Raw genomic sequence first — 56,007 nt, 5'->3', positions numbered from 1 at the left:
GCCATGCTGGCAGGCCTGGCGTGGTGGGGCCTGCTGGTGGTGGTGTTACCCACCATTGCCGTACTGACCCGCCACGACGACAAAGCGTTCGATGTGCTGTGGCTGGAGCTTAAAACCCGCACACGCAACCGCAACAAGGCGTTCTGGAACGGGTCGAGCTACGCCCCGAGTGCTTACCCGCCGCAACGCCCCTGGCTGCAACGCCGCACCGGAGACCACGACCAATGACTTGCGCACCCGCTTTGGGGCCGGAACGGCTTGCTGCCCGTTACCTGCCCTATTCCCATCACGTCACCCATCAGATCATTGCCTGCGACAACCTGGAATACCTGGCCGTCATCCGTGTGGCCGGGCGCTCGCCCGATGCCCACAGCGCGCAGGAGCGCCACGAATGGATCGAAGCCCTGCACAACGTGCTGCGTGGCTTGCCGCTGGGCACGGTAGGGCTTTATTCACACATCGTCCGGCGCCGCGTCACCGAATACCCGCAAAGCCGCTTCGCGCAGCCCTTTGCCGCTCAGTTCGACCACGCCTACCGGGCCACCTTCGATGCCAACGGGCTGATGGTGAACGATTTGTACCTGAGCGTGCTGGTACACCCGGTGGCCGACCCTGTCATGGGCACCTTTGCCAGCCTGGAGAAGGCGGACGCCAGCCGGTTTGCCCAATGGCAGGCCGAATCGATTGACCGTTTGCAGAACCTGCTGCGGGCCATGACCGCCGCCCTGAGCCGTTACGACCCCACGGTGCTGGGCATCGTGGACCGCAACGGCTACGCCTTCAGCGAAACCGCCGAGTTTCTGGGCCTGCTGTGCAACGGCAGCCATCACCCGGTACCGATTACCCGTGACCGCCTGGGTACCAGCCTGAGCATGGCCCGCCCGGTGTTCTCACGCTACGGCGAGCTGGGCGAACTGCGCAGTGTCACCGGTTCACGCCTGTTCGGCATGATCGAGCTGCGCGACTACCCGGAACAAACACGGCCCGGCCATCTGGACGTACTGCTGGACCAGCCCTGCGAGTTCGTGCTGACCCAATCCTGGGGCAGCTTCACCGGTGCCGCTGCCAAGGGGCTGGTGCGCAAGCATCGCAAGCTGCTCGCCGACTCCAACGACGCAGCCCACAGTCAGCTGGCGCAACTGGATGAAGGCATGGACGACCTGACCTCGGGGCGCCTGGGGCTGGGTGATCACCATGCCACCTTGCTGTTGTTCGGCCATGACGCGAATTCGGTGCGCCAGAGCATGGCCAACACCATCAGTGCGCTGGCTGAAGTGGCCCTGGTGGCCAAACCACTGGAACGCGCCCTGGAGGCCGGATTCTGGGCGCAATTGCCCGGAAACTGGGCCTGGCGCCCGCGCCCGGTGCCCATCACCTCGTACAACCTGCTGTGCCTGTCCAGCCTGCATAACCAGATGACAGGCAAGCCGGCGGGCAACCCCTGGGGGCCGGCGGTGACCATGCTCAAGACCCGCACCGGAAGCCCGTTTTTCTTCAATTTTCACGCCTCGACCGACGATGTGGATGAACTGGGCAAGCGCCGGCCAGGCAACACCATGCTTATTGGCATGACCGGCACCGGCAAGACCGTGCTGCAGGGCATGTTGCTGACCCAGGCCCAGAAATTCAATGCCACCTGCGTGGTGTGGGACAAAGACCAAGGTATGCAGGTGCTGGTCATGGCGCTGGGCGGTCGCTACTTCAAGCTGCGTCTGGGCGAGCCCACCGGCTGGAATCCGTTCCAGATGCCACCTACCAAAGGCAACGTCGCCTTCATGCGACGCCTGGTGGTGTATCTGGCCGAGCGTCGCGGCGATCCGCTGAGCACCGCTCAGCACGTTGAAATCACCCGGGCAATCGAGCAGATGACCACCGGCATTGATCTGCACAGTCGCAGCCTCTCGATGCTGACCACCCTGCTACCCAACCCCTACACCGCCGGCAACATCGGCAGTGTGCATGCGCGCCTTCTGCCCTGGTGCCAGGGCGGGGAATACGGCTGGGTGTTCGACAACCCGCGCGATGCACTGACCCTGGAGACAGACGCGATTGATGCCGCCATTCTGGGCTTTGACCTGACCGAACTGCTGGACGATGGCGATGTGCGCGGGGCAGCCACCCTGTATCTGCGTCACCGTATCAACGCCCTGCACGACGGGCGGCGCATCATCAATCTGTTCGATGAGTGCCAGCACCCGCTGAAAGATGCCCATTTTCAGGAGGACATGCAGGATGCAAGCCGCACCATTCGCAAGAAGAACGGCGTTTTGGCCTTTGCCACCCAGGAGCCGGGCGCGATTCTGGGCAACCCGGTGGGGCCCTCATTGATCCAGCAGGCCGCCACCCTGATTTTTCTGCCCAACCCGCAAGCCAAAGCCCGCGACTACATCGAAGGCTTTGGTCTGACCCCTGCCGAATTCGAGCTGATCCGCCAACTGGGCGAAGCCAGCCGCCAGTTCGTCATCAAGCAAGGCGGCAACGTCACCGTCGCGTCACTGGACCTGTCGGGCTGCGAAGACGAGTTGCTAGTGTTCTCGGGCAGCCCCGACATGGCCGAGGCCGCCGAGCATGCCGTTGCCCAGGCAGGCGCGAACCCCGCCGACTGGCTGCCGGTGTACCTGAACACCGTCAAACAGAGCCGCCAGGCTATCAACGCTTTCTGAAGGAGCCGTCATGGACGCCAAAGCCATCGCCCGCCATTGGGCCACCCGGGAAAAACACCTCGAAGAGGACTCCCGCCGCTACCTGATTTCCATCTACAGCGAAGAGCGCACGGCCCGGGATGACCTGGCCGGTGACATCGGCCACACCCGGATCGAGGTTGACCGCGAAACGGTCGATGCCGACACGCTGCAACGCTATGGACGGGACTACGGCATCAGCCAGGCCTCAAGCAGCCATCTGAGCCACGGGCAGAACCCGCTCTGGTTTTACTCGGTAACGCCACGGGAAGACCGCGCCTACTTCGAGCAGGGCATTGAAACCTACTACAGCCTGCACCTGCATGCTGTGGATGAGCGCACGCCCCAGATGCAGGACTACCAGGAACTTGCCAGGCTGATCGATGTGCGGATCGAACCGGCGCCAGCGCTCTCGCGCATTGATCTGGGCATTGCAGAACATGACCACGAATTCTGAACCGAAGCGAGACCTGCCCACCATGCACACACGTGTCCTGATTTCATTTTTCGCGGCAAGTGCTGCCCTCTTGCTGGCCGGTTGCGAACAAGCCACCCAAGCACCGCAGGTAACCGGCTACTGGCTGCAGCAAACTGACAAGCGCCCCATGTCACTGCACATCAAACCAGATGGCGAGCACTACATCGTGAACGTCGGGCGTATGAATTTCGGCAGCTACGACGTTACCGCCCAGCCGGCGGCGCTCAAGGCGGACAACACCTTGACGATCAACCAGCGCAAGCAACTGCGCCTTGACCCGGCCAGCGACACCCTGAGCGATGTCGATCACCCGTCCATCCGTTTTTCCCGCATCACCCAGGCGCACTACGAGCAAGCCACCCAGGTGCCCCCACGCCGCTAATCCCCGAACCGTCTCGCAACGGTCACTGGCCGGTATTCACAAGGTATGGCCGCTGTATCCGTTGCGTATCCCTGACATCCCGCCGGAGTATTCATCATGTCTCACCCCCGTCTTCTTGCGATCAGCCTTGCGCTGGCCGTACACGTTCCCCTGCCTGCCCATGCCCTGGGCGGCATTCCCACGCTGGACATCAACTCGGTCGAACAGCTGAACCAGTTGATCGAACAGGTGGAAACCGCCAAAAGCCAGCTGGATCAGGCCAAGGCCCAGCTGGCGGCGCTTACCCAATCCTCCGGGTTCGGCTATGTGCTGGCCAACCCCGACGTCAAAGACCAGCTACGCGGCGCCCTGCCCGCCCAGGCACAGGCGCTGCTCGACCGGCTGGGCAACCCGGACAGTGCACTGTCCGGTGCCGTCAACGACGTGGTGAACCAGGTGAAAGCCCCGGTCAATTTCACGCAGGACAGGGAATCCCTGGCCGAGCGCAAGCTGAACATCGAGGCAACCGCCAAGGCGATGGCCCAGCGGGCCTACGACGCCATGACAAAGCGCCTGGAAGTCATCGACGGACTGCAGGCGAAGATCAACGAAACCACCAATCCCAAGGAAATTGCGGAACTTCAGGCACGCATTGCCATTGAACAGGCGAACATCCAGACCGACCAGACCCGCATTCAGCTGGCCCAGCAACAGCTGCAGGCCGAACGCGCACTGCTCGATGCCCGGGCCGAACGGGTGTACGGCGGCTGGTTCGGCGCCCGGCAGAACCCGTAGGGGCACCGCGATGCCAGCCGGATTTGCGAGCACCCAGGTCGCCGCGCCCCAAGACCCTGAAAGCATTGCCCAATGGATCACCGCACAAACCGAAGCCGTTCTGCAATCGGCTGTGGCCCAACCCATTGCCGAGCTGACCAGCGCCCTGATGCCGGTGATCACCCTGGGGCTGACCCTGCAATTCATGGCCTACGCCTTTGCCATCATGCACGGCCAGGGCAACATGACCGTCACCGAGTTCTTCAAGAAGGCAGTGGGCGTGGCAATCATCGCCATGATCGCCACAGCGGGCGGGCTGTACCAGACGGAAATTGCCCAGACCATGCTGGGCCTGCCCGATGCCCTGACCTCGGTGGTGATCGGCGATACCACCGTTGCAGCCCAGGTCGACAAACTGCAGCAGGAAACCTCGGTGGCCACACAGAACATGGGCAACGCGGGCGACTCGGGCTGGTTCGATTTTGTGCCCGACGCCCGCCAGATCATCATCACCCTGCTCACCTTCGCGGTCACCGTCAGCTCGGCGCTGGTGGGCGGCATCATTGCCGTCATCACCATCGTCGTGAAGGTGGGCATGGCATTGATCGTGGCTTCAGGCCCCGTATTCATTGCCTTTCTGCTGTTTGAGCCTACCCGCAAAATGTTTGACAGCTGGGTGGCGCAGGCCCTGAACTTTGTCTTTCTGGCCCTGCTGGCAGGCCTGATCTTCGCCGTACTGCTGCAACTGAACCTGCAGTTCGTGCGCGCCATGGCCCAGTGGCTCGATGGCGGCGACGTGAACCTCATGGCCCTGTTTGCCGGGCAACTGCTGGTCGCCATTGCCAGCATCGTCATCATGACCATGCTGCCTGGCATGGCGGCTGGGCTGTCATCTGGCTTTGGTGCCCAGTTCGGTATCGGTGCGGCCAGTCGCGGCGCCTACACCGCCTTGCGCCTGCGCAGCCTGATCAAGCCCCGTCTGCCGGGCCCAGGCCCCAAGCCTCCCGGCACCCCGTAAACAGCCGCTATCCCATCTTCCTGTTACCCCGCATCCGGACGCACCCGCCCGGACGCAAAGGACATCTTGACCCATGAAACCCTTGATTGCCGCCCTGACGGCGGGCTGGCTGCTGGCCGGCTGCGCCTTTCACGCGCCGCAGGCCCCGCTGCCTCCCGACACACCCCGCGTTCCGGTGAACGCCACACCGCCACTGACGCAAGGACGCTGAGCCATGAGCACACACCCTCTTCGATCCGACGAACTGGCCGCCCACCTGGAACGCTCACGCGGCCTGGAGCGCGATTATCTGGGCGAGCTGGTTCGCAGCCGCCACCGGGCCTGGCGCTGCGCCACCGTCGCCGCCCTGCTGGCCCTGGCCGGTGTGGGCGCGGTCGCCGGGCTCACACCCCTGAAATCACCGCCTGAAATGTATGTGGTGCGGGTGGACAACGCCACCGGCGCCATTGACCATGTAAGCCGCCTGGGCGAGCCGCTGCAAGACTACGGCAGCCGCATCGCCAAATATTTCCTGAACAGCTACGTGCTGAACTGCGAAGGCTACAGCTGGCAGACCATCCAGGAACAGTTTGACACCTGCGCCCTGCTGAGCAGCCCGGCCATCCAGAACCAGTACGGCAAGCGTTTTGACGGGCCCAACGCCCCGACGGCCAGGCTGACAGACCTGGCCACCATCGATGTGCAGGTGCATTCGATCACGCTAGGGGCCAACGCGGCGGCCACGGTGCGCTTTACCACCACGGAAAAAGACGTGAGCACCGGCCAGATGCGCCAGCAACGCCATCTGATCGCCTCCATTGCCTACGAATACATCAACGTGCCGCTGACTGAAGCCGTTGCCCGGCGCAATCCGCTGGGTTTTCAGGTGGTGCGCTACGACCTGGCCAGCGACCTGTCGCGCTGAAAGGAAACCCCTCATGACTTTACTGAATGACCTGACAAGCCGCCAGCCCGCCGCACGCTGGTTTGTCTTGCCCGTGCTGCTTGCCGGTGCCTTGCTCGGGGCTCCCGCCCTGGCACTCGACATCCCCAAAGCCTCGCGCGCCGATCACCGCGTGCGATACGCCGCCTACAACCCGGCCGATGTCATCCAGCTCGATGCCGTGATCGGCGTAGCCACCCACATCGTGCTGGAAGAAGGCGAGACCTACAGCTACCACGTCTTTGGCGACAGCGCGGCCTATGCCTTCACCCACAAGGACAACCACCTGTTTTTCAAACCCATTGCCGAGCAGGCCAACACCAACCTGATCGTGGTAACCAGCCGGCGAAGCTACGCGTTCCGGTTGACCTATTCGGACACGCCCGATGCACGCGCCTTGTACAAGCTGGTGATCCGCTACCCGGACAGCGCAGCGAAACGGGCGCAAACCGCCCGCGAGCAAACCGCCATACGCACCGCCTTCGCGCAGGCAGGTGCACCCGTGAACTGGCAGGGCTACACCCAGTCGGGCGACCTGACACTGGCTCCGGTGCATGCCTGGGATGACGGGCGTCAGACCTGGCTGCAGTTTGCCCGGCAGGCCGACATCCCCGCCGTGTACCGCGTCACCCCCGAAGGCCAGGAAGTGATGACCAACTACCACATGGCCGATGAGCGCACGATGGTGCTGCACCGAACCGCCGCGCGCTGGCATGTGCGCCTGGGTAACCAGGTTCTGGCGATACACAACGAGGCGTATGGAAAAACCGAGGCCCCGGCCCATACCGGCACGGTCTCGCCTGACGTGACGCGGGTGGTCAACGGCGCCGAACCCCAACGCCTGCCACCAGCCACCCCACCCAAGGAAGCCCGATGACTACAGATACTCACCCATCTGACGAGGAACGTACGGCAAAGGCGACACCCCCCGCCCAGGCGATGGAGCTGGAGCGCGGCCCGGCCGACTTCGGCGATACCCGTAAAAGCGCCCCGCGCGGGGCGCGCGCCTTTCTGTGGCTCACCGCCCTGATCGCCACGGCGATCACGCTAGGATTCATCTTTCACCGGTATGCACCCGGTGATGAGGCGGTGGCGGCCTCGGACCTGAACACCACGACAAGCGGCATCACGAACCGACTGGAAGCGCCCCAGCTTCGCCGGCCACCCCCGGCGCGCGAGGCGGCGGCATCGCCCGCGCCAGCCCCTGCACCGCTACCGATCATCGTTCAGGCCACTCATGTAACCGCCCCAGGCGCCGACCCCGTGACCGAACGGCGCCTGGCCAGCCCCTTGCAGGCTGATGGCGCAGGACAAACCGCTGCCGGTTCAGGGGCAAGAACACAAACGGTTGCCACGCCCATGCAGGACGCCGGCCCGCTGGCCGACAAGCTGCGCCCGCTGGAACTTGCGCCGTCCGTGGCCGGCCAGCTTGGCGAGCGCAATTTCCTGATCACCCAGGGCACCATGATCGACTGCACCTTGCAAACCCGCCTGGTCAGCACCCAGCCCGGGCTGCTGACCTGCCTGGCCACCCACGATGTGATGAGTGCCAACGGCAAGGTCAAGCTGATCGACCGGGGCACGAAGTTCACCGGCTACCAGTCGGGCGGCATAGTCCAAGGCCAGGCGCGGGCCTTCATTACCTGGAACCGCCTGGAAACACCGACCGGGGTGATTCTGAATCTGGCCTCGCCCGGCACAGGCCCCCTGGGCGAGGCCGGGATCGATGGCGACGTGGACAACCACTTCTGGGACAGGTTCGGAAACGCCATCCTGCTCAGCCTGATCGGCGACCTGGGCAACTGGGCGTCGAACCAGGGCCAGCGCGGCGAGAACAACGTGCGCTTTGACACGACGATGGACGGTGGACAGGAAGTCATCACCGCCATTCTGGAGCGTTCACTGGACATTCCTCCCACCCTTTACAAAAACCAGGGCGAACGCATCGGCATCATGGTCGCCCGTGATCTGGATTTCAGCCAAGTCTATGACCTCAAACCCACACACCTCGTCCACTCCCTTCGATAGATCACTGGCCGTGCGCACCTTTCTTTGCCCGCTGCAGCCCTATCTGGATGATCCGGCCATCACCGAACTGGCCATTGTGCGCCCGCACAGCCTGTTTGCTCGCACCGCCGGGCACTGGGTGCCCCACACCTGCACCGCACTCACCCCGGCCACACTAGCTGCCCTGATTAATGCGCTGATCGTTTTCAACGGCCTGGGAACGGCGCCGATTGTGTCGGCCATTCTGCCCGATGGCCAACGCTGCCAGATCGTGCAACCACCGGCCTGCCTGGATGGCAGCGTGGCCATCAACATCCGCAAGCATGCCGTAGCAGCCCTGAGCCTGGAAGAACTGCACGCCCAGGGCGCGCTGGCCGAAGTAACCTTGTCGGAAAACGACTATGACGCCAACGGGCTGTCTCACGAGGATGCCTTCTTGCTGAAACTGAAACAGAGTGGTGATATCACCGGCTTCCTGCATGAGGCGGTACAACGCCGGCGCAACATCGTCGTGGCCGGCGCCACGGGTTCAGGAAAAACCACCTTCGCCCGCTCTCTGATTGCCCGCGTCCCCAGCGACGAACGGCTGATCACCATTGAGGACGTACACGAACTGGCGCTGCCCGATCACGCCAACCGCGTGCATCTGATGTACGGCTCGGGCAGTGGCCGCGTCAGTGCCACCGATTGCATCGGGGCCTGCATGCGCTTGTCCCCTGACCGCATCTTTCTGACCGAGCTGCGCGGGCCCGAAACCTGGGATTACCTGGCGGCACTGAACACCGGGCACCCCGGGTCGGTAACCACCACACACGCCAACAGCGCCGCCGATGCGTTCGACAGGCTGGCCGTGCTGATCAAGCAATCACCGTCCGGCGGCCGCCTGGATCTGGCCACGATCCAGCATTTTCTGGCCCATACCGTGGATGCCGTGGTGTTTCTTGAGCATTTCAGGCTCAAACAGCTGTGGTTCGTGCCTCGAAGGCGCGCGGCCATGGCGGCGTAAAGCCACCTGACACACGCCCGCGCCACCCTTCACCCCACACAGCAGCAGGCGTGCCAGAGCGGCGGTAAGACCGGCGGGCGCGCCTGCGCGCTGCGTTCATGCCCACGCCCATGATGACACCACACCGCACACCCAACCCGAAAACCACACCACGCCCGACCAACCTGCAGCGCCTGAACCAGGTAATGGAGCGACTGACCCTCAAAGCCGCCCTGGCCCCGGAACCCTCTGCAGCCGCCGCGTCATCAGGCGCGGCACTGGTGCTGCCCGGCCTGACCGAGGCAGTGCGGGCGATTCCGAACTACATCGCCCGATCGGGCCTGTTTGCTCCGGTACGCCGGGGCTGGCGCGCCTACCACGATGACGCCACCTTTCTGACGGGCAAGAACATTCTTCTGAAGGGCACCGGCAAGCAACTGACCGAAGACCATGCCGATATCTGGATGCACGCGATGTTCCTGCAAACCACCGTGCAAACCGGGCAGGCCCCGCGCATCAACCGCGCCGACTTTCTGCGCGCGTTGGGCCGCCCCACCGGGGGCAGCGCCTACGACTGGCTGCACACAGGCATGCACGATCTGGCGCAGTTCTGCCTGCGCATCGAGGCCAAACGCCCGGACGGCTCCATCAAGTACAGCTGCGGCCACCACCCAGCCACACGGGTGTTGCCCATGATTGGCGGCTTTGACTACGAAAACGGCGAGTACCAGCTGTTCATCGACCCGCGCTGGTCACAGATATTTGCCAACCGCGAATACACCCTGGTGGACTGGGAAAAGCGCCTGCAAATGCGCCATGAGCTGTCCAAAAGCCTGCAGCGGCTCATCGGCACATCGTCGGACCAGGAACAGCGCTACAGCCTGCAGATTCTCAAGGAACGGGCGGTCTACGCCGGGCCCATGCACAAGTTTCGCGCCGTGCTGGAGCGCTCGCTGTTGGAACTGGAAGCACTGAACATCATCGCCAGCCCGCGCATCGATGTGGCCAGCCGGGGCAATGAGCAGGCCGTCTGGAACCGTGTTGAGAAGTAGCGAAATCTCGTCATAAGAAGCCGTTTCCGGGTTTCTGAAATGCGCCGTTTCGTCGTCGCAAGAAGCCATTTTCGTCGTCATAACAAACCGTTTTCCGGGCGTTCCAGGCCTGTGGATAACTGCCGTTTCGCGTCGTCATAACAAGCCGCGCCCTTCGTCAGAAGAAGCCGTGAAATCGTCATAACAAGCCTTCAGATCGTCAGAACAAGCCGTGACGACTTTTGAAACCCGCATGGTTAAAGGCTTTCCAGCGACTTCCTCTACCTCTACCTTTATTTCTACCTTCTTTCTACCAGCACGGCCTGTGAACAACTGGTTTCACAGCGTGTGCTTTTCACCCTGCCTTTTCAGGATGCCGCCCATGACCCCCAGCTTTTACGCGTCGCAAATCCGCACCCGCCTGAACGCCACCGACCCGCGCGCCAGCACCGCTGCCAGACTGCGTGCCCTGATGCCCTACATCGAAACGCGACTGGCCGAAGGCGTGCCGCACAGCGCCATCGTGGAAGACCTGCACGAAGCCGGCTTTCCCGTACCCATGAAAACCTTTCGCACTGCCCTGTACCGCTACCGCAAGCACTGCCGGCTGGCAGCCAAAGGGCCGACGGCGCTGGCCCTGCACGGAGAGCCGTCATGAACGATGAACCCTACGTTGAGGAACTGCGCCTGCTGCTGGCCCAGGGCGAACCCTTCGCGCCCAAAGCCGCCCGGCTACGCCCGCTGCTGCCACGCATCGTCCAACGTCTGGCCGCCGGTGCCCCGCGAAAGGTGATCGTCGAGCAGCTGAACCGCGCGGGCCTGGACATCAGCCTGCACGATCTGGCCAAGCAGCTGTACCAGCACCGCAAAGCCCGGCGGGCCGGCGAAGTGAACACGGTGCAACCATCACCGCCCGGCCCGCCACCGGCAGCGCCAGACGCCGCTGTGCGGGGCCAGCCGAACCGCATCGAGAACCCGGCAGACCTTCGCAAGATTCGCAGCATGGAAGTCGACCTGGATGCACTGCGCCGCGAAGGCGAAGCCATGCGACGCCAGGCCCGGCACGCCAAGGCAGGAACCGATCCCACCCAATCCCCCGCATTTCCCAACCGCTCAAACCCCCAGGAGTAAACCCCATGAAAGTTGCCGTTCTGAACTACAGCGGATCCGTAGGCAAGACCATTGTTGCCTCGCACCTGCTGGCCCCGCGCATGAACCACGCGCCCATCTTTGCCGTGGAAACCACCAACGAAACCGCCGCAGACCTTGGGCTGGATATCGACCAGTTGCGCGGAGAGCAGTTTGGCAAGCTGTTTCGCGACCTGCTGCGCCTGCACGATGCCATCGTCGATGTGGGCGCCAGCAACATCGAGGATTTTCTGTCGGCCATGACGCGTTACGAAGGCGCCTACGAGGAGATCGACTTTTTCGTGCTACCCGTGATCGGCACGGGCAAGGCGCAACGCGAAACCATCAAGACCATCACTGCCCTGGTGAATCTGGGCGTGGCGCCCGAACGCATCCGGGTGCTGTTCAACCGCGTGCAAAGCGACGTGGAAGAAGAGTTCTTGCCCGTGCTGACCTATGCCAGCAAGACGGGCGATTTCGTGGCCAATGCCCAGGCGCTGGTCTACGAGAACGAGGTGTTTGAACTGCTGGCCGACGCGCGCACCAGCATCGCCGACGTGCTGGCTGACCAGACCGACTACCGCAGCCTGCTGCGCCAGGCTGATCACGCCGACACGGCCCGCATCACCCACCTTACCAACCGGCACGCCCTGCGCGCCCTGGCAAAGCCGGTGGACAGGCAACTGAACATCGCCTTTGCCGCCCTGTTCGAGGAGTAAACCCATGAGTCAGGAACGCCATCCCAACCGCAGCAAGCTGGATTTTCTGTACCACGAGGTGCTGGGCGAGGTGGCCGACCTGACCCAGCGCATCGAAGGCGTGAATGCCCGTCAGGCAGACACCGTGGGCGATCTCGTCAAGCTCGCAGCCCGTCTGGAAGCGGTATCGCAATCCCTCACGAATTTGCCCACGGAGCTGGGTCTGCAGGCTCAGCAAAGCCTGCAGGCGGGCAGCCAGCGATTGCAGGACGAGCTGCAGCACCGCCTGCACCAGACCCTGGCCCCCACGCACACGCGGCTGCAATCACTGGCGCATGACAGTGCCCAGTACGCCCGCATCGCCCACCAGTCGGCGCGACGTATCGCGCTTGCAGCAATCGTCGCGGGCGGCGCTGCCGGCGCCCTGGGCGGGCTGCTGGCCGGCATGGCACTGGCCCGCTATCTGGGTTGAATTGGATGGGTTGAATTGGCAGAACTGAACTCCCCCGGCCAATCACCGCTGAGCTTCGTCAAAGGAAACCGTTTCATGTCTCCCATCACCCGGCGCCGCATCGCGGCGCTTCTGTTGCTGGCCGGCCCTTGCGGCCTGTGGGCACTGGCTGCCAGCTGGCTTTACCCGTTGAGCCCGACCGTCTGGAACTGGCCTCTCGTGTGGCAATTGATACTGGCCACGCCCGTGAATCCATGGCTGTACGGTGCCCTGGCACTGGGCCTCGCGCTGGCGCTGGCCGGCATTATGTTCCTGGGCCGAGCCACCCGCACTGACGGCTTTGAAGGCGATGGCTACAAGCGCTTTATTCGCGGCACGCAGTCCGTCACCGCGCCGCGCCTGATGCGCCTGTGCCGGGAAGCGGGCACCGCGCAGGTGGATGTGGCCGGCATCCCCATGCCCACCAAACTGGAAAACCTGCACCTGATGATTGGCGGGGCCACCGGATCGGGCAAGTCGGTGCTGCTGCGCGGTCTGGCCGCCTCTGTGTGCCAGCGGGGCGACCGCATGATCGTCATCGACCCGAACGGCGACCTGATGAGCAAGTTTTGGAAGGACGGCGACGTGATCCTGAACCCCTACGACATCCGCAGCGAAGGCTGGAGTTTCTTCAACGAAATCCGGGCTGACTATGACTGGAAGCGGCTTGCTCATTCCATGGTGCCCATGAGCCAGGACAAGAACGCCGAGGAGTGGAACGACTTCGGGCGCCTGCTGCTGCGCGAAACGGCCCGCAAGCTGTACCAGACCGACCCTGTACGTGCCAACGTCATGGACCTGTTTCGCCTGTGCACCATTGAAGACCCCGGTGAGCTGAAGAAATTTCTGGAGGGCACGCTGGCCGAATCACTCTTTGTGGGCTCCAGCGAGGCCAGCAAAGCCTTGTCGTCGGCCCGCTTCGTGCTCTCGAACAAACTGTCGGAACACACCAGCATGAAACCCGGAAGGTTTTCGATACGCGACTGGCTGGATGACCCGGCAGGCGGCAATCTGTACATCAACTGGCGCGAAGACATGGCCAGCGCCATGAAGCCGCTGGTCTCGGCCTGGGCCGACGTGTTCATTACCTCGATTCTGTCGATGCCCGAAGACCGGGCCCGGCGCTGGTGGCTGTTTATCGACGAGCTGGCCAGCCTGGAAGCCCTGCCCTCGCTGGAAGCCGGCCTGACCAAAGGCCGCAAGAACGGGCTGCGCATTGTGGCCGGCCTGCAAAGCACCTCGCAGCTGGACTACATCTACGGGCGCACCATGGCCCAGACGCTGCGCGCCTCGTTTCGCAACCTGGTGGTGCTGGGCGGCTCACGCACCGACCCGCAAACCGCCGAGGACATGAGCAAAAGCCTGGGCGAGCACGAAGTGATTCGCCCGGATTACAGCGTGTCCCGATCCGTTGACTCTCGCAACACGTCAGACCGCCTGGTGCGCAGCACCGAACGCGTGGTCACCCCGTCGGAAATCCAGTCTTTCCCTGAACTGACAGGGTATGTCGCCTTCGCCGGCAATCACCCCGTTGCCAAGGTGGCCATGCAGTTCACGCGTTTTGCACAGCGCACCGATCCGTTCCAGGAATCGGCCCAGCTGCAGCGCATCCATCCGCCAGCGTTGTCATCAACACCAACCGGCTTATCCACAAAAACCGTGGATAACTGTGTGTGAAACCTGCCTATAACCGGGTTTTCCCCTAGAGCGCAAGATTCACTGGTCAGTACATGACCGCCATGTGTCATGTCTTTTTCTCATGTCATCCCCTTGCGAGCTTTGCGCATGATTACCTACAGCATTCTTTACCGGGCCGAAGCCGACCGGGCTACCCACTACTACGGCGAACAAGCCGATGATTACTACAGCCGCGATGCCGGTGCCACCGCCTGGCATGGCGAGGGCGCGCGTCGCCTGGGCGTGAGCGGGCCTGTGGACGTGAAGCAGTTTCACGCCATGCTGCGCGGGGAATTCGGTGAAGGCGTACGCGCCGGTCGTTCCATCCGCAAGGACAGCCGCGCCCGTGCCGGCATCGACCTGACCTTCAGTGCCCCCAAAAGCCTGACCCTGCAAGCGCTGGTGGGCACCGATGCACGGCTGGTGCAGGCCCACGATGCGGCGGTTGCCCACACCCTGAACTACATCGAAAGCCACCTGACGCAGGCCCGCCAGAAAGACCACGGCAAAACCCGGGTGGAACAGACCGACAACCTGATTGTGGCCACCTTCCGCCATGAAACCGCCCGCCCTACCCCGAATGCCCCGCCCGACCCAAACCTGCACACCCATGCAGTGATCATGAACGCCACCCAGCGCAAAGACGGCAACTGGGTGGCCTTGTCGAACGAACAGATCATAAAACTGCGCAAGCTGCAGGATGCCGTGTACATGGCCGAACTGGACAAGCGCGTGCGCGAACTGGGCTATGGCGTGCGGTATGAAAAGAACCATATCGAGCTGGCCCACATCAGTCGCGAACAAATCGACGTGTTCAGCAAACGCAGCGCCCAGGTGGAATCGGCCCTGGCCCAGCGCGGCAAAGAGCGCGAATCGGCCAGCCATGCACAGCGGCAGATGCTGACGCTCGCCACCCGCCTGAAGAAAACGGCCGAGCTGAGCCGCAACGAGCTGTTCCAGCACTGGGTGACCCAGGCACGCGAAGCCGGCATGACGTTCAGCGTTGTTCCAGAGAACGGTGCAGCGGCATCGACCGCCACGGCCGATTCAAAACGCGAACCGGCAGACTTTGTGGCCAATGCGGCGCTGGGCTGGGCCATCAAACACCTGTCCGAACGCGAAAGCCTGATGCCGGAATCTGACCTTCTGGCCATGGCCGTCCGCCATGCCGGCGGGCGCATCAGCCCGCTGGATGTGAAGAAAGCCGTGCAACGCCGGTTGGACGGGGGCTCACTGCTAAGCAATGCCCCGCACTACCGGCCCGCGCAAGACAGGCAGGACACTGCCCGCACCCGCGAAGGCTGGGCCACGCTGCTGGTGGCCGAACATGGGCGCACCTATGGCGATGCCCTTGACACCATAGACAACGCCATACGTGAAGGCCGATTGGTGTTTGATGAGCCCACCTATGCCACCCGTGTAGCCCTGGGGGCAGAACAACGCATTGTGCAGGCAGAACGGCAAGGCCGTGGTGCCGTGCAACCCGTCATGTCCCCTGCAATTCTGCAAGATGCCCTAAAAGACAAGGGCTTGACCGCCGGCCAACGCGAAGCCGTAGAGCTGATTCTGAATCACCCCAACCAGATCACCGGCATACAAGGCATGGCCGGCACGGGCAAATCATATGCCCTGCAGACGGCCAAGGAACTGCTGCAGCGCCAGGGGTTAAGCATGGTGGCGCTGGCCCCTTATGGCAACCAAGTGAACAATCTTCGCGAAGATGGCATTGCCGCCCAAACCGTGTCGGCCTTCCTGAACGCCCGCAACAAACGCCGGGCCAGACACGACATGGGCCCGAAAACCGTGGTGGTGATTGACGAAGCCGGGGTAATTCCTGTGCGCCAGATGGACAAACTGCTGGCCCAGGTGCAAGCCACCGGCGCCAAGATCGTGACGCTGGGCGACACCGCGCAAACCAAAGCCGTGGAAGCCGGCCGCGCCTTTGCCCTGCTACAGGAACAAGGCATGAAAACCGTGGTGATGAGCGACATCCAACGCCAGCAAAGCGACCGGCTGCGCCAGGCCGTGACGCTGGCGGCCACCGGCCGGGCAAGTGAATCGCTGAAACTGCTTGATGACGTGGTGTGCATTCCGGATGCCATCACCACCGATGAGCATGGCGGTAAAACCCGTGACGGAAAGGATCGATATAACGCGATTGCTCAGGAATACACCGCCCTAAGTGCGTTTGAGCAGGGTAAAACCCTGATCGTGACCGGCACCAATGCGTCACGCCAGGCCATCAACGAGCGCGTGCATGAACTGCTGGGCTTGAAAGGCCAGGGCAAGATGTTCACCCTGCTGACCCGCCACGACACCACCCGCGCAGAGCGGCGCTGCGCGAAGTATTACACCCAGGGCGACATCATCCAGCCCGAACGCGACTACCGCTGCGGCCTGCGGCGCGGGCAGCTGTATCGGGTGACGCGCTGCGATGAGCATGCTGACCGAATCAGCGTGGTGCCTTACGGCAAACCTGGATCGGAAGCCCTTGAGGTCAACCTTAGAAGCCTGTCGAAACTCTCGGTGTACCGCGAACACCGGTCCGAACTTTCACCCGGCGACTGGGTACGCATCACGCGCAACAACGCCGAGCTGGATCTGGTGAACGGACAAAGGCTACAGGTGGTGCACGTGTCAGACACGCATGTGACCGTTCAGGCAGCAAACCGCCGGATTGAACTGCCTGCCAGTCAACCGCTGCACCTGGATCACGCCTACGCCACCACCGCCCACAGCGCCCAGGGACTGACCTGTGACCGCGTGCTGTACAACGCGGAAAGCCATAGCAGAACAATGGCCCAGGATACCTACTACGTGAGCATTTCGCGGGAGAGGCACAGTGTGAAGGTGTTCACAAATGATGAGGCGAAGTTGCCGGAGGCAGTGGCAACGGCAAGGAGGAAGGGTCTGGCTATTGATCTGGCCGTGCGGGATGGAGTAAAAGGGGGAAACATTGATTCATTTTTTGATGCGATTTTATAGGGAATCCAATGCTCCTCAGAGCGTGACTGCCAAATGATTGGTTTGACAGGTTTCGGCCAGTTGCGGACGGTCAAGCATCTTCCCGGTAGCGGACGTTCAATAGTGTCTCTGACCTGCTTCGCTCCCTCTATGAAGGGAGGTCGCTGGCCCATCCGCGCACTCACAGCCTGCCAGTAGGCGCAAATTGGCAGCGCTCCGTCCGGCAGCGCACAGACTGCGGCCGTACGTCCGCGTAGGTTCGCTTCAGCAGTTTCGATTCGAAAGTTCAATGTGATTGCTGCGGGCGGTCGTCGCAGTTGCGCGGAGGCGATGATGTACAATCACGGGATCGGCAGATAGGTTCTTCGAAGCTGCAAGAGTTAAAACATTCACACATGAAAGATTGAAATGGATACACGATTATTTGCTTTCGTCGGCGCAGACATTGGCCCTTGGCGGATTGTCAGGGCCGAAACGAGAGTTGGCGAGCCCCTGCCTGAAGCCAAAAGGCTCAACGTCGTATCCGCTTCAGAGTTGCAGTCTGAAACCAATGCACCCTGGATACTTCGTGGAATAACCAGCAATGAACGATATGTCATGCGCGCAGAGAAGAATGAAATTGTAGCGAAGCAGCAAGGTCTGGCGCGCCCAGAAGCAACGTGCGGTGCGCTAATACCGATCCGGAAGAACGCAGCTTGGTGGGAGCTCACGCAAGACGAACGCCGGAGCGTTTTCGAACAGTCGAAGCACGTCCAAATCGGGCTTCAGTATTTGCCTGCAGTAGCGCGCAAGCTCCACCACTGCCGCGACCTCTCAGAGAATGAACCGTTCGATTTTCTGAATTGGTTCGAATACGCGCCAATTCATGAGGTTGAGTTCAACAGGCTGCTTTCCGAACTGCGTGCGTCAGAGGAATGGAAATACGTCGACCGAGAAGTCGATATTCGTCTTACGCAAGCACAGGTCTAACCCGCCGATGAACACGGACCCCCAACAGCGGCGCGTTGCGCCGCCGTTTCGGGCCGGTTATCGGCAACGTAGAACTCTCGGATACAGTTGTTCTGTAATAACTTCTCAAGCCAAATTGATTTTTGGAGTGGATATGGAAATGGAATCAAGAATATTTTCGGTAACAGAATATATTCGTCCGTCTGACGGCGAACCAATTCGTTCAGTGGTTCTGGAAACCAAGGACTCAGCAGTTGTTGTTTGGCATGCCCATCCTGGGCAAGAAATAACCGCTCATGTTCACCCGGACGGCCAAGATACTTGGACGGTTATCTCTGGAGAGGCTGAGTATTACCAAGGAGGCGGCAAAGTCGCTCATCTAAAGGCTGGAGATATTGCCATAGCAAAACCTGGCCAAGTGCATGGCGCTCTAAATACTAGTCCAGTGCCGTTTGTATTTGTCTCAGTGGTTGCATCTGGCAACGCGGGTTTTGCGTTGGCTGAAAAATAGTCTTTCTCAAATGTGTGCCCCAGAGAGTTCTAACCCATCCATCAACACGGACGCTGCGCGATGAAGCCGCGCCGCGCCGGCTAACTCCACGTTGAGCGTCAGCTTTCCATATGTCTGGGGGTCTGCAACGGGTCGATAGCTGCCATCAGAGCGAACGGCTGTTTTCGACCCATAGCAGTCATTAGCTAGTGATAGAGGGCAAAGTTTTATGCTTTATCCTTTCTTTACTGGGCGGCGGATCAACACAACAACCAGCGTCACGACCGTCAGCGGTACGACGAAGCTGAGCATGACGCCCGAGAATGCTGGCAGCGCATCGTGCTGCTGCGCGGCCATGATCAAGTAAGCCACGTATGCGACGTAGTAGCCCAGAAAGACCCCGCCTTCCCAGCGAGCGATCTCGCGACCAGTCATGAACACGGGGAGGCAGGCAAACGACACTGCCACCATGACCCAGATGTCAAAGGCCAGCAGCGATGGAGCCATGTCCAACCCCAGGTCACCCGACACTAGGCCCGAGACACCCAGGCAGCCCAGAATGTTGAAGGTATTGCTTCCCACCACATTGCCCACTGCGATGTCCCGTTCGCCCTTGATGACTGCGGCGATGCTGGTGGCAACCTCGGGCATGCTGGTACCAGCGGCAACGATGGTCAGCCCAATGATCAGGTCGCTCACACCCATGGCCTTGGCGAAACTCACCGATGCTTGCACTAGGTACTCGGAGCCGAACACTAACGCAGCTAGGCCAGCGGCAATCAGCAGCAACTGAACCGGCAACCGATCGTCCCAGGCGCCGGGGGCAGAGGGTTTGATCTCACCCGCGTATTCGTCCTTGGCGAGCTGGGTTTCGCGCCGTGACTGCACGATCAGGAACACTGTGTAAGACACCAGCAGCACGAAGAGAAAACCGCCATCGAAAAAAGAAAGTTGACCGTCCAACCCCAAGGCGAGCAAGAGAAAACATGCACCGATCATGATCGGTACCTCCTGGCGTATCAGCTGAATGTTGACCACCAGCGGTGCAATCAACGCGCTGATGCCAAGGATGAACAGAACGTTGAATATGTTGCTGCCCACCACGTTGCCAATGGCAATGTCGGTTTTCCCATCGAGCACGGCCCCCACGCTGACTGCAACCTCGGGTGCGCTTGTGCCGAGCGCAACGATCGTCAGTCCCACGACCAGCGGACTGATGCCAAACGACAGGGCCAGCTTGGAAGAGCCTCGCACCAACAAGCTGGCACCCATGACCAGCAAGAAAAGCCCGCCGAGAAATAGAAGGATGTTCATGACTGAGAACTGTAGCTAAGAATCAAGTGGCACAGCTTACCAGACGCGTACCTTTATCGAGCCTCCATGCATGCCATAGCTCGCCATAAGTCCTCCTTATCGAGCGTCGGCTTCTGGCCGTTTTCAGGCAGTCAGCCATGCTCTCTCGAAAGAGATTCCACCTCAAACATGGCGCCAGAGGCACCTACGTCCTCAACCCCTATCCACTCGCTCATCGGATAATCCCCAAGGAGTGCAACGAAAGTCTCAAACTGTCTCAATCGGGTATCAAGCGGGTACTTATGCCGTATCGCACTCAACTCCCGCCCAATCATGCAGCCCAACTAGGCCACTTCACGAAAACTGGAAGCCACAACTGGCCTACATAGTTTGCTATAAAAATCAATAAAATAAACAATAACTCAGCTCTGTTGCGGCCACAAATACTTTCGCTGGCAAGCCGCCGATGTCCAACACATGCCTGCATCCCTCCCACCCAACCAGGGTGCGTCATGTGTGACGCCTTTAAGGGATGAAACACGCTTCACGTTTCAGCACTTCAAGGCGTCTGCAGGCACGTCAGTGACTGCAAGGTCTATACCTTGGGGCCCGGAAACGCCGGGGAACACTCACCGTCACCATCATTCCAAAAAAGGGAACGCATCCCCTCCCCCGCATCACTCAGGCATTCAACTGACGCATACCACTACCAGCAGCCGAAGCGCACGATTCAGCTTGTTGTATGAAAAAAGGCTGCGCTGGCGCCCAGCCAGTGCAGCCTTTTTTCCGCCTCCCGCTGTTACTGCAGCACACTACCGCCGGCGTTTACCGCGTCACGCGTCGTTGGGAACTCCAGTAAACGGCAAAGTATGCCCAGCTCTTTGGCCGTCATGGCCGGCAGCCGGTACGAAGTACCCAGAAAATGAGACCGCCAAACTGCCTGTGCCAGGCTATCCAGATCATGCGTCATGATGTCGCGTTCCTATGAATGATTTCGATGATCCGGCGCTCGGCTTTCGCGGGCCTGCCGGATCGGGGTATCTAATTTCAGTCTTCGCCGGGAAGAGAAATCGTGATGACTGGCTCCCCGATATCACCGGGGCCAATTTGCATGACCAGCGTAGTTCGGCGCGGTTTCACGCCCTTGCCAGTGACTGGCACGCGGTACACGTCGAACACCGTGCGCGACATGCCTTCACTGCGGCGTGCGGCCAACATGGCCATGTACACCACATCCCACAGCCTGCCCTCCTCATCCTGCAATATCGCCTTGCGGTCGGCAGTGGCTTGTGACCACTCCACGCAATCGGCCCATGCGGTTCTGGTCATGGCGACCGGAGCCCTGAACCCTGCTTCGACGGCTGCCTCGCTGATATCGACAAGCATCCCGTCGGCCATCGCCTGTCCCCGCGTGTAGCAGTGAACCAGGTGATCTTCAATGGCGAAAAAATCCATTGCAAACTCCCTTATTAGTTTTGTTGCGAGTGATTCTTACTCCGGAGTTACTAGTTTTGACACACCGCAACATAAAAGTTCCGAACAGTTTTTCTTTTCATAACGCGGGCCGGTGATAAACCGGCCCGCTTAGATCAAATCAGCCCCATAGACGCCATCGACGACGTGCCTTTACCGGTCACAATGATGTGATCCAGCAAGCGAAGATCAATTAGCGCCAGTGCCTTTCTCAGGTGCGTCGTCAAGGTGATGTCGGCCTGGCTTGGGGTCGGCGATCCGCTCGGGTGGTTATGGGCCATAATCACTGCCGAAGCATTCAAACGAAGCCCCGTCTTCACGACCTCACGCGGGTAAACCGATGCCTGGCTGATGGTGCCCTGCGATATTTCCATGTAGCGAATCAGTCTGAACTGGTGGTCCAGATACGCTACGGCGGCGCATTCGTGGCCCAGGCCGGCCAGCTTCGCCTTGAAAAACGCCTCAACAACCGGGGGCTGGTTCAGTGCCTGCTCTTTGCTGATCAGGCTGTCTGCCGCCTGACGTGCTGCGGCCAGAATCTGGTCGTCACGTGCGGGCTGGTAGCGACCACGCGGGCTTTTCACATACAGCGGCAGGCTGTCGTTCATGTTGTCCAGGGCAAGCGCAAGCGATTGGTACTCTTTCATGGTGTATTCCCTCCAGGCTGGAATCGGTTCAGGGTGTCAAGGCTGTTCACTGCTGACCGGGGCTGAAGATTCCGAGCCTGTTGTAGGGTTTGCGGTTGTCGCAGTACTACGCTGGGCCCGGTTTGCCGCCGTTGCTGTGAGTTCGTCGCCTTGCCGTGCTGAACTGCCGTACGGGCTCGATGAACAGGACCGTGGAATAAATGGAGAGGACCCGCCACGCGGGGAGCGGGCCGTTTATGCCGCGAAAGCCAGGGCAGCGGGAATGGACTGCAGTACAGTCGGCGGTTTGGGCGGCGTACTCAGGGCAACGCACACCAGGCCCACCAGCACCTGACTGCGACCACCGGCCGCGCGGCGAGCGCCAATATCGCCCGTGGGGCGATCTGACTTTGTTTTTTCTGGGGGAGTGTGTGGTGGCTATGTTCCAGCCAACGGTGCAAGAATCAAACGGCTCTGGCACATTGTTCAAGCCCTGCGCAACACACAGTAGACGGCATCCACGTGCTGTTTCCTACCGCCCGCGACCGTGTTGAGAACAGGGGGCAAGGACTAAGATTGCGCGCCGACAACTAGCTGGTTAAACCTTTTGGCTTTTCCGAAATGCAGGTATGTATTCGCACCCCTTCGGAAACTGATGCACACAGTGCGTAACATGGGCCACATGCTCGACGTTCCCGATGTCCGATTAGGATACGTATACTTCAAGAATTTACCCTCTCACTGAGTCAGAGTGTTCGTCAGGCGAGCGTGGGTTGCGGCAGCCCCAATCGGCCAAACACTTCCAATGAGCGGTCTTGCAATACATTGCACTCAGGGTATTGTTCAAGTTGGCGATCCAAAGCCTCGTCGCGGGCATGCAATGATTCGGTCACCGGACCATGAAGGTAGTACGCGACCAACCCAGCGACCCAGCGGTGCCAGAAAGCCCAAGCCCCCTCGGCTCGACTGCCCCGCAGATCGAACTGCCATCCATCAAAGAGCGTCACTGTCTCTGATGCACTTAACCAGTAATCGCCCACGACCCACTGGTTGACACTAAAACAATGTGAGGCCGCACCAGTGGCATCTAACTCAAATGCCACCAGATGAGTAATGGTGCCATCTAGCCCGGCGGCCTCGATCTCGGGCGTGCGCCACCGCTTAAACAGATGCAGGTGGGTGGTAACGCCCAGGCCTTCGCTGCCGTGCCGGTGCAGGAAATACTGTGCCCCGGTAAGTGGATCCTGGCAATCATTGTCCGGGTAGTGCAACGTTTCGTCTATCGGTGGCTCCGATCCGCACAGATGGTCTACCAAGCTAAGCCCGCCTGCACGTCGCTCACGCTCAAGCCCAACGAACGCGTTTGCCAGCGAACGTGCAGTTACCTTCGGTCCGAAACGCGCAGCCGTGACTTTACTTCTTCGCAAACCTGGCCTGCTCTGATAAAACGTAAGCAGACAAGTTCTGCAGGTCGGCCGAGTCCCAGGCCAACGGCTTGGTGGCCATCGGGCCTGCCATGCAAACCTGAACCGCCTCATCAGCAAATATCTCACCCACACCGTAATTCATCGAAGCCATCTGCATCAAATGAGGAAACGGCTTGGCAAACCCCGGGGTAAAGCCAGCGCCATCAGTGTGACAAGTCGCACATGACAAACCGTTCGACGAGAGCCTAGTACTTCTAAACAGGGTTTCACCGGCAGCAACCTGCGCAGCATTGGACGCACTGTAGTTGGGCTTGTACCCGGCTGGACGCTGTATCAGGCTTGCGTCAGCCTTGACACCGCACTTGGCGCCACATTTCGCCGCACACTTGGCACCACATTTCGCCGCACACTTCGCACCGCACTTTGCGGAACACTTGGCTCCACATTTCGTTGCGCTCGCAGCACATCGGCCTTGGCATCGCGAGGCGCACTTGGAACCACACTGGGCCAAGGCGGGTGACATTGAGATAGCCGAGGTCAACGCGAGTGCGGATAATTTGGCAAGGTTTTTCATAGGGTCTCCTTTGGCGATTGGGGTATTTCTGGTGATACACCCTTTAATTCGGTCGCGACGGGCGTTGGGTTACACCTGCCACGCATTATTTTTGCGGCCATCAAAAATGAGGCTCGATGCCCGAATGCTGCTACGCTAACCCAAGCACTATACTGGCCAGAGCAGATCACATGAATTTGTCTGGGCCAGACCCTCTAAGCATGAAAACAGAGCAATAAACGCGCCGGTTCCGTTATCAATGACCACCCTCGACACCTTGCTTGACCACTTCTCCATGAGCGCGGGGGTTTTCTATGCCGGAAACATCTGCGGCCGCCACGATTTCCAACGCGACACCACCAGCGCCCACCTGCACGTCATTCGCAGCGGTACTGTCAAGCTGATCGCCCCCGGGGCTGACGTCGTGACCATCACGGAACCCACCCTCGTACTGCTGCCACGCCCGGACAACCACCAACTGATCGTTGAGAACCCCGACGGAGCTGACGTCATCTGCGGCACCGTCCATTTCAACGCCGGCATGAAAAACTCCATCAGTGAATCCCTGCCGGATGTTCTGATGGTGGGGCTGGCTGACATCCAGGGGATGTCAGCCATTCTGGACGCCATGCTGGCAGAAGCCCGAGGTGAGCGCCCTGGGCGCCAGGCGCTGCTGAACCGGTCGTGCGAGCTGGTCATCATTCACCTGCTGCGTCACTGCATAGAACAGCAACTGGCCGAGCGCGGTGCGCTGGCCGGCCTGGCCGACAAGCGCATAGCACGCGCACTGACGGCAATTCATGAGCAACCGGCAAAGCCATGGACGCTTGAAGACATGGCGAACACTGCAGGCATGTCGCGGGCCCGGTTTGCCCTGCGGTTTCGCCAGATTACGGGAATGACGGCAGGCGACTACCTGACAAACTGGCGCATGATGCTGGCCCAGAAGCTGCTGAAAGCCGGCGAGCCCCTGGACAAAGTGGCCAATGCAGCTGGCTACGCAAACACCAGCTCATTTGCCAGGGTGTTTTCCAGAAGCATCGGCGAATCACCGGCACGATGGCTGAGAGCCAACCGGGTTGCGCCACTGACGCATGAACACGGCAATTCGCGATGATCGGCAAGAAACTCAAGACGAACAGACAACAAAGGAAGATAAACAATACCTATGATATCCACTCCGATCCATCAGGAGAACATCATGGGCAATCGTTACCTTTCCGAGCTGACTCCGGTCAGTCATGATACCGCCGAAGCGGGCCAGCGCGACATTCTGGAGTCGGTCCAGAAACAAATGGGGTTCATCCCGAACATGTACGCCAACATGGTCAACGTTCCGGGCGTACTGGATACCTATCTGCATGGCTACAACCTGTTTCGCAAGCAATCAGGTTTCAGCCCTGTCGAACAAGAAGTGGTTTTCCTGGCGATCAGTCAGGTCAACGGCTGCCAGTACTGCACCGCCGCCCACAGCATGATTGCCGACAAGGTGTCCGGCGTTCCCGCCAACGTGCTGGAGGCCATTCGCTCGGGCTCCACGATTCCCGACGAACGGTTGGCAGCCCTGTTTGCGTTGACGCAGTCGCTGGTTCGAAACCTCGGCAAACCCGAAGCCGAAAAGGTCGCAGCCTTCATCCAGGCAGGCTTCACTGAACAGCATGTACTGAACATCATTCTCGCCATATCGGTCAAGGTGCTCAGCAACTACACTAACCTTGCTTTTGGCACTGAACTGGACGAACGATTCAGCGCCTACCGGATTTAAACGGCGCCCACAACGGCGACACCAGATCCGTGACTTAGTCGCCGAGACAGTGCGCCAAGCTTACTCATGACAAGGAGATGACCATGGCACTACGCGCTGCCTCGTTCATTATGGCGTGTTGCTTCGCCTCGGCAGCCGCAGCCTCAGAAGGACTGATAGCAGTCGAGAGTCCGTACAACGTCAGCGAAACAATTGACCGCTTAGAAGAGGCGGTCAAGTCTCGGGGTATCAATGTCTTCTTGCGGCTTGATCATGCACAGAGCGCGAAAAGCGTTGGCAAGCATTTGCGACCAACCGAACTTATCGTGTTCGGAAATCCAAAAGCAGGCACTCCACTGATGGAATGTGCGCAAACGGCGGGTATCGACCTGCCGCTCAAGGCCTTGGCGTGGCAAGACGCGGCGGGTAAATACTGGCTCGGGTATAACGACCCCAGGCAGATCGCATCGCGCCATGCAGGGGACAAGTGCGGTCCGATTGCGGACAACATTGCGAAGGTGCTTGGAAGCCTGGCGCAGGAGACCGTTCAGAAATGATCACCCGCAAGGAAACACAATGGCATTACGTGGACTGATACTTGATGCCTACGGAACACTGTTTGATATTCACTCCATCGCCCGGCTGGCTGAACAGCTGTTCCCGGAATCGGGCACACAGATATCGATGTTATGGCGCCAGAAACAGATCGAGTATTCACAGCTGATTTCCTTATCGGATCCCTCGCCGGGCGGCAGCCGCCATTACCGTTCGTTTCGGGAACTGACCGAGGCGTCTCTGCGATACAGTCTGCAACGCCTGAACCTGCACTTTACCGATGGCCAGGTACAAACGCTGATGGGCGGTTACGATCAGCTGGACGCGTACCCGGAATGCATGGGTGCGCTTGAACACATCAAATCGCTGGGATTGCCCACCGCCATTTTGTCCAATGGCTCGCCCGACATGCTCAAAGCGGCCGTGACCAGTTCAGGGCTGGCCCCGTTGCTGGATCATGTGATATCGGTTGATCAGGTGCAACAGTTCAAGACCCACCCGGCCTGCTACGACATGGGGCCTGCCACCTTGCAACTCAAGCCTCAGGAAATTCTGTTTGTATCGTCAAACGCCTGGGATATTCTTGGGGCCACCTGGTACGGCTTCACTACGTGCTGGGTCAATCGGCAAGGAGTGCCGTTCGAAACCATAGGCCGGCAACCCCATCATACGTGTACCACTCTGTCGGCATTGGCCGAGATCCTTCATTTGAACGCCTGAAAAACTACCCTTCAACGCACAAAAACGGGGCTAAATCTATGCTGGCAATTATCGGTGGTACCGGCCTGTACACACTACCCGAGCTGACACTGGAAGAAAGCACTCACGTAACGACGCCGTTTGGCGAACCCTCGGGAGCCGTGCAACGCGGCCAGGTACATGGCAAGCAGATTCTGTTCCTGGCGCGCCACGGCAGCGGGCACAAGCTGCTGCCGCACGAAGTGAACTACCGCGCCAATATCTTTGCCCTGAAACAAGCCGGCGCCACCCAGGTATTGGGCTTTTCAGCGGTCGGCAGCCTGAAATTTGACTATGCACCAGGCGACCTGGTCATGCCTGAACAATATTTCGACTGGACGCGCGGCAAACGCGAACACACGTTCTTTGGTGGCGGCGTAGCCACCCATGTATCCACCGCTACGCCAGTCAGTCGTGCGCTGGTTGACGGCTTTGTGCAGGCCGCCGCCGCCTCAGGCATCGCAGTGCACCGCGGAGCGACCTATGGCTGCGTGGAAGGACCGCGTCTGGGTACGCGCGCGGAAAGCACCTTCCTGCAACAGGCCGGATGCGATCTGGTCGGTATGACCAATATTCCCGAGGTTTTCCTTGCACGTGAAGCGCAACTGGCATACGCCACCGTGGGGCTAGTAACCGATTACGATTGCTGGCTGGACGACCCGGCACAGCACGTTAGCGCCACAGGAATTTTTGAGCTTTACGGAAAGACGATGGAAAAAGCCATGCGCGCACTCGACACGTTCCTGAAGCAACCGCCACCCGAGCCCGAGCCCGCCATACGCGAAGCCCTGAAAACGGCCATGCTAACACCCGACAACGCCCTGACAGTGGAACAGCGCTCGTGGGTCAATGTGTTGAAACGTTGATTGCTCAGAGCGGCGCTACCAGCGAAGCAAGCGGGGTCCCAAAGCCCCACCCAGCAACGTCGACAACCCTATTCCCAAGGTGTACCAAACCGCAACAAAGGTCGTTGACACCTCTGGGCAAGCCAGCGAATAGGCAAGCGCGCCACTGGCCCCTGCCGCCAAGCCCGCCGCGAAACCTGCGAAACGCAAGTGCGTTGGCGCCAACCCCTTGAACGCCCAGAACATGGCAATCATCGACGGTAACGAGAAAGCCAGCACCATCCAGGGGCACGCCAGCCATGTTTGCCCGAACAGAGCGAAGGCACGCTGTTCAGAGGGAGTGAGCATTAAGCTGACACCTCCCGCCATCAACATGACACACACAACCACCCATGGCAAATAGCCCCAGACCCCCTGGCGCACTCCCGGGCGAGCCAATCGACCCGCCAAGACCAGTGCTAACACCAGCAAGCCTGACCCATAAGCAAGCTTTATCCACGGCCCGGGTGTGAAAAGCGCCGACGCAGGCAATAGACCCATCATGAAAACAACCAGTGAAACGCTCATGAACAAGCCCAACGTCGCTGCCATACCCATGCGCCGAACTACCAGCTGCCTGGGTGCTGGACCTGCCGATTGGGCTAGCAGTGATATCAAAGTGTCGGTTCTCATTTCCTATACCTCACTATTTGCATCATTTTCTTCAAACCACGGTGCACCTGCACTTTGACCGCCGACTCGCTGGCGCCCAACGTTTGCGCCGCCTCAAGCACCGACAAACCCTGTAGTTTGGTCAACTCAATTGCTCGTCGCTGGGCCTCGGGCAAGGCGTTCAATAGCTGCTCCAGATCACGCTTGGCGGTGGCATCCGGGTCTTCGCTCACTAATGCGCTGTCCAGGGCTCTCTCGTCGAAAACATCGTGCAACGCCCCTGTTCGTCCATGTTTGCGCCAGTAATCGACAAGCTTGTAGCGAGCAATGGCAAAGCACCAGGCTGACACAGGCATAGATGGATCGTAGGTCCCGCGCTGCACATGCAGCGCAAGTAACACTTCCTGAACAATGTCCTCGACATCGTTCTGGGCCCCGGGCAAACGACGGCGCAGATGCGCCCGCAGACGAGCAGCCATCATCCCGAGCGCCTGCCCATAGGCAACCTCGTCCCCCGCCTGCGCCTGCAGCCAGAGCGGTTTCAACGCGGCCTCAAATGTTTCGATGCTATTCGAACTCATCGCGTAAACACTAATTCGTCATTTCGGGCTGAAAGGTTACACCAAAAGCGGGGCCTCTCATCTGACACAAATTCACAATCCCGGCCACACAAACATTTTTATGGCTGTCTGTAACCGTTTGCCGACAACAAACGAACTTGTGGGTAGCAGAAGCAAGGCCATTTAACTCGACCAACAAAATCAAGAACTGGTGAGCACATGAAACTCCTATCTCGAATGATGAAAAGCCTGGAGCGTCGAGTCGATCAAGCTGCCCCCCTGCACAAGTCATTGCTGCACAGCCTTTTGGTTATGGCGTGGACCGTTGAGGCCCGAGACCCCTATACGGGCGGCCATCTTTGGCGCGTTTCACGCTATGCCCGATTGCTTGCGGAACAATCTGGCCTCTCGGAAGAAGACACCGCCCGTATCGCCATCGGGGGCTTTCTTCATGATCTTGGGAAAATCGCGATACCGGACCACATTCTGAACAAAAAAGACCGATTGACCCAAGAGGAATACGATACGATCAAAACCCATCCTGAAATTGGGTGGCGTGTGATCTCTGGCCATCCACTGGCCGCTTTGGCCGAAGCCGGCATTCTGTACCACCACGAGAGACCTGATGGAACCGGCTACCCCAGGGGATTGCGATCAGCGGCAATTCCAGAGGACGCCAGAATTATTGGAATATGTGATGCTTTTGACGCCATGACCAGCACGCGCCCCTACCGCAAAGGAATGTCGAAAGAAGACGCTTTGTCAGCTATTGAGCAAAACCAGGGAAAACAATTCGACCACGCGCTCAGCAATCATTTCCTGGCTGTCGCAGACACAGGAAAGCTGGACCACATCATCGGCCACAGTGACGAGGGTATTCCACTAAGAAATTGCGTCGTTTGCGGACCAACACTGGTTTTTAAGCGCCACCAGCAAGCAAACGACTACGTTTATTGTCGCAGCTGCGCGGCAGAATACAGAACCGAAGCCTGTAATGGCGATCTTGTTGCGACCCCGACGGGCAAACGTGGTCAACCTTGGCAACTTCAGCCAGAACTCGACACAACAACTATTGACGCACTTATTCAGCAATCACTCCCCGCGTTGTCTGAATTGTCCATCGCGCGGTAATGGCGCAAAAAAAAGTGTAGTTGATGTAACTTTCGCTAGTTACGTAACGAATTTATCAGTAGTTTGGCCATCGGAGAACACTCATGCGCAAGCTACGAGTAAGCAACACGATTAACAATGGCATGCCACACCGGGCGAAAGCAACACGGTATTTATCCTGCATTTTTTTAATTATTTCCGTCACTCCAGGATTGAGTCAGGGAGTCACCGAAGAAAACTTGTCGGCGACGGAAGCAAACACCAAAAAACTTCAGCTGTCGAATGGATTAGACGAATGGGATCATGTTCAACTGAATAAAAACGTTGCTGCGAACCAGTTTGAAGCCACCCTTTGGGATGGACAACAAGCGATAAAAGTCCAATCCCGCGCCAGCATGTCACTACTGGCCCGCCCTATTAAGGTTGACCTTTCAGAAACACCGCTGCTGTGCTGGCGCTGGCGCATCGACGCGCCACTGAAAGCCGCCGACATGACCACCAAAGCCGGCGACGACTATGCGGCGCGGCTTTACGTCAGCCTGGCCCTGCCGGAGGCCGAGAAAGGCTTTCTGCTGAATGCCCAGTTAGCCATGGCACGTGCCATCTGGGGCCCGCAGGTACCCGACGCTGCCATCAACTACGTGTGGGATAACCGACAACCCGTGGGCACCGAACGCCCCAACGCGTACACCGACCGCACCACCATGGTGGTGCTGCAAAGTGGCCCGACGCGTGCCGGCGGGTGGGTGAATGAGTCGCGTCACCTGCCCAAGGACATGGCACGGCTGTATTCAGCCAACGCCACCCCGGTGCAGATTGCCCTGGCCGCTGACACCGACAATACCGGCGAAGCGGCAACCGCCGGTTTTACAGACATTCATTTTGCACCTGAATCCACCGGATGCACTTTCCCGGCAAGCCAGAACCCGTAGGCTATCGGACAAGAACCCGCTGGCCGAGCCGCCGGCACCCGCAACACCCAGAACCTTCTACCGGAATCTTTTCATGCGACCCACTTTGCCTTTGCTGCTGAATACCGACTTCCCGGCCATCAAACGCCATACCCTGGAAACCCTGCAGGTGAACCTGGGCTACAAATGCAACCAGACCTGTCTGCATTGTCATGTGAACGCCGGCCCGAACCGCACCGAGATGATGTCACCGGACATGGTGGACGTAGTGCTGCAGGTGTTGCAGGCGCAAGGCATTCAAACGCTTGACCTGACCGGCGGTGCGCCCGAACTGAACCCTGATTTCCGCCGCCTGGCGGCTTCGGCACGCGCCCTGGGGGTACGGGTGATCGACCGCTGCAACCTGACAATTCTTTCCGAGCCCGGCCAGGAAGACCTGGCGCAATTTCTGGCCGAAAATGGCATCGAGGTGACGGCTTCGCTGCCCTGTTATTCGCCGGCAAATGTCGACCGCCAGCGTGGCGACGACGTGTTCGAGCGCAGCATTGCCGGCCTGAAACAGCTGAACGCATTGGGCTATGGTCACGATGGTTCGGGCCTGGTGCTGAACCTGGTGTACAACCCGCAAGGGCCATCTCTGCCCCCGCCCCAGGAAGCCCTGCAGGCCGACTACAAGCGCGAGCTCATGCAACACTTCGGCATCCGCTTCAACCAGCTGTTTGCGCTCACCAACATGCCGGTGCAACGCTTTGGCAGCACGCTCGTCAGCAAAGGCACCTTTGCCACCTACATGGCCTTGCTGAAGCAATCGTACCGTCCCGAGAACCTCGAAACCGTCATGTGCCGCAACACCGTCAGCGTCGACTGGCAGGGCGACCTGTACGACTGCGACTTCAACCAGATGCTGGGCCTTCGGCTGAACCTGAACGAGGACCGCCCGGCTCACCTGAAAGACCTGCTGGATGCGTCGCTGACCGGCCTGCCGATTCGCATTGCCGACCATTGCTACGGCTGCACGGCCGGACAAGGCAGCAGCTGTGGCGGGGCACTGGTTTAATCAATAACCGTACCTTCATTGCGACGCGATCATCTTGCAAACCTGTTGGAATCGAACAATGAATACACTTCACCGTCTACTTTCTCCGCTTGCTGCCCTTTTGCTGTTAGCCGCAGGCCTGAACAGTGTCTTCGCGGCAGAGCCCGCACTCAAATTCGGGGTAGGCCTGTTTCAGCCAGACCGTGACAAGAACGACGCCACCTACCACCCCCTGGCCGACTACCTTGCTGCGCGACTGGATCGCCCGGTTCAATTGCGCACTGTCGACAGCTGGGAGGGTCTTGCGAAATCGCTGGCCAACGGCGAAACCGACATGGCCTTGATGGGGCCGTGGGGTTATGTCCTGGCCAATCATGAAGCCGGCGCCCAGGCCATCTCGACCATACTCTACGACGGCAAGCCGGAATATTTCGCCATTACCGTCACACACCCTGATTCCGGTATCAACAGCCTGGCTGACCTGAAGGGAAAAACGTTTGCCTTTGGCGACAAGGGTTCGACGTCCGGTTACCTGATTCCCTTGCATCACATGATGATGCAAGGCATCACACCCGAGAACTACTTCGGGCGGGTGATCCATACCTCGCATCAAGCCATTGAAACCCAGGTTACACAACGACAACTCGATGCCGGCGCCGACTACAACCGCAACCGGAATGCCATGATCGAGCAAGGGTTGATCAAGGCCGAAGACTCGAAAATCATCTGGACCTCTGCCCCTCTGCCGAACGATGCATTTGCCGTCAGCACCGCACTCGCCAATGATGAATCGCTGGTCCACGCACTACAGGCGGCGCTGAATGATGTCGGCGAGGCGCTGAAAAGCAACCCCAAACTACTTCCGCCGCACTACACCGGGTTTGTCCGCCGCGACAACAGCTTCTACAAGCCCATCCGCGATGCCGGCCTGGCCACCGGAAAGCTGCAGGCGAAGTAAATGAGCCTCCAGGCCCAATCGCGGGGCTTTATCCCTTACTTGAGCGGCCGGCTTGGATTCCTCGGGCTCGGCCTGGCCTATGTGTTGCTGGTTACAGTATGCATTGCCACGTTGGCGCACGAAAATGAACTGTCGCTGGGACGCAACCCGGTTGCCAACCTGCTCAAGACGGCAGGCGAATTCGCCCACCCCAGTTTTCTGGATGTCTGGTTCGGCAATACGCACCTGGAATACAAAAGCGACGATGGCACCGTGCTTCGCGTCGAGAACCGCCAGGAAGTCGAACTGGACTATCTTGCCGGGCTCGGGCGCGCCACCTGGACCACGATTCGCATTGCCACGCTGGGTTCGCTGCTCGGTGCCTTGCTAGCCCTTCCACTGGCCGTGCTGACCGCACGCAACCTGGCGGCACCCCGGTTGTTTGCCTGGGTGTCAAAAGGCATTCTCGACGTCGCCCGGTCAATCCACACACTCGTTTTCGGGTTGGTGCTCGTCGGCATTGTCGGGCTGGGCCCAACCGCCGGCATCCTGGCCATCGGCCTGCACTCCATGGGAACCTACGGCAAGCTTTTTGCCGAAGCCATCGAAGCGCTCGACATGGCCGCCATCGACGCTGTCCGCAGTGTGGGCGCAACGCCCGACCAGGTTTTCTTCAACGCCGTTTGGCCGGCGGTGCTGCCGCAATTTGTCTCCAGTCACCTTTACGTCTGGGAGTTCAACATTCGCGACTCGACCATTCTGGGACTGATTGGCGCCGGCGGACTCGGCTTGCTGATTACAGAGGCCACTGCACTGTTCCAGTGGGGACGACTCGCAACCGTCCTGATCGTCATCGTACTGATGGTTTCAGCCTTTGATGCCGTCAGCCGCCGCATACGGAAGGCCTTGTCATGACTACCCGTACGGTGTCCTTTCGCCAGGTGCAGTGCATTGCCAACGGTCGCGTACTGCTGGAAATAGGCTCACTCGACATACAGCAAGGCGAACGTGTCGCTCTCGTAGGCCATAACGGCGCCGGAAAATCGACGCTGCTGCGACTGCTCACCGGCTTCGTGCCAGCGGTAAGCGGCACAGTTGACGTACTTGGCCGAAACCTTGCAGGCAAATCATCGAACAATGAACTGCTTGCCTTGCGCCGCGAGGTTGGACATATTCATCAAGGCCTGCACCTGGTGGATCGGCTGAGCGCACTCGAGAATGCCTTGATTGGCAGCCTCGGCCGCGTCAACGGATGGCGTAGCTGGGTACGATGGTTTCCAGCTGCTGAAATCGCCCGTGCCGAAGCCGCACTACAGGCTGTCGGCCTGCCGAGCCGGACACGAGCAAGAGCCGACACCCTTTCCGGCGGTGAACGGCAAAAAGTGGCCATCGCCCGACTACTTGTTCAGCAACCAAAGCTTATTCTGGCCGATGAGCCCACCGCCGCCCTAGACCCTGCTGCCGCTGCCGAAGTCTGCCACTTGTTGGCCCAGGCGGCCCGTGGGGCTGCCCTGATATCTGTCGTGCACAGCCCCGTATTGCTACCCCTGATTGCAGAACGCGTTATTGGACTGAAACAGGGGCGAGTGGCGTTCGACTTGCCTGCGGCAGCGGTGGACGAGGCCACCCTGACGAATTTGTATCGCCCAGATGAAGAGCCCGCACGGCATGTCCGGGTCATTCAAACGTCCCCATGCCAACAGGAGTTTTGCTCATGAGTGAACACGCCGGGCGCGTCTGCCCTATCCGCTATCGTTATGGCGCCGAGGCTATCGCGCGGTTGCCCGAAATCGAATCCGAAACACTTTATGTCGTCGGCGGCCTGTATGGCAACGTGCCTGCGCTCGATGCCATCGAGGCCATGGCAGTAGCTGAAGCGGGGCCGGTTTCGCTGATTTTCAATGGGGATTTCAACTGGTTCAACATTGATGATGCCGGGTTTGAGCACATCAATCGTCGCGTTCTGGCGCATCATTCGATTCTCGGCAACGTGGAAGCTGAACTGGGCACCGATGGCAATGAGGCAGGATGTGGCTGCGCCTATCCAGACCATGTAGACAGCGCCGTAGTGGAACGCTCCAACCGTATCCATCAACGGTTGAAGCAGACTGCAGCACAGCATCCGCAATTACTGGCCCAACTGCAACAATTGCCGATGATCGCCCGTTTTGTCGTTGGAGGCCAGCGGATAGGGGTTGTTCATGGTGACGCCGACACACTGGCTGGCTGGCGCTTCGATGCTGCGGCGCTAAGCGAACAGGAAAATCAAGCCTGGATCACCGACGCTTTTAACCGAGCCGGGGTCGATGTCTTTGCCAGCACGCATACCTGCCTGCCGGCGCTGCACAGATTTGGCTCGGGCCTTGTGGCCAACAACGGGGCGGCCGGCATGCCCAACTTCAAGGGCCTGCGGTTCGGCCTGCTCACCCGCATCAGCACCCGCCAGACACCTTTTAAGGCCGTATACGGTGAACAGCAGCGTGGCGTTTACGTTGATGCGGTGCCCGTTCACTACGATCACGAGGCATGGCTTGAACATTTCATGGCCAACTGGCCAACCGGGTCAGATGCCTGGGCCTCGTATTTTCACAGAATACAGAACGGGCCAAAGCACGGAATCGATGACGCACTGCGGGGCTTTGATCAAGCGAACATCAGACCGGAAATTCTAAGCACATGCTGGCAGGAATGAAGCCATGAACTATAAAAAAATATCGCTGTTGACACTATTGTTGGTAATCGTTCTGGCTTACTTTGTCTTCGACCTTGGTCAGTATTTAAATCTGCAGACGCTGAAAACACAGCACGAAGCAGTCACGGCCTATCAGGCAAGCCATCCTGCCCAGGTCATTGGAGCCTATTTCATTGTCTATGTTGTAGCGACGGCAATTTCCGTGCCTGGTGCGGTCTTGTTGACACTTGCCGGTGGAGCAATGTTTGGCTTGCTTTGGGGAACGGTTATCGTTTCTTTTGCATCGACGATTGGCGCAACTCTCGCGTTCCTGATGTCCCGTTTCGTGCTGCGAGACTGGGTCAGCCAACGTTTTGGTCAACGCCTGGTTGCTATCAACAGAGGGATAGATCGCGAGGGACACTTTTATCTCTTCACTTTGCGACTGGTGCCTGCCTTCCCCTTTTTCCTGGTCAATTTGCTGTTCGGACTCACCGCGATGAAGGCGTGGACTTTTTATTGGGTCAGTCAGCTCGGGATGCTGGCCGGAACACTGGTCTATGTGAATGCGGGTACGCAGCTGGCACAACTTGATTCGCTGTCAGGTATCCTCTCGCCAGCTTTGCTGGGCTCGTTTGCCCTGCTCGGCATCTTTCCGCTCGTTGCAAAAAAAATTGTAGCGGCCATCAACAGAAACAAGGTATTTGCCCGCTGGAACAAGCCCGCTCGTTATGACCGCAATCTGGTGGTCATTGGCGGCGGCAGCGCAGGGCTGGTCACCGCGTATATCGCCGCCGCCGTCAAGGCCAAGGTTACGCTTGTCGAAAAACACAAGCTGGGCGGTGACTGTCTGAACACTGGCTGTGTGCCCTCCAAAGCATTGATTCGATCTGCGAAATTTCTGTCACACCTTAGTCGTTCGCGCGATTTTGGCATCGGCACAGCACACGCTGACTTCGACTTTTCCGACATCATGCAGCGGGTACAGTCAATCATAAAAACCATCGAACCCCATGATTCTGCCGAGCGCTATACCAAGCTGGGGGTCGATGTTGTTCAGGGCTCAGCCAGGCTGCTCTCCCCCTGGGAGGTCGAAATTACACGGGAAGACAACAGCACCCAACGCTTGAGTGCGCGCAGCATCGTAATCGCCACCGGAGCTCGTCCTTTTGTACCGCCCATCCCGGGTATCGAAGATGTGGGTTATCTGACCTCTGACACCGTCTGGGATTTGCGCACGCTGCCCCGGCGCCTGATCGTCTTGGGCGGCGGGCCCATTGGCTCAGAATTGACGCAGGCCTTTGCCCGGCTGGGCAGTCAGGTCACTCAGGTTGAAATGGGTGACCGCATCATGATGCGCGAAGACCCTGAAGTCTCCGAACTTGTTATGGCCAGGTTCCAGGCCGAGGGTGTCGACGTTCGGACCAACCATAAGGCAAAGCAATTTATCACCGAAGATGGCCAGAACGTCTTGATTGCTGAGCATGCCGGGCAAGATGTTCGCATCCCGTTCGACGCCGTTCTGGTCGCTGTTGGGCGCACCGCAAATCTCGATGGTTTCGGCCTGGAGGACCTGGGTATTCCAACAAACCGTACGGTAGAAACAAACGAATTCCTGCAAACCAACTACCCCAACATTTACGCGGCCGGCGATGTTGCCGGCCCGTTCCAGTTCACGCACACTGCAGCCCACCAGGCCTGGTATGCGGCAGTCAATGCCCTGTTTGATCCCCTGAAGAAATTCAAGACCGATTATTCAGTCATTCCATGGGCAACTTTCGTTGAACCCGAGGTCGCGCGAGTGGGCCTGAACGAGCAAGAAGCCAACGAGAAAGGCACACCCTACGAAGTCACAACCTATGGCATTGATGACCTGGACAGGGCCATTGCCGATAGTGAAGCGCATGGCTTTATCAAGGTACTGACCGTCCCGGGCAAAGACAAAATTCTTGGCGTTACCATCGTGGGTGAACATGCCGGCGACCTGATCGCCGAGTACGTGCTGGCTATGAAGCATGGCATCGGGCTGAATAGAATCCTTGGCACCATCCATATTTACCCAACGCTCGCTGAGGCCAACAAGTACGTAGCCGGCAACTGGAAACGGGCGCACGCGCCGCAGAAAGTACTGAAATGGGTCGAGCGCTTCCACGCATGGCGAAGGGGGTAAAGACATGGCAAACATCGTGCTTGTTTTATTGTCAGTCACGACAAACGCAAGTGACATAACGTGGCACTGAAACCATGACCGACACGCGCTTTTCGATCATCATTCCGGTTTTGAACGAATCTGCAGGGCTGGCTGAAACCTTGCAGATGCTGCAACCCTTGCGCACAAACGGTGCGCAGGTGCTGGTCGTTGACGGCGGCAGCACTGACGAAACCCTCACAATCGCTGAACCCCTGGCCGATAGCGTTTTAAAATCCCCGGCGAGCCGCAGTCGACAAATGAACACCGGAGCCATGCACGCCTGCGGTGATGTCCTGATTTTTCTTCACGCTGACACCCGCTTGCCCGCACACTGCCTTGAGCATATCGACACGGCGATCAGGGACGGTGCGCGCTGGGGTCGATTCGATGTGACAATCACTGGTCAACACTGGATGCTGCCGGTGATCGCTTTCATGATGAACTGGCGCTCGCGCCTGACAGGCATTGCCACCGGTGACCAGGCCATATTCATGCAACGCAGTTTCTTCAACCAACTGGGGGGGTTTTCGGATCAGCCGCTTATGGAAGATATCGAGTTGTCGGTACGGCTTCGAAAGGTTGCTCGTCCTGCCTGCCTTCGACCACGCGCTGTCACGTCGGGACGCCGCTGGGAAACTCGTGGCGTATGGCGCACTATCTTGTTGATGTGGCAGCTTCGCTGGTGCTATTGGCGCGGCGACTCACCCCACCATCTGGCGAAGCGTTACCGATGAGCACGGCGATCATCATCTTTGCAAAGGCGCCGCAGGCTGGCCTGGCCAAAACCCGACTGGTTCCTGCCCTGGGCTTGCAAGGCGCCGCCCGCTTGGCAGAAAAAATGCTGTTTCATGCGGTGCATCAAGCCATCAATGCCTGCTTTGAGCACACAGAACTCTGTGTGACGCCGGATACGCAGCACAATGCATTCCAGACACTGGCGCGGCAGCATGGGAAACGCTTGCGCTTGACTCGACAACAAGAGGGGGATCTGGGCCAGCGCATGTACGGTGCACTGACTGACGCGCTTCAAACCCATGATTACGTGCTTCTGGTGGGTACCGATGCACCGGCACTGACCACCGACCTGCTGCTTCAGGCCCGCGACACGCTCAATTCCAAGGATGCCTGTTTTGTTCCTGCCATCGATGGCGGCTACACGCTGGCCGGCTTCAAACAGGCCTGTCCGGCTTTGTTTCACAACATGCCCTGGAGCACACCTGATGTCATGCACATTACGCGACAGCGTTTGCTGGCGACAGGCTGCACATGGGGCGAGCAGCCCGCCATTAACGATATTGACGAAGCTCGGGATCTGCCGCATGTGCCAGCAGAGTGGCTGGCATGAAGCGCGTGGTATTGATGGGCGCCGGACACGCGCACGCACTGGTACTTCAGGCGATCAGGCACACACCGTTGCGCAATGCTGAAATTCTTGTTATTTCTCCGCAGCCACGGGCGCCCTATTCGGGCATGATTCCCGGCTGGCTTGCGGGGCGCTACACACTGGACGAGATTTGCATCGATTTTGAACAGTTATGCAAGGCGGCTGGCGCGCGCTGGCGACGGGGGGAACTTTACGCGCTGGACCCTGACAACAAGCGCCTGCAGCTAACCGATGGGGTGAGCATTGACTACGACGTTCTTTCGTTGAATGTGGGGTCAACCTTGTACCCACCAAACCCCGCCATGGTGGCCATGCGCCCTTTGCAAAATCTGATTGAGCGCTATCAACACCTGCTGACCACGTGGCAATCGTCTGCAAAAAACATGCCAAACCGATTGACTGTCGTCGGAGGCGGACCGGCGGGTTTCGAGACCCTGTTGGCCGTACGGTCACGACTCCTTTCCCTGGCGCCCAGCTTGTCACTGGAAACCACCCTGGTTACACAAAGCCGAAAAGTTCTTCCCAGCTGCGCACCGATAGCTCGTTGGTTGGCTCAAAAGGCGCTGAAGAACGCCACTGTGAAGGTGCAATGCGCGACGAGATGGGCAGATACTGCCCCGATAAGCGACGATGAGCTGGTTCTCTGGGCCGCCGGCGCCCAAGCGCACACATGGCAACGCGATCAAAATCGCAGAGGTTCCCTGGACGTTAATGAACAAGGTTTCGTGCACGTGAATGCACAGTTGCGATCAACGTCGCACCCCGCTATTTTTGCCGCCGGTGACTGCGCCGCACTAACCCATGCCGTTCCAAAGGCAGGTGTGTACGCAGTTCGGATGGGCGCAGTGCTGGCCCATAACCTGGCAGCAGAATGCAGCGGCAAGCACCCAACCACTTATAGCCCCCAGGAAAACCACCTGACCCTGCTGAACACATCGAATGGCAGCACCATCGCCAGCAGAGGCCTGCTAGCCGCCAGCGGGCCTTGGGCAATGTCCTGGAAGGATCGAATCGACCGGGAATTCATAAGGCAGTTTGAACCAGACCTCACCCGAACGTAAACGTCAACCCCTTAAAAACATCGTTAAAGAATGGCATGGGTGATTGGCTCGTTTAAGAACAGGAATCCACCTCAACGCATAACGAGCGCGGGTACCGGGCTGGTGCGCAGCAAAGTGGTGGTCGTGCTGCCCACAATCAATTCGCGAATACGCGAGTGGCCATGGGCACCCATCAGCAGCAAATCAATACTATTCCCGGTGAGGTAGTCGCGCAGCACCGCAACGGCATCGCCCTGCTTCAACGAGCCCGTCACAGAGAAACCAGCCTCATTCATTGCTTCGCACGCCCAGCCCAGGTAGTGCTGGTGTTTGGGGGTGTCATCGGCCACCATCACGATGTGGCACGCCATACCTTTGAGCAAAGGGCTGCCCGCGACGGTTTGCACCATCTTGCGCCCGGTGGCGCTACCATCAAAAGCAATCATGAAGCTCTTGGGTTCATGAATTGATGGGCGGTAATATGTTTGAGATCCACAGCCCCAGTTGTCCGTACTATCTGTGAAACAAGGCACGCCCGATTAAGCTTACGAACTGGTATGCGCTACTTCCCGAATCGGCACTATCAAACCTAGTACAACCATGCAACGTCTCATACAACTCACCCATCCCAGCCTTCAGTCCCAAGCGGGCAAAACACTCACGCGTCAGGCTGCTCGCGGAATCGTCCTGCGCGATGAGTCCATTCTGCTGCTTTTCACTGAGCGTTATAACGACTTCAGCTTTCCCGGCGGCGGCGTCGATGCCAATGAAGATCTCGAAGAGGGCCTGGTTCGTGAAATGCAGGAAGAAACCGGAGCTTCCAATGTTCAACTGATACGCCATTACGGGTATGTGGAAGAATTTCGCCCACACAAACGTGACGGCTTCGACCTGATGCACATGACATCGCACTTCTTTCTGTGCGGAATCGACCAGCATCTGGGAGAAGCAAAAATGGAAAGCTACGAAGTGAACAACGGCATGCGCCCGGTATGGGTGAACCTTCTGGAAGCCCTCGCGCATAACCGGGCCGTCATGCAGCGGCAGGAAAAAACCATGGGGCTTTCCATTCAGCGAGAAACCTACATGCTGGAACATGTTGCTGAACACCTTCTTGAACAGAGAGCCTGAAAACGAAAAGCTTTCAATGACTTATCAAGGCCTTCGTTGAACACCCACGGCCATGCAATGGGTTTTTCATAGTAGAATGGGCCGGAGAGTAACCCTTAATAGTCCCATGTAATTACTCATATCACACAGGCAATGGCCGCCCGGCCGTGTTTATTCTTGCGCTGATCGCCTCCCGTCAGTGCCAAGCTTGCTCCTGCTGTGATATGCCTGGCTCCCCCCGAGTCCTGCCGCTCGCACCCCCAATGATATGTAGCCGCTTGGTCCGCGTCTCAGCGCGTTCCACCAATCCTTTCTCACAAGGATGCTACCTGCATGTCAGTCACACAATCATTTTTTCTCGGCGATCTCGAGTACACGTTATCCACCGGCGAAATCGCCAGGCAGGCCTCGGGTGCGGTCACCCTGCAAGTACAAGACACCGTTCTTCTCGCCACGTGCGTCGTCAGCAACCGAAGCAAGCCAGAACTGGGCTTTGTTCCCCTAACCGTCGATTACTCGGAACGCAGTTATGCCGCCGGCAGAATTCCGGGCGGCCATTTCAAACGCGAAGTTCTTCCGCCTGACCATGCTACCCGCGTGGCGCGACGCATCGACCGGGCACTTCGCCCGCTGTTCCCTGCGAACTATTGTCAGGAAACACATATCGTCGTTCAGGTGATGTCGGCCCAACCCGAAATCGCTACCCACGTACTGGGCGTCATTGCGGCTTCTGCCGCGCTGACGCTATCTGGTGTCCGCCTTCTCGACAACGTCGGTTGCGTACGGGTCGGCTTTCTGGACAACCGCTTCGTTGTCAACCCCAGTCAACCGGATATTCCAGCCTGCTTGCTGGATGTGGTGGTGGCCACAAACCGTCAGGGTGTCGTCGCTGTCGACGGCTCCGCTCGAGAACAGCCTGACGACGTTATCCAGGATGCCATCGCCTTCGGCCACCTGCAAAATCAATCGATCATTCAGGCCATTCAGGCACTCGTTCACGCATCGGGCCGGCAGGCATCAGAAACGGAACCACTGCCGGGAGGGCGCGATCTGGCCTACAAGCTTTATGACGAAGCCCGGCAGGCACTGGATACAGCGCTTGATGCCGACCCGGATGAACGCCCGACCCGCGTGGAATCGGTACGCCAGACCAGCAAGGCAACACTGGAAGCGGCTGGTTCAACCGCCGCAGAGCTTGTGTTGTTCGAACACGAGTTTGAGGCGTTGCTTGCTTACGTGATGCGCCAGCGCCTGATCACCGGAGAGCGCCGCTTCGATGGCCGAGATGCCTTTACCGTCCGCCCCATCGTCACACGGCAGGGGGAGCTTCCGGGCGTTCACGGATCCGCCCTGCTTACCCAGGGCGACAGCCAGATACTAAGCACAGTGACATTGGGAGCACCAAAAGAAGCTCAGTTGATCGAAACACTGGCCGGCAAACATCGCGAGCATTTCATTATTCAGAACAATACCCTGCCTTTTGCAACAGGCGCCACCGGCCGCTTCGGCATACCCAAGCGCAGCGATCTCGAACTTAGCCACCTGATCAAATCCGCACTTGAACCGCTGTTACCTGACCTGGAGGCGTTCCCCTACACCCTGCGTCTGGTCAACGAACGGCTGGAATCAGGCGATGCAGCAGCCATGCCCACCGTCGCAGCAGCAACCCTGGCGTTGTTTGACGCCGGCGTTCCCCTTCGAACGGCGACTGTTGGCACCACCATCGGCCTTGTCCAAGAGGGTGACCGGCACATTCTGCTCTCCGATTTGTCGGATGACGAATTACCACTGTGCTCATTGACCATGAACGTGGCGGGCACAAAAAACGGGGTTACCGCTTTGCAAATCGATGCTCGCCGCACCGACCTGCCTCTAGCGCAACTGAACGATGCGTTTACCCGAGCCAGAGCTGCGCGGATAGCGTTGCTGGACACCGTCAGCACAGCACTGCAACAGCCGAATCGCCCGACCGACGAGCTTGCCGACGTGCTGTATAGCGGTGCAGAAGCGGCCTGAGCATTGTCTCCAAGCTAAAGGTGAAAACCATGCAAGAACACATCATCCGGGCCGAACTGCTCAAACGCCTGGCAGAAATTCAGGCGTCGATTGAACACACAACATCCACGTCAGGCATCGTCGAACTGGATCAGACCGTAAATGGTCGGCTCACACGCATGGACGCAATGCAGCAGGCGGCCATGGAGTCGGCCAGGCTTTCGCGCCTGGAGAACGACAACCGAAAGTATCTGGCGGCGCTGGCCAGGCTGGACAGCGGCGACTATGGCATCTGCTGCCGATGTGGCGATGAAATTGCAACTGAACGCCTGCATCACGATCCGGCAACGCCATTTTGCCGCGACTGCGTCGATGGCTCTCAAAGCCAAAAGTAATTTGTAATTCGCAAGGGTCACGAACGTTTCCTGGAGACATGATGCTTGTAGATCTACCTGACAACCTGTATGCGTGCGCTTTACGGCAATGCCGCGATTACTTCACCACCCCGGACGAGCAACTTGAATTCTGGAGCCGCCTGGGCAAGGCCATACTCGATAACCCCGAGCCCGATGTAAACCTGGTAGCTGACCTTGTGCTGGCGAAAATGCGGCGGCTGACTTGTCGAGCCGTGGCGTCAAGACGCGCGGAATACTGCGACAAAATTCTTGAAAGCGCAGGCTTCTCTGCCGCCTGTGCAGTCCTGCCGCCAGGTATTCGCCAAAACGTGGGGCAGACACTATGCACGCTACTCGACAACGAGACGGCATCACACAGATTGCGTGGCGAGCTTGACGATCATTTTCTTTACCAGTGGGGGGAGGAGTCACAATTGCTGCAAGTGGGCTATCGACGCGAGCCCTCAACGCAAGAGCTGATTGCGCTGTCACTGGCCCGCCGCTATGTAGGCCTGTAAACCCTGCCTACCCCGGGCCATGCATCAATTGTCATTCATGGCCACAGGGCACTGATTGCGGTTTCTGGAAAAATAGGCTGCCAGCGCACTCGCAACCACGACATAAGCCAGGCAGGCCTGCGCCTGCCGAGTAAGGTCGACGCCCTGATCGACAAGCAGCCCAAACACCATGGGCGAGGCTCCAGTGGCGACCACATTGATGGCTTCGACGCTTGCCCGTACCCTACCCAGTCGGGCGATGCCGTACAGTTCAGCCCAAAGTGCCACCCCTACCGTTCCTGCTGCTGCCGATGTAAGGCCGAACAAACCCAGATACAACGGCACTGCCCAGGCGCCTTCAAACAAACCAAGCAAAATCAGGGCAAACATCATTGGCAGCAAGACAAACGGCACCAGGCGCCTTGCTGTGAAGCGGTCAACCACAGGGCCCACCCCAATCAACCCCACTGCCCGGACAGCCGCATAGCCAACAAACCAGATGGCGACCCATGACATCATCCACCCTTTTTCGGCGGCCAGGCGGGTCTGATGAAAAAAGAAACCCGTGGAAATGAACGGTGAGGCGATGATGACCGGTAGAACCGAGAGAAAACGCGTGTCGCGCCACAAAACAATTGGAGGGTTCTGAGGTGCACCGCTTGTTGCCTTATGCCCTGCAACAAACCGCTTTGCCGCGCCTGGACGACGCTCCAGACGCAGTGCCAGGCTGCCCAGCACCACAAGCACGGCGGCACATAGCGCCCAGGTCAGCCGCCAGTCGAGTAATGCCAGACTGGCTACAGCAGCGATAGGCAAAACAGCCTCGCCTACCGGCAAGCCCAGAGACACCAGCCCTAGCGCCTTGCCTCGATGGTCGCTGAAGGCACGTGCCGTCGCCGTCAAACCCGTGTGAACCATCAGGCCCTGACCAAACAGGCGCAACAGGTAAAAGCTCAGGCCAAGCATGAAGACATTGACGCTGAAGGCCATGGACAGGCACGCCAGAACCAGCATGCCGATAACAATGGAAGCAAAACGCCTGACAGACGTGTGGTCGATTAGGCGCCCCACGTAACCCAGCGAGAGGGCACTGCAGAACGTGGCCAACGCATATAAGGAACCAAGCTCACCATCGGAAATGGAGAAATGGGCTCGCAGACTTTCGCCAAACAGAGCAATGAAGAACGTTTGCCCGAAGCTGGACAAACCCATGACCAGAAGACCGAATGTCAGATAGCGTCGGTTTCTTACGCCAAATGACCAATAATCACGCAACATGCCCTGCCCTCACGCTGAATAATCTAGGCATCGCGCGCCATGACGCAAATCCCCTGAGACCGCAGCAGCGCAATGGCAATAGAAGATGCGTTTTGCAGTGCCGTCGTTACTACCAGCGCGGGATCAACAATGCCAAACACGCGCAGGTCACCGTAAGCTTGCCGGGCTGCATCGTAGCCATAAAGCCCTTCACCGTACATGATGCGATCAACAACGGGTTCCGGATCAACGCCTGAATTCGCAATCAAGGCCATCGCCGGTGTTTTCAATGCCTGCGTTACGCTGCGAACTCCGGCAGCAACGGCCACATCATCGCTCATGGCCAATTGTTCAACCGCCGGTATTGCTCGCAATGCCGCCGTACCGCCGCCGGGCACGATGCCATCCTGCATCGCCGCGCGGATTGCCCGAAGCCCGTTGTACGCCCTGCGTCTGCGCTCGGAAGACTCCAGTTCGGAATCTGCCCCCACCTCGATCAGGGCAATACCGCTACCCAGCATCGACAGGCGCTCAAGCACCGATTCCTTCAACCCGTCGTCCGCCATCGTTTTCAGCGCTTCGCTCAACAAATGAATGCGCTCACCCACCGCTTCCGGTTGTCCCTTCTCACCAAGGATGACAACCGATTCGCTTGTCGAAACCTCGATGCACAAGGCACAACCAAGATCAGCAGCACAAGGACGAGCGCCAGGTATGGAGCCAACACGTCCCAGTACCTTGGCACCACTGCACTGCGCCAAGTCATCCAGAACGTCAGAAAGGCCGCCAACGCTCGGCTGCAACCGAACAGGGCACAAAGCCACGCGCCCCTGGCGGTGATTCTCCAGCAACATGGCCAACACGGGGGAAGAGAACCCGGAGGCCATGATCACTAACGGTTTATTCATTTCCAGGGTGTACTCGAGAACCGGCACAAGATACTCCGGATTGTCCAGACGCCCTTCATGTACCATCAGTAGCGGGTGTTCAAGCCTGGCCTTTACAAAATGCTCATCTGTCACAAAAGCCTGGGATGCCAGCACGCCACGAATCCGCAAGCCCTCTTGTATGGAAAGCTTGCTGTCCCTGCCTTTTCCAGCCTCAACCCGAACGACACACTGCTGCCCCACCCGCGTGACCGCCTGGGCAAGCAACGAGGCGATCTCCCTGTCATGCTGTGTGGCAACCTCGGCAACCTGTTGCACACTCTCCGAAGTCACACACGCGGTGGTGTGATCCCGGATATGGGTAATGGCGGTATCAACACCTCGCTTTATGCCCTCACACACCTTGTTCAGGTCATTGCCTGTTACCACGGCCCGCTGTGCTTCACGCACTAGCGATGCAGCCATCAGCAAAGTCGCGGTCGTTCCGTCACCCACACTTTCATGTGTTTTCTCGGCGGCCTCACAGGCAATACGCACCGCGCTGTTCTGAACAGGATCCTCAAGAACAATCTGTCTGGCCACGGTCAGGCCATCCCGACTCAACGCAGGTAACGCGCCATCGTGGCCCTCCAGCGCCACCATACGTCCTACCGGTCCGTACGTCACAGCAACCGCCCGGGCCAGTTGCCGCATGCCTTCAACAATGTCCTGCCGGGCGGCATCCCCGGTCACAATTTTTCGTTCCAGCATTCTTTCCTCTCCTTTGAATCGTTCAAACTGACATCAGCGTGGCGCGTGCTCAGTTCACCTGACGCGCGCCCAGTTGGTCGTAGAAAATGAGGCCTGCATGCTCTCTCAAAGCGTGAAACTGGATGTCCGGCCACTTTTCCTGAGCCAATTGCAGCTCCGGCCCGTGTCGAACCACCAGCACCGGTGCATTCACGGCGTCGTAGTAAATGCGATCGGCATACGCCCTGATGAAGCGATCCAGCAGCTCGGCATCGGACGAGGTCACCCAGCGTGCCTGATGAAATCTGGCCGGCACCAGGCGGGCCGGCACATGGTATTCAGCGGCCAATCGATGCTCCACAACCTCGAACTGCAGATCACCGATGGCGCCCAGAAGCATGGCGCCACCCGCATGCGGGGTGAACACCTGAATGGCCCCTTCCTCGCCCAGTTGCTTCAAACCCAGTCGCAATTGCTTGATACGCATGGGATCAGCGATTTCTGCCGTACGAAACAACTCGGGGGCAAAAAATGGCAAACCTGTAAATTGCAGCGGCTCGCCCTCGGTCAGGGTGTCACCCAATTGCAGCTGGCCATGGTTGGGCAAACCGATGATGTCGCCCGGATACGCCGTGTCGAGCTGTTCGCGCTGCTGCGACAGAAAAGACACCACGTTGCTTGCACGGAGGCTCTTTCCATTGCGACACACCGTCAGCTTCATACCGCGCTCGAACCGTCCGGAGCAGACCCGGACAAATGCAATGCGGTCCCGGTGAGCAGGGTCCATGTTCGCCTGAATCTTGAAGACAACGCCTGAAAAGCCTGCCTCGCGCGGCACGACCGTGCGCTCGACAGCCTGTCGGGACGTGGGTGCCGGCGCCAGATCGATCAAGGCATCAAGCACTTCCTTGACGCCAAAATTGTTAACCGCCGAACCGAAAAAGACGGGAGTTTGCCTGCCGGCGAGAAACGCCTTGTGGTCGTAGGCCGGGGATGCGCCCCGGGCCAGCTCCACCTCGGCACGGGCTTCGGAAAACTCCTCGCCCAGAGATTCGCACCGAGGATCACTCAGTGCGAGAATCGATTCATCGTGACTGCGCGTGGCTGCACCGGCGCGAAAAACACGCATCTGCTCATTCTGAACATCGATCACCCCGCGAAATCGCTTACCCATTCCCACGGCCCAGGAAAACGGCACAATTGGCACCCCCAGCACACGCTCGATCTCGTCGACGATCTCCAGGGGATACCGGACTTCGCGATCCATCTTGTTCACGAATGTAATGATAGGTATGTTGCGGGCACGGCAGACCTGCAACAAGCGCAGCGTCTGCGACTCCACCCCGTTGGCAGCATCGATCACCATCAGAGCGGCATCCACTGCGGTCAGAACGCGATAGGTGTCTTCAGAAAAATCTTTGTGTCCGGGGGTATCCAGCAAGTTGATGACGCAATCGCGATACACCATTTGCATAACGGCGCTGGCCACCGATATGCCCCGCTGCTTTTCAATTTCCATCCAGTCGGATGTCGCATAACGCGAGGCTTTTCTGGCCTTGACGCTTCCGGCAATGTGAATGGCCCCGGCATAGAGCAGCAGCTTTTCGGTGAGTGTGGTTTTACCCGCGTCGGGGTGGGAAATGATGGCGAACGTACGGCGGCGTTCCGTCTGTCTCCTGATATCGTCAGTCATGGCGTGTGGCTTTCTCCTGAAGGGGATGGCTACATGCCGAACTTGCACATTGCATGCCAGGAGGCCACGGTAAAAACGGCGAAGAAAGTACCCCTGAGATGACGCCGGGGTTCGCAGAGTTGACGCAGGACCAGGCCTGACAGCGCACACGGCAAGCGCGGCGCCCGATCGCCAAGGGGCGTAACGGGCACGATGCTTGAACGTTGAAGCGAACTACATGGGTCGGAGCCTGTTCCAGTTAGCTGATAGAGCGGCAGCCCGATCAGCGCATAACGAGCGCGGGTACCGGGCTTGTGCGCAGCAAGGTGGTGGTGGTACTACCCACGATCAATTCACGAATGCGCGAGTGGCCGTAAGCCCCCATCACCAGCAAATCGATACCGTTTTCGGTAAGGTAGTCGCGCAAAACGGCATCGGCGTCGCCCTGCTTCAGCGAACCCGTCACGGTGAAACCTGCCTCCCCCATCGCCTCACAAGCCCAGCCAAGGTCGTGCTGGTGTTTGGGGGTGTCATCTGCCACCATCACGATATGGCACGTCAAGCCCGTCAGCAATGGGCTCCCCGCCACGGTTTGCACCATCTTGCGTCCGGTAGCGCTGCCATCGAATGCAATCATGAAGCTCTCGGGCTCCCGGAATGCCCCTGTGGTGATGAGCACAGGGCGTTGCAAGGTACGAACAACCTTTTCGCCGTTCAGGTCCAGATAGGTTCGTGCGTTGCCCTCGACGGGGGGATGCTGGCCCAGAATATAGAGCCGTGCTTCCGGTTGCACATCCAACGCTGTCTCAACCAGCGAACCGTGCCGCTGACGAGTGTCAACATTGGCCAGGCCTGCCTGCCTGGCCCTTTGACTGGCGGCATCCAGAATCTGGCGCCCGTGCTCCTGCGCCAGCTTGCTGCGTTGTTCGTCCAGGTCGGACAGTTTCGCCAGCAATGACTCCTGCGCGCCAAGCTCCAGATTTCCACTGAAATCACTCACCGGTGCCGTCTCGGGGTGCCTGTCCAGCACATGCAGGAACTCCAGCGTCACCCCGAGGCGACGGGCTGCCCAGATACCGTATTCACACACCGCATCGGTTTGCGCCGCGCCATCAATACATGCAAAAACCTTGATCATTCACGTCTCCTTTTTAGTGGCCCATCAACTTGTCCATGGCGCCTGGCTTGTCGTGAATCGCAAAGCGATCCACCAGAGTGGTGCTGGCCTCGTCCAGGCCAATGACCTCGACCTCGGTGCCTTCACGACGGAATTTCAGAATCACCGCGTCAAGTGCGCTGACGGCAGTGATATCCCAGAACCGCGCCCGATTCAGGTCGATCCTCACCTTTTCGATGACCTCTTTGAAATCAAATGAGCCGGTGAATTTCTCTGCCGAGGCAAAGAACACCTGGCCCACTACGTTGTAGGTACGGGTACGGCCGTCGTCCTGCGTGGTGGACGTGATGCGGAACACCCGCCCAACCTTGTGTGCAAAGAAAATGCCACTGAGCAATACACCCACTAGCACCCCTTTGGCCAGGTCGTGCGTGGCTACAACCACAACCACGGTGGCCACCATCACCACACTGGAGGTCTTGGGGTGGCGGGTCAGGTCGCGCAAGGAGCTCCAGCTGAACGTACCAATGGACACCATGATCATCACGGCCACCAAAGCGGCCATGGGAATTTGCTTGACCCAGGGCCCCAGGAACACGACCATGATCAGCAAAATCACGCCAGCCGCCAACGTGGACAATCGACCTCGTCCGCCTGATTTGATGTTGATCACCGACTGGCCGATCATCGCGCAACCGGCCATCCCGCCCATAAAACCCGACGCAATGTTGGCAACACCCTGGCCGGCACATTCGCGGTTCTTGTTGCTGGGCGTATCTGTCAGGTCATCCACGATCTGGGCCGTCATCAACGATTCAAGCAAACCAACCACCGTCAGTGTCGCGGCATAGGGGAAGATGATCTGCAGGGTTTCAAACGTGAGCGGGATGTTCGGCAGAAGGAAAACCGGCAAGCTATCGGGCAGTTCGCCCATATGACCCACCGTGCGGATGTCCAGATCAAGGACAATGGCAACAATCGTCAGCACTACGATGCACACCAGCGGCGACGGTATCGAGCGCGTAAGGTAGGGGAACAGGTAAATAATTGCCAGGCCGCCCGCTGTCATGGCATACACGTGCCATGTGACATTGGTCAGTTCCGGCAGTTGCGCCAGGAAAATCAGGATTGCCAGCGCATTCACAAAGCCGGTGACCACCGACCTGGAAACAAAACGCATGAGCACACCCAGGCGTAGCGCACCAGCGAGAATTTGCAGCACACCCGTGAGAATGGTGGCGGCCAGGAGATATTCCAGACCGTGCTCTTTCACCAGAGTCACCATAAGCAACGCCATGGCACCCGTAGCGGCCGAAATCATGCCGGGCCGCCCGCCGGCGAAGGCGATAACCACGGAAATACAGAATGACGCGTAGAGGCCCACTTTGGGGTCGACACCCGCGATGATGGAAAAGGCGATGGCTTCGGGAATCAGCGCCAGAGCGACGACGATACCGGCCAGAATATCCCCCCGGATATTGGAAAACCAGTCTTCTTGAATTCTTTTAAGTTGCATGGGAAAGCCAGTTAGAACATTCCCCGCACTCAAACCCATAGCCGCACGACCTATTGCCAGGCAATGCAGGTATTGGCCTTGACATCCGCTCGCCCACAAGGGGCAGCAGATACGGCGTAAGGAATGACAGCAGGAAATAATTGAAAAGAGAAACCGCACACGCGCGACGCGGTGGGTTGGAAAAGCGCTGGACGCGAATGCTAACAACGCGTCAGTAGGGAAGAGAACTTACATGGGTCCGATGTATCGGTCTTGGATTTATTTCAGTGCAAATTACCCCGAAATTTTATCATAGATATCATGGTTAACCCTGAAATACATCCATCACATGAGCAACATTGAAGAACGCGGCTCATCGTGCGTGATGTGGACAGCATCCCTCAACTTGCTTTGCAAATAACCCGACACGGCAAAGCACCCCCGAAAAGCGCCATAATCTACGCATAACCACAAGCAACCCAAAATAGAGGTAGAAAACGGCCTCAAACGGTATCAAAAGGGTATTTTCCTTCTAAACCGCTACCTCTGCTACCAGAGCTTGTGCTACCGTTACAGTCATGAACGAAGCACACATCGCCCAGCAACGCCGCGAGCTACTTTCCAAGGCCATTGATCACCTGACCCACGGTGATCGCAGTGCCTTTGGCCGCCGCCTGGGCTTCAAAGATGGTGCGTTCATCCGGCAAATGCTCAATGGTTCGCGTGCCGTTTCCGAAAAAACCATACGCCACATCGAAAGCATTCCCGGGATGCGAGGCTGGTTTACCCAGGCAGAAGGCAATGAGCCTCCTGCCCTTCCCCCCGCGAATGCGACAAATGCAAGCCCCGACGACATAGCAACTCGCTACCATGCCTCGTCGGTTCCCGTGCAGCGGATTGTCGAACTGGTGTTACGCCAGCCAAGCGAGCCCGTACCAGAATGGGCAACACCGGCCTTGCTGTCGGTAGTGACAGCCGGCCTGGTGCTGGCTCAAGAACTCGACACGAAGCAACGGTAGCAACGGTAGCAACGCTACCGTATCACCCGGCTTTCCTTTTCCTGCCTCTTGGGCAATTCGTCCGTCCAATCCTCACATCACCTTCTTAACGTGGCAATTGCATCGCATTGCTACGATATTTATTGCTCAATCAAAAAGCATTTGCTACTATTCATTCACGCTCTTCAACAACAAGCAATCGATGAACATCACGCCCTGCCGCTTTCGGCACGCGACTGCGTGACTACCTGCACGGCACCTGGGTAGAAGCAAAACAGGTGAAATCCATGGGCTCACCACCGACCTCTTGCGCGAGGTGCTGTACGGGAACGAGCCCGGGGGTCGGCATTCAGGGATGAGTGCCGCGCCAGTAATCAGCCGATGGCGTCGTAATCGGGCTGAAGACAGCGGGAGAAGACCGCACACCGTTTTACAGTCAGGCGCTGTCCCTTTCTTGCGCCTGGCCAGCTGTTCTTACTGACCAACTCGCTGCCGTGCCTTGCCGCCACTGACTGCAGAGCCCGCCGCAAAGAAGATGCAAACTATGACGATTGTTGCACCCGAATTCAATTACTCCGAGCTCGCCCGGCAGATTGCGGCGAGAATGTCACCCGAAGCCCTGCTGAGCGCCGAAGATGTCGGCGCGATGCTGGGCTACCCTGCGCGGTATATCCGAGAAACCATTGCCCTGGCTCCGGGGTTTCCGGTTGCTATCCGCCTGCGCCTCAATGACGATGGCAAACGCAGTAACCCCAGATGGCGACGCACTGACGTGGAGGAGTGGGTGACCACTCATCTCGCACAGCGCCGCGCACGCTCTGGCCGCCCGCGTAATCAAGCAGTGATGTAGTATCAATGGGTCTGATTGATTGTGGCTCACCAGACGTAGAGGCAAGCAACCGCGACAACGACTTGACAGAAAGGCAACGACGAAGGATTTCTTAGTCGTTGCCAAGAAGGCCAACGCCAGGTTCGAAGTCGCATCAAACATTACCACCTTGATGCAATCACCTAGCTGGGGTACCGGGATAGCTTCCGACGCGCTACCGGTTTGCGATACAATGTATCTCAATCACACTCAGTTGGAGAACCTTATGGCAACCACCACAATGGTGCATGTGCGTGTAGACGAAAAGATCAAGGCTCAGGCCACGGAAACGCTGGCCTCAATGGGTTTGACCGTGTCTGATGCTGTTCGCGTCTTCCTGACCAGGGTTGTCGCCGACAAAGAGCTACCGTTCGCGGTCAAGGCCCCAAATGCCCGTAGCCGTGCGGCAATGGCCGAAGCAGGGGAAATCATCAAGAACCGTCGTGCCCGCTTCAATAACCCTGAATCCCTGATTGATGACCTCGAGAAAGCCAGCCGCAAATAAACGAACCAGTCTGCCACGCGCGTCAGATTACACCAAAGAGTTTCTGAAGGACTGGAAGCGGTTATCACACTCTGGTCGGTACGACATGAACCGACTGAAAGAGGTCATGGGATTATTGACAGCCAACATTGGCCCTCTACCGCCTGAGTGGCTGGATCACGCCCTGACGGGGGATTGGGCTGGCTATCGGGAGTGCCACGTAGGTGGCGACTTTCTTTTGATATACAGCCTTGATGACACAGGCAAACACGGCTTGGTGGTGTTTGTACGAAGCGGCACCCATTCCGAACTATTCTCGTAGCCAGAAGGCGGGATAGCGCATTCACCCCTTCCCCGTTGAAGATGCCTCGACGCGACAAGACAACCCCTCTTTCCCGACCGCCCCTTCCAAGCCCATCTGACACCACACTGTTGTTTTTATGGGGAAACGCAAAAATTTCCCCAAACACCCGCAAACCCTTTATTCATGCGGCTTTTGATTCCGGCCCCGGGCACCAACGGCTTGTTCCACAAAGGTTCAAGCTGCACAAAATTCTCAAGAAAATCATGTGGTTAGGATAGGAACTTAGCCGATGATGTCCCATCAAGTTTTAGTAAATCCCGACGTTGCGTGCCCCCCAAGGTGTACCCTAGACTGGTTGTACCCAGTTTTCTTTTTGCAGGGGTACACCTATGGGATTCCTGACTGACCTTAAGATCCGCACCCTTTCGCCCAGCACCAAAGAACAGATGCTGAATGACGGCGATGGCCTCTACCTGCGCGTGCGCGCATCCAGCAAAAGTTGGCTCTATCGGTACAAGTCCGGCGAGAAGCAGGTCAAGATCGACCTTGGCGCCTACCCGACCGTCACCCTCACGATGGCACGTGGGTAGGTGACAAAGCGATGGAGACCATCAGGCTCCGATCGCGGCAACCTGGAAACGGCGCAGCGTGTCCGCGAAGCCGTCCAGCATGTCTATCTGTCAGTACGCTGTGGATACCGGCGTACTGGAACCGGCCCAGAATTTCGTCAACAACCGTACGGGGGGCTTGCCAACTCCTCGCGGCCGCCACTACGCCGCCATCACTGATCCGCAGCTACTGGGCCAGCTTCTAAGGGATATGCGTTCGTACTCCGTCAACTTCATTTTCGTTGCCGCCTTGCGGTTGGCCCCCCTGGTCTTCTAGCGGCCCGGCCAGCTGTGCCTGGCACATTGGGAAGATGTCTATCTCAAAAAGGGATTGTGGCGCTGCCCGCCAGAGAACACAGCAATGGGCGGATTTTCTGGACGAACTGGAAGCAGGAAAGATGCCCAAGCTTGCGGACGACGTCCTCTGGTCCAAGCAGGCGTAGGCCCGCCCTGGCATGCAATCCGTAGCCCTACCATCCCAGAAATGGTATATTTATATGAAGCCTTCCATCACAAAGCCGCTCTTCTGGCTTGGCAGTAGCAAGAAAGACCTGCTGGCCCTTCCCGTCACTGTACGAAAGTTTTTCGGTCATGCGCTCGATTTTGCCCAGCGTGGCGAACAGCACGAAGCGGCGAAAGTGCTAAAAGGCTTTGGCAATGCGGGCGTACTGGAAATTGTTGAAGACGACACCGGCGGCACTTACCGCACCGTCTACACCGTGCTGGGTATTCCGGTTGATCGTGACCACTGATTCCGGCATCGTGACCAGGCAGTCCGGTATCGTGACCACTGATTCCGATGATCGTGACCACGCCGGCGGCGGTTGGCCGGATCAAGCGCGGATTTGATTGTACGTGAAGGCGTTTTCGGCCCCGGAACCGGGGCCGGGAAGCAAGCAGATGAGGCGTGCCGGTCAGGCGGCCGGCACGCCTCCGCTTGGCCGCTCGGGTGCCCGCAAGGAATCTCCCTTGAGCACGATGCGGTGGGCCTGTGGCAGCATCCGGTCCAGCATGGCGTCGGCCAAGGCCGGCTCACCGATCCAGGCATGCCAGTGCTCCACCGGCAACTGGCTGGTCACCAGCGTGGCGCGTGCGCCGGCGCGGTCATCCAGGATTTCCATCAGCGCTTCGCGGGTCAGGGTGTCCAGGCCCACCAGGCCCCAATCGTCCAGCACCAACACCTGCGTCTTGGCC

General features: G+C 58.8%; 60 protein-coding genes and 1 pseudogene (1 of these 61 only partly in view). 46 read left to right on the top strand and 15 right to left on the bottom strand.

Annotated features, from left to right (window positions below):
* From OOZ48_RS05365 to OOZ48_RS05270, 20 genes are all read left to right on the top strand, one after another.
* Window positions 1–228, top strand: the 3' portion of a protein-coding gene (locus OOZ48_RS05365; protein ID WP_269496431.1) for a type IV secretion system protein VirB3. 123 nt of this gene lie to the left of the window's left edge; only the last 228 of its 351 coding nucleotides appear in the window; its start codon lies beyond the left edge, outside the window; the stop codon is at window positions 226–228.
* Window positions 225–2,663 carry a VirB4 family type IV secretion/conjugal transfer ATPase gene (locus OOZ48_RS05360; RefSeq protein WP_269496430.1) on the top strand — a complete coding sequence of 813 codons (2,439 nt, stop codon included), beginning with the start codon at window positions 225–227 and terminating at the stop codon, window positions 2,661–2,663. The genes OOZ48_RS05365 and OOZ48_RS05360 overlap by 4 nt, the downstream gene beginning before the upstream one ends.
* 10 nt (window positions 2,664–2,673) lie before the next feature.
* Complete coding sequence (locus tag OOZ48_RS05355) at window positions 2,674–3,138, top strand: hypothetical protein (RefSeq protein WP_123659872.1); 465 nt, start codon at window positions 2,674–2,676, stop codon at window positions 3,136–3,138.
* Window positions 3,122–3,541, top strand: coding sequence for a hypothetical protein (locus OOZ48_RS05350; RefSeq protein WP_123659871.1), 420 nt, complete (start codon window positions 3,122–3,124; stop codon window positions 3,539–3,541). The genes OOZ48_RS05355 and OOZ48_RS05350 overlap by 17 nt, the downstream gene beginning before the upstream one ends.
* A gap of 96 nt (window positions 3,542–3,637) precedes the next feature.
* The gene (locus OOZ48_RS05345; protein WP_123659870.1) at window positions 3,638–4,315 is read left to right on the top strand and encodes a type IV secretion system protein; all 678 of its coding nucleotides are present in this window, start codon (window positions 3,638–3,640) and stop codon (window positions 4,313–4,315) included.
* A gap of 10 nt (window positions 4,316–4,325) precedes the next feature.
* Window positions 4,326–5,312, top strand: a complete 987-nt coding sequence (locus OOZ48_RS05340) for a type IV secretion system protein (RefSeq protein ID WP_123659869.1) — start codon at window positions 4,326–4,328, stop codon at window positions 5,310–5,312.
* A 73-nt stretch (window positions 5,313–5,385) separates the two neighbouring features.
* Complete coding sequence (locus OOZ48_RS05335; protein WP_003804188.1) at window positions 5,386–5,523, top strand: hypothetical protein; 138 nt, start codon at window positions 5,386–5,388, stop codon at window positions 5,521–5,523.
* 3 nt (window positions 5,524–5,526) lie between these two features.
* Window positions 5,527–6,216 (top strand): virB8 family protein, encoded by a 690-nt coding sequence (locus tag OOZ48_RS05330; RefSeq protein ID WP_123659868.1) that lies wholly within the window; start codon window positions 5,527–5,529, stop codon window positions 6,214–6,216.
* A gap of 13 nt (window positions 6,217–6,229) precedes the next feature.
* Window positions 6,230–7,111, top strand: a complete 882-nt coding sequence (locus OOZ48_RS05325; RefSeq protein WP_269496429.1) for a TrbG/VirB9 family P-type conjugative transfer protein — start codon at window positions 6,230–6,232, stop codon at window positions 7,109–7,111.
* The gene (gene virB10, locus OOZ48_RS05320; RefSeq protein WP_269496428.1) at window positions 7,108–8,262 is read left to right on the top strand and encodes a type IV secretion system protein VirB10; all 1,155 of its coding nucleotides are present in this window, start codon (window positions 7,108–7,110) and stop codon (window positions 8,260–8,262) included. The genes OOZ48_RS05325 and virB10 overlap by 4 nt, the downstream gene beginning before the upstream one ends.
* Window positions 8,263–8,272: 10 nt before the next feature.
* Window positions 8,273–9,247, top strand: a complete 975-nt coding sequence (gene virB11, locus OOZ48_RS05315) for a P-type DNA transfer ATPase VirB11 (protein ID WP_269496427.1) — start codon at window positions 8,273–8,275, stop codon at window positions 9,245–9,247.
* Window positions 9,248–9,345: 98 nt separating this feature from the next.
* The gene (locus OOZ48_RS05310) at window positions 9,346–10,278 is read left to right on the top strand and encodes a TrfA (protein WP_269496426.1); all 933 of its coding nucleotides are present in this window, start codon (window positions 9,346–9,348) and stop codon (window positions 10,276–10,278) included.
* A gap of 361 nt (window positions 10,279–10,639) precedes the next feature.
* The gene (locus OOZ48_RS05305; protein ID WP_269496425.1) at window positions 10,640–10,915 is read left to right on the top strand and encodes a hypothetical protein; all 276 of its coding nucleotides are present in this window, start codon (window positions 10,640–10,642) and stop codon (window positions 10,913–10,915) included.
* Complete coding sequence (locus OOZ48_RS05300; RefSeq protein ID WP_269496422.1) at window positions 10,912–11,388, top strand: hypothetical protein; 477 nt, start codon at window positions 10,912–10,914, stop codon at window positions 11,386–11,388. Before OOZ48_RS05305 ends, OOZ48_RS05300 begins: the two co-directional genes overlap by 4 nt.
* 5 nt (window positions 11,389–11,393) lie before the next feature.
* The gene (gene stbB, locus OOZ48_RS05295; protein ID WP_269496420.1) at window positions 11,394–12,104 is read left to right on the top strand and encodes a StbB family protein; all 711 of its coding nucleotides are present in this window, start codon (window positions 11,394–11,396) and stop codon (window positions 12,102–12,104) included.
* Between the two features lie 4 nt (window positions 12,105–12,108).
* Window positions 12,109–12,555, top strand: coding sequence for a hypothetical protein (locus OOZ48_RS05290; protein ID WP_269496418.1), 447 nt, complete (start codon window positions 12,109–12,111; stop codon window positions 12,553–12,555).
* 75 nt (window positions 12,556–12,630) lie between these two features.
* A complete protein-coding gene (locus OOZ48_RS05285; protein ID WP_269496416.1) occupies window positions 12,631–14,250 on the top strand; it encodes a type IV secretion system DNA-binding domain-containing protein in 1,620 nt (539 codons plus the stop codon).
* Window positions 14,251–14,358: 108 nt separating this feature from the next.
* Entirely contained in the window at window positions 14,359–17,235 is a 2,877-nt protein-coding gene (gene mobF, locus OOZ48_RS05280) for a MobF family relaxase (protein WP_269496414.1), read from the top strand.
* A 387-nt stretch (window positions 17,236–17,622) separates the two neighbouring features.
* On the top strand, window positions 17,623–18,183 hold the full coding sequence (locus tag OOZ48_RS05275) for a chlorite dismutase family protein (protein ID WP_011514928.1): 561 nt from the start codon (window positions 17,623–17,625) through the stop codon (window positions 18,181–18,183).
* A gap of 133 nt (window positions 18,184–18,316) precedes the next feature.
* Window positions 18,317–18,673 carry a cupin domain-containing protein gene (locus tag OOZ48_RS05270; protein WP_012435589.1) on the top strand — a complete coding sequence of 119 codons (357 nt, stop codon included), beginning with the start codon at window positions 18,317–18,319 and terminating at the stop codon, window positions 18,671–18,673.
* Window positions 18,674–18,886: 213 nt separating this feature from the next.
* Here OOZ48_RS05270 and OOZ48_RS05265 read toward each other — a convergent pair whose 3' ends face one another.
* From OOZ48_RS05265 to OOZ48_RS18525, 6 genes are all read right to left on the bottom strand, one after another.
* Entirely contained in the window at window positions 18,887–19,966 is a 1,080-nt protein-coding gene (locus tag OOZ48_RS05265; RefSeq protein ID WP_003052397.1) for a calcium/sodium antiporter, read from the bottom strand.
* 778 nt (window positions 19,967–20,744) lie between these two features.
* Window positions 20,745–20,915, bottom strand: a complete 171-nt coding sequence (locus OOZ48_RS05260; RefSeq protein ID WP_269496412.1) for a hypothetical protein — start codon at window positions 20,913–20,915, stop codon at window positions 20,745–20,747.
* 77 nt (window positions 20,916–20,992) lie between these two features.
* Window positions 20,993–21,400: a DUF6573 family protein gene (locus OOZ48_RS05255; RefSeq protein ID WP_269496410.1), complete on the bottom strand. Its 408-nt coding sequence runs from the start codon at window positions 21,398–21,400 to the stop codon at window positions 20,993–20,995.
* A 134-nt stretch (window positions 21,401–21,534) separates the two neighbouring features.
* On the bottom strand, window positions 21,535–22,065 hold the full coding sequence (locus OOZ48_RS05250; protein WP_003804115.1) for a JAB domain-containing protein: 531 nt from the start codon (window positions 22,063–22,065) through the stop codon (window positions 21,535–21,537).
* 737 nt (window positions 22,066–22,802) lie between these two features.
* Window positions 22,803–23,471: a DUF6969 family protein gene (locus OOZ48_RS05245; protein ID WP_442867538.1), complete on the bottom strand. Its 669-nt coding sequence runs from the start codon at window positions 23,469–23,471 to the stop codon at window positions 22,803–22,805.
* Window positions 23,458–23,994, bottom strand: coding sequence for a cytochrome c peroxidase (locus OOZ48_RS18525; RefSeq protein ID WP_442867549.1), 537 nt, complete (start codon window positions 23,992–23,994; stop codon window positions 23,458–23,460). The genes OOZ48_RS05245 and OOZ48_RS18525 overlap by 14 nt, the downstream gene beginning before the upstream one ends.
* Window positions 23,995–24,283: 289 nt before the next feature.
* Here OOZ48_RS18525 and OOZ48_RS05240 point away from each other — a divergent pair, with 289 nt between their 5' ends.
* From OOZ48_RS05240 to mtnP, 5 genes are all read left to right on the top strand, one after another.
* Window positions 24,284–25,141, top strand: coding sequence for an AraC family transcriptional regulator (locus OOZ48_RS05240; protein ID WP_269496406.1), 858 nt, complete (start codon window positions 24,284–24,286; stop codon window positions 25,139–25,141).
* A gap of 84 nt (window positions 25,142–25,225) precedes the next feature.
* Entirely contained in the window at window positions 25,226–25,789 is a 564-nt protein-coding gene (locus tag OOZ48_RS05235; protein ID WP_269496404.1) for a carboxymuconolactone decarboxylase family protein, read from the top strand.
* Between the two features lie 83 nt (window positions 25,790–25,872).
* On the top strand, window positions 25,873–26,325 hold the full coding sequence (locus OOZ48_RS05230) for a DUF302 domain-containing protein (protein WP_269496402.1): 453 nt from the start codon (window positions 25,873–25,875) through the stop codon (window positions 26,323–26,325).
* Between the two features lie 19 nt (window positions 26,326–26,344).
* The gene (locus OOZ48_RS05225; RefSeq protein WP_269496399.1) at window positions 26,345–27,043 is read left to right on the top strand and encodes a haloacid dehalogenase type II; all 699 of its coding nucleotides are present in this window, start codon (window positions 26,345–26,347) and stop codon (window positions 27,041–27,043) included.
* Window positions 27,044–27,081: 38 nt separating this feature from the next.
* The gene (gene mtnP, locus OOZ48_RS05220; protein WP_269496397.1) at window positions 27,082–27,927 is read left to right on the top strand and encodes an S-methyl-5'-thioadenosine phosphorylase; all 846 of its coding nucleotides are present in this window, start codon (window positions 27,082–27,084) and stop codon (window positions 27,925–27,927) included.
* A gap of 15 nt (window positions 27,928–27,942) precedes the next feature.
* On the opposite strand, the gene OOZ48_RS05215 is transcribed toward mtnP, so the two are convergent.
* On the bottom strand, window positions 27,943–28,578 hold the full coding sequence (locus OOZ48_RS05215) for a DUF1109 domain-containing protein (protein WP_269496395.1): 636 nt from the start codon (window positions 28,576–28,578) through the stop codon (window positions 27,943–27,945).
* Complete coding sequence (locus OOZ48_RS05210; RefSeq protein ID WP_269496393.1) at window positions 28,575–29,138, bottom strand: sigma-70 family RNA polymerase sigma factor; 564 nt, start codon at window positions 29,136–29,138, stop codon at window positions 28,575–28,577. Before OOZ48_RS05210 ends, OOZ48_RS05215 begins: the two co-directional genes overlap by 4 nt.
* 198 nt (window positions 29,139–29,336) lie before the next feature.
* On the opposite strand from OOZ48_RS05210, the gene OOZ48_RS05205 reads away from it, so the two are divergent.
* The 11 genes from OOZ48_RS05205 to OOZ48_RS05155 all read left to right on the top strand — a co-directional run bounded on the left by OOZ48_RS05205 (window position 29,337) and on the right by OOZ48_RS05155 (window position 40,418).
* Window positions 29,337–30,248 carry an HD-GYP domain-containing protein gene (locus tag OOZ48_RS05205; RefSeq protein ID WP_269496392.1) on the top strand — a complete coding sequence of 304 codons (912 nt, stop codon included), beginning with the start codon at window positions 29,337–29,339 and terminating at the stop codon, window positions 30,246–30,248.
* Between the two features lie 83 nt (window positions 30,249–30,331).
* Entirely contained in the window at window positions 30,332–31,159 is an 828-nt protein-coding gene (locus tag OOZ48_RS05200) for a DUF3047 domain-containing protein (RefSeq protein ID WP_269496390.1), read from the top strand.
* 73 nt (window positions 31,160–31,232) lie between these two features.
* On the top strand, window positions 31,233–32,195 hold the full coding sequence (gene arsS / locus OOZ48_RS05195; RefSeq protein WP_269496388.1) for an arsenosugar biosynthesis radical SAM (seleno)protein ArsS: 963 nt from the start codon (window positions 31,233–31,235) through the stop codon (window positions 32,193–32,195).
* Between the two features lie 58 nt (window positions 32,196–32,253).
* A complete protein-coding gene (locus OOZ48_RS05190; RefSeq protein WP_269496387.1) occupies window positions 32,254–33,132 on the top strand; it encodes a phosphate/phosphite/phosphonate ABC transporter substrate-binding protein in 879 nt (292 codons plus the stop codon).
* The gene (phnE, locus tag OOZ48_RS05185; protein WP_269496386.1) at window positions 33,133–34,026 is read left to right on the top strand and encodes a phosphonate ABC transporter, permease protein PhnE; all 894 of its coding nucleotides are present in this window, start codon (window positions 33,133–33,135) and stop codon (window positions 34,024–34,026) included. It begins immediately after the preceding gene.
* On the top strand, window positions 34,023–34,829 hold the full coding sequence (locus OOZ48_RS05180) for a phosphonate ABC transporter ATP-binding protein (RefSeq protein ID WP_269496384.1): 807 nt from the start codon (window positions 34,023–34,025) through the stop codon (window positions 34,827–34,829). Before phnE ends, OOZ48_RS05180 begins: the two co-directional genes overlap by 4 nt.
* Window positions 34,826–35,803, top strand: a complete 978-nt coding sequence (locus tag OOZ48_RS05175) for a hypothetical protein (RefSeq protein ID WP_269496382.1) — start codon at window positions 34,826–34,828, stop codon at window positions 35,801–35,803. The genes OOZ48_RS05180 and OOZ48_RS05175 overlap by 4 nt, the downstream gene beginning before the upstream one ends.
* Before the next feature lie 4 nt (window positions 35,804–35,807).
* The gene (locus OOZ48_RS05170; protein WP_269496380.1) at window positions 35,808–37,952 is read left to right on the top strand and encodes an FAD-dependent oxidoreductase; all 2,145 of its coding nucleotides are present in this window, start codon (window positions 35,808–35,810) and stop codon (window positions 37,950–37,952) included.
* 74 nt (window positions 37,953–38,026) lie between these two features.
* Window positions 38,027–38,707 carry a TIGR04283 family arsenosugar biosynthesis glycosyltransferase gene (locus tag OOZ48_RS05165; RefSeq protein WP_269496378.1) on the top strand — a complete coding sequence of 227 codons (681 nt, stop codon included), beginning with the start codon at window positions 38,027–38,029 and terminating at the stop codon, window positions 38,705–38,707.
* Complete coding sequence (locus OOZ48_RS05160; protein ID WP_269496376.1) at window positions 38,704–39,318, top strand: TIGR04282 family arsenosugar biosynthesis glycosyltransferase; 615 nt, start codon at window positions 38,704–38,706, stop codon at window positions 39,316–39,318. The genes OOZ48_RS05165 and OOZ48_RS05160 overlap by 4 nt, the downstream gene beginning before the upstream one ends.
* The gene (locus tag OOZ48_RS05155) at window positions 39,315–40,418 is read left to right on the top strand and encodes an FAD-dependent oxidoreductase (RefSeq protein WP_269496374.1); all 1,104 of its coding nucleotides are present in this window, start codon (window positions 39,315–39,317) and stop codon (window positions 40,416–40,418) included. Before OOZ48_RS05160 ends, OOZ48_RS05155 begins: the two co-directional genes overlap by 4 nt.
* Before the next feature lie 71 nt (window positions 40,419–40,489).
* Here the strand turns inward: OOZ48_RS05155 and OOZ48_RS05150 are convergent, their stop codons facing one another.
* Window positions 40,490–40,843 carry a universal stress protein gene (locus OOZ48_RS05150; protein WP_269496372.1) on the bottom strand — a complete coding sequence of 118 codons (354 nt, stop codon included), beginning with the start codon at window positions 40,841–40,843 and terminating at the stop codon, window positions 40,490–40,492.
* Between the two features lie 154 nt (window positions 40,844–40,997).
* Here OOZ48_RS05150 and OOZ48_RS05145 point away from each other — a divergent pair, with 154 nt between their 5' ends.
* The 4 genes from OOZ48_RS05145 (at window position 40,998) to OOZ48_RS05130 (ending at window position 44,415) form a co-directional block, all read left to right on the top strand.
* Window positions 40,998–41,528 (top strand): NUDIX hydrolase, encoded by a 531-nt coding sequence (locus tag OOZ48_RS05145; protein WP_269496370.1) that lies wholly within the window; start codon window positions 40,998–41,000, stop codon window positions 41,526–41,528.
* Between the two features lie 312 nt (window positions 41,529–41,840).
* Window positions 41,841–43,523 carry a polyribonucleotide nucleotidyltransferase gene (locus OOZ48_RS05140; RefSeq protein WP_269496368.1) on the top strand — a complete coding sequence of 561 codons (1,683 nt, stop codon included), beginning with the start codon at window positions 41,841–41,843 and terminating at the stop codon, window positions 43,521–43,523.
* A 29-nt stretch (window positions 43,524–43,552) separates the two neighbouring features.
* The gene (locus tag OOZ48_RS05135; protein ID WP_269496366.1) at window positions 43,553–43,897 is read left to right on the top strand and encodes a TraR/DksA family transcriptional regulator; all 345 of its coding nucleotides are present in this window, start codon (window positions 43,553–43,555) and stop codon (window positions 43,895–43,897) included.
* Between the two features lie 38 nt (window positions 43,898–43,935).
* Window positions 43,936–44,415: a hypothetical protein gene (locus OOZ48_RS05130; RefSeq protein WP_269496364.1), complete on the top strand. Its 480-nt coding sequence runs from the start codon at window positions 43,936–43,938 to the stop codon at window positions 44,413–44,415.
* 24 nt (window positions 44,416–44,439) lie between these two features.
* Here OOZ48_RS05130 and OOZ48_RS05125 read toward each other — a convergent pair whose 3' ends face one another.
* The 5 genes from OOZ48_RS05125 to OOZ48_RS05105 all read right to left on the bottom strand — a co-directional run bounded on the left by OOZ48_RS05125 (window position 44,440) and on the right by OOZ48_RS05105 (window position 51,572).
* The gene (locus tag OOZ48_RS05125; protein ID WP_269496362.1) at window positions 44,440–45,672 is read right to left on the bottom strand and encodes an MFS transporter; all 1,233 of its coding nucleotides are present in this window, start codon (window positions 45,670–45,672) and stop codon (window positions 44,440–44,442) included.
* Between the two features lie 23 nt (window positions 45,673–45,695).
* Window positions 45,696–47,288 carry a chaperonin GroEL gene (groEL, locus tag OOZ48_RS05120; RefSeq protein ID WP_269496360.1) on the bottom strand — a complete coding sequence of 531 codons (1,593 nt, stop codon included), beginning with the start codon at window positions 47,286–47,288 and terminating at the stop codon, window positions 45,696–45,698.
* A gap of 49 nt (window positions 47,289–47,337) precedes the next feature.
* Complete coding sequence (locus OOZ48_RS05115) at window positions 47,338–48,960, bottom strand: peptide chain release factor 3 (protein WP_269496358.1); 1,623 nt, start codon at window positions 48,958–48,960, stop codon at window positions 47,338–47,340.
* Between the two features lie 262 nt (window positions 48,961–49,222).
* Window positions 49,223–50,077: a universal stress protein gene (locus OOZ48_RS05110; protein WP_269496356.1), complete on the bottom strand. Its 855-nt coding sequence runs from the start codon at window positions 50,075–50,077 to the stop codon at window positions 49,223–49,225.
* Between the two features lie 13 nt (window positions 50,078–50,090).
* Window positions 50,091–51,572 (bottom strand): SulP family inorganic anion transporter, encoded by a 1,482-nt coding sequence (locus OOZ48_RS05105; protein WP_269496354.1) that lies wholly within the window; start codon window positions 51,570–51,572, stop codon window positions 50,091–50,093.
* A 557-nt stretch (window positions 51,573–52,129) separates the two neighbouring features.
* Between OOZ48_RS05105 and OOZ48_RS05100 the strand changes: the two genes are divergently transcribed.
* From OOZ48_RS05100 to OOZ48_RS05075, 6 genes and pseudogenes are all read left to right on the top strand, one after another.
* Entirely contained in the window at window positions 52,130–52,570 is a 441-nt protein-coding gene (locus tag OOZ48_RS05100; protein ID WP_269496352.1) for a hypothetical protein, read from the top strand.
* Between the two features lie 523 nt (window positions 52,571–53,093).
* Window positions 53,094–53,399: a helix-turn-helix transcriptional regulator gene (locus OOZ48_RS05095; RefSeq protein WP_269496350.1), complete on the top strand. Its 306-nt coding sequence runs from the start codon at window positions 53,094–53,096 to the stop codon at window positions 53,397–53,399.
* 244 nt (window positions 53,400–53,643) lie between these two features.
* Window positions 53,644–53,922, top strand: a complete 279-nt coding sequence (locus tag OOZ48_RS05090; protein ID WP_269496348.1) for a type II toxin-antitoxin system RelB/DinJ family antitoxin — start codon at window positions 53,644–53,646, stop codon at window positions 53,920–53,922.
* Complete coding sequence (locus OOZ48_RS05085; protein WP_269496346.1) at window positions 53,894–54,223, top strand: type II toxin-antitoxin system YafQ family toxin; 330 nt, start codon at window positions 53,894–53,896, stop codon at window positions 54,221–54,223. Before OOZ48_RS05090 ends, OOZ48_RS05085 begins: the two co-directional genes overlap by 29 nt.
* Window positions 54,224–54,594: 371 nt before the next feature.
* Complete coding sequence (locus OOZ48_RS05080; protein ID WP_269496345.1) at window positions 54,595–54,795, top strand: Arm DNA-binding domain-containing protein; 201 nt, start codon at window positions 54,595–54,597, stop codon at window positions 54,793–54,795.
* Between the two features lie 515 nt (window positions 54,796–55,310).
* Window positions 55,311–55,535, top strand: a pseudogene (locus OOZ48_RS05075) (type II toxin-antitoxin system RelE/ParE family toxin); the annotation flags it as partial.
* Between the two features lie 192 nt (window positions 55,536–55,727).
* On the opposite strand, the gene OOZ48_RS05070 reads toward OOZ48_RS05075, so the two are convergent.
* On the bottom strand, window positions 55,728–56,007 hold a 280-nt coding region (locus tag OOZ48_RS05070), incomplete at its 5' end, for an ATP-binding protein (protein ID WP_269496344.1).

The organism is Castellaniella sp. S9 (assembly GCF_027257175.1).
GTDB lineage: Bacteria > Pseudomonadota > Gammaproteobacteria > Burkholderiales > Burkholderiaceae_B > Castellaniella.
The sequence above is the reverse complement of the archived record's forward strand: the minus strand, read 5'-3'. Positions and strand labels throughout refer to the sequence as shown.

Coding starts and splice junctions, on each gene's coding strand:
- OOZ48_RS05255 (WP_269496410.1), bottom strand. CDS start 21,400: ATGGATTTTTTCGCCATTGAAGATCACCTGGTTCACTGCTACACGCGG.
- OOZ48_RS18525 (WP_442867549.1), bottom strand. CDS start 23,994: ATGTCACCCGCCTTGGCCCAGTGTGGTTCCAAGTGCGCCTCGCGATGC.
- OOZ48_RS05115 (WP_269496358.1), bottom strand. CDS start 48,960: ATGACTGACGATATCAGGAGACAGACGGAACGCCGCCGTACGTTCGCC.
- OOZ48_RS05355 (WP_123659872.1), top strand. CDS start 2,674: ATGGACGCCAAAGCCATCGCCCGCCATTGGGCCACCCGGGAAAAACAC.
- OOZ48_RS05350 (WP_123659871.1), top strand. CDS start 3,122: ATGACCACGAATTCTGAACCGAAGCGAGACCTGCCCACCATGCACACA.
- phnE (WP_269496386.1), top strand. CDS start 33,133: ATGAGCCTCCAGGCCCAATCGCGGGGCTTTATCCCTTACTTGAGCGGC.
- OOZ48_RS05100 (WP_269496352.1), top strand. CDS start 52,130: ATGAACGAAGCACACATCGCCCAGCAACGCCGCGAGCTACTTTCCAAG.
- OOZ48_RS05265 (WP_003052397.1), bottom strand. CDS start 19,966: ATGAACATCCTTCTATTTCTCGGCGGGCTTTTCTTGCTGGTCATGGGT.
- OOZ48_RS05345 (WP_123659870.1), top strand. CDS start 3,638: ATGTCTCACCCCCGTCTTCTTGCGATCAGCCTTGCGCTGGCCGTACAC.
- OOZ48_RS05210 (WP_269496393.1), bottom strand. CDS start 29,138: ATGAGTTCGAATAGCATCGAAACATTTGAGGCCGCGTTGAAACCGCTC.
- OOZ48_RS05360 (WP_269496430.1), top strand. CDS start 225: ATGACTTGCGCACCCGCTTTGGGGCCGGAACGGCTTGCTGCCCGTTAC.
- OOZ48_RS05335 (WP_003804188.1), top strand. CDS start 5,386: ATGAAACCCTTGATTGCCGCCCTGACGGCGGGCTGGCTGCTGGCCGGC.
- OOZ48_RS05330 (WP_123659868.1), top strand. CDS start 5,527: ATGAGCACACACCCTCTTCGATCCGACGAACTGGCCGCCCACCTGGAA.
- OOZ48_RS05340 (WP_123659869.1), top strand. CDS start 4,326: ATGCCAGCCGGATTTGCGAGCACCCAGGTCGCCGCGCCCCAAGACCCT.
- OOZ48_RS05145 (WP_269496370.1), top strand. CDS start 40,998: ATGCAACGTCTCATACAACTCACCCATCCCAGCCTTCAGTCCCAAGCG.
- OOZ48_RS05165 (WP_269496378.1), top strand. CDS start 38,027: ATGACCGACACGCGCTTTTCGATCATCATTCCGGTTTTGAACGAATCT.
- OOZ48_RS05085 (WP_269496346.1), top strand. CDS start 53,894: ATGACCTCGAGAAAGCCAGCCGCAAATAAACGAACCAGTCTGCCACGC.
- OOZ48_RS05230 (WP_269496402.1), top strand. CDS start 25,873: ATGGCACTACGCGCTGCCTCGTTCATTATGGCGTGTTGCTTCGCCTCG.
- arsS (WP_269496388.1), top strand. CDS start 31,233: ATGCGACCCACTTTGCCTTTGCTGCTGAATACCGACTTCCCGGCCATC.
- mobF (WP_269496414.1), top strand. CDS start 14,359: ATGATTACCTACAGCATTCTTTACCGGGCCGAAGCCGACCGGGCTACC.
- mtnP (WP_269496397.1), top strand. CDS start 27,082: ATGCTGGCAATTATCGGTGGTACCGGCCTGTACACACTACCCGAGCTG.
- OOZ48_RS05290 (WP_269496418.1), top strand. CDS start 12,109: ATGAGTCAGGAACGCCATCCCAACCGCAGCAAGCTGGATTTTCTGTAC.
- OOZ48_RS05200 (WP_269496390.1), top strand. CDS start 30,332: ATGCGCAAGCTACGAGTAAGCAACACGATTAACAATGGCATGCCACAC.
- OOZ48_RS05170 (WP_269496380.1), top strand. CDS start 35,808: ATGAACTATAAAAAAATATCGCTGTTGACACTATTGTTGGTAATCGTT.
- OOZ48_RS05190 (WP_269496387.1), top strand. CDS start 32,254: ATGAATACACTTCACCGTCTACTTTCTCCGCTTGCTGCCCTTTTGCTG.
- groEL (WP_269496360.1), bottom strand. CDS start 47,288: ATGCTGGAACGAAAAATTGTGACCGGGGATGCCGCCCGGCAGGACATT.
- OOZ48_RS05305 (WP_269496425.1), top strand. CDS start 10,640: ATGACCCCCAGCTTTTACGCGTCGCAAATCCGCACCCGCCTGAACGCC.
- OOZ48_RS05090 (WP_269496348.1), top strand. CDS start 53,644: ATGGCAACCACCACAATGGTGCATGTGCGTGTAGACGAAAAGATCAAG.
- OOZ48_RS05235 (WP_269496404.1), top strand. CDS start 25,226: ATGGGCAATCGTTACCTTTCCGAGCTGACTCCGGTCAGTCATGATACC.
- OOZ48_RS05270 (WP_012435589.1), top strand. CDS start 18,317: ATGGAAATGGAATCAAGAATATTTTCGGTAACAGAATATATTCGTCCG.
- OOZ48_RS05240 (WP_269496406.1), top strand. CDS start 24,284: ATGACCACCCTCGACACCTTGCTTGACCACTTCTCCATGAGCGCGGGG.
- OOZ48_RS05285 (WP_269496416.1), top strand. CDS start 12,631: ATGTCTCCCATCACCCGGCGCCGCATCGCGGCGCTTCTGTTGCTGGCC.
- OOZ48_RS05275 (WP_011514928.1), top strand. CDS start 17,623: ATGGATACACGATTATTTGCTTTCGTCGGCGCAGACATTGGCCCTTGG.
- OOZ48_RS05105 (WP_269496354.1), bottom strand. CDS start 51,572: ATGCAACTTAAAAGAATTCAAGAAGACTGGTTTTCCAATATCCGGGGG.
- OOZ48_RS05260 (WP_269496412.1), bottom strand. CDS start 20,915: ATGACGCATGATCTGGATAGCCTGGCACAGGCAGTTTGGCGGTCTCAT.
- OOZ48_RS05215 (WP_269496395.1), bottom strand. CDS start 28,578: ATGAGAACCGACACTTTGATATCACTGCTAGCCCAATCGGCAGGTCCA.
- OOZ48_RS05150 (WP_269496372.1), bottom strand. CDS start 40,843: ATGATTGCTTTTGATGGTAGCGCCACCGGGCGCAAGATGGTGCAAACC.
- OOZ48_RS05225 (WP_269496399.1), top strand. CDS start 26,345: ATGGCATTACGTGGACTGATACTTGATGCCTACGGAACACTGTTTGAT.
- OOZ48_RS05205 (WP_269496392.1), top strand. CDS start 29,337: ATGAAACTCCTATCTCGAATGATGAAAAGCCTGGAGCGTCGAGTCGAT.
- OOZ48_RS05140 (WP_269496368.1), top strand. CDS start 41,841: ATGTCAGTCACACAATCATTTTTTCTCGGCGATCTCGAGTACACGTTA.
- virB10 (WP_269496428.1), top strand. CDS start 7,108: ATGACTACAGATACTCACCCATCTGACGAGGAACGTACGGCAAAGGCG.
- OOZ48_RS05325 (WP_269496429.1), top strand. CDS start 6,230: ATGACTTTACTGAATGACCTGACAAGCCGCCAGCCCGCCGCACGCTGG.
- OOZ48_RS05180 (WP_269496384.1), top strand. CDS start 34,023: ATGACTACCCGTACGGTGTCCTTTCGCCAGGTGCAGTGCATTGCCAAC.
- OOZ48_RS05175 (WP_269496382.1), top strand. CDS start 34,826: ATGAGTGAACACGCCGGGCGCGTCTGCCCTATCCGCTATCGTTATGGC.
- OOZ48_RS05135 (WP_269496366.1), top strand. CDS start 43,553: ATGCAAGAACACATCATCCGGGCCGAACTGCTCAAACGCCTGGCAGAA.
- OOZ48_RS05130 (WP_269496364.1), top strand. CDS start 43,936: ATGATGCTTGTAGATCTACCTGACAACCTGTATGCGTGCGCTTTACGG.
- stbB (WP_269496420.1), top strand. CDS start 11,394: ATGAAAGTTGCCGTTCTGAACTACAGCGGATCCGTAGGCAAGACCATT.
- OOZ48_RS05080 (WP_269496345.1), top strand. CDS start 54,595: ATGGGATTCCTGACTGACCTTAAGATCCGCACCCTTTCGCCCAGCACC.
- OOZ48_RS05310 (WP_269496426.1), top strand. CDS start 9,346: ATGCCCACGCCCATGATGACACCACACCGCACACCCAACCCGAAAACC.
- OOZ48_RS05110 (WP_269496356.1), bottom strand. CDS start 50,077: ATGATCAAGGTTTTTGCATGTATTGATGGCGCGGCGCAAACCGATGCG.
- OOZ48_RS05155 (WP_269496374.1), top strand. CDS start 39,315: ATGAAGCGCGTGGTATTGATGGGCGCCGGACACGCGCACGCACTGGTA.
- OOZ48_RS05095 (WP_269496350.1), top strand. CDS start 53,094: ATGACGATTGTTGCACCCGAATTCAATTACTCCGAGCTCGCCCGGCAG.
- OOZ48_RS05300 (WP_269496422.1), top strand. CDS start 10,912: ATGAACGATGAACCCTACGTTGAGGAACTGCGCCTGCTGCTGGCCCAG.
- OOZ48_RS05160 (WP_269496376.1), top strand. CDS start 38,704: ATGAGCACGGCGATCATCATCTTTGCAAAGGCGCCGCAGGCTGGCCTG.
- OOZ48_RS05125 (WP_269496362.1), bottom strand. CDS start 45,672: ATGTTGCGTGATTATTGGTCATTTGGCGTAAGAAACCGACGCTATCTG.
- OOZ48_RS05250 (WP_003804115.1), bottom strand. CDS start 22,065: ATGAAAGAGTACCAATCGCTTGCGCTTGCCCTGGACAACATGAACGAC.